The following is a 57671-nucleotide window of genomic DNA, read 5'->3' as shown; positions in this document are numbered from 1 at the left end:
AAGTGGTTTTGGCTGCACAAGCAAGACACGCGGCAAAGAAAGCACGTGAAATGGTGCAGCGTAAGAATATACTTGGTGGCGGTGGCTTGCCAGGTAAATTAGCCGATTGTGCAAATAGTGATCCTACTGTCTGTGAACTGTACCTAGTGGAAGGGGACTCGGCAGGTGGATCTGCTAAGCAAGGAAGAGATCGTGATTTTCAAGCGATTTTGCCATTGAAGGGTAAAATTCTAAATGTAGAAAAAGCTCACGAGCACAAAATCTACGACAACGAGGAAATAAAAAACATTCTTACCGCACTAGGAGTTAAGATCGGTACACTGAATGACGACAAGGAATTAGATCTTACTAACCTTCGGTATCATAAAATCATCATCATGACGGATGCTGACATTGACGGATCTCACATTCGTACCTTGATTCTTACTTTGTTCTTTAGGTATATGAGAACATTGATTGAACATGGCTACTTGTATATTGCTTTGCCGCCATTATATTTATTGAAAAGAGGAAAGGACGAGAGATATTGCTGGACAGAAGAAGAGCGTAAGGTTCTTACAGCTGAAATGGCAAAAGATGGTAAAGAAGATAGTGTGGGTATTCAGCGATACAAAGGTCTCGGTGAAATGAACCCTGAGCAACTTTGGACTACCACTATGGATCCAAATTTCCGAACGATAAAACAGGTGAATATTGAATCAGCCGCCGAAGCAGATCATCTCTTCAGCGTGCTCATGGGAGATGAAGTTCCACCTAGAAGAGCGTTTATCGAGAAAAATGCTAAATACGCAAAAATCGATACCTGATCATTCAAAAGGGGCTTTTCAGCCCCTTTTTTTAATTAATAACAAATTGATAAACCCAAAGTAGGCAAGCATAACTTAACTTGCTTTCTGAATATTAACTTTGAATGCGATGAAATTGGAAGTTGTAGAAAAATACGATTCGATTATACAACAGAGTGATCTGGTAAGCAGGGATTTAAGTTGGTTAAAGTTTAACGAACGAGTGTTGGATCAGTCCAAAAAGGCACATCGTAGTGTTTTTGAAAAACTTAAGTTTCTTGCGATAACGGCATCCAATCTGGACGAATTTTTTATGATTCGCGTAGGATCACTTTATAATTATCTAGATTACGATAAGGAGCGAGTTGATTACTCCGGATTGAGAGAAGAGCCTTTCAAGGAAAAGTTGATGAATGAGAGTCACATGTTTCATGCGGATCAACATACTCATTTCTCTCAGGTAATTATGCCTGAATTACAAGGCCAAGGAGTAGTGCTGTGCAATGTTTCCAAGCTCACAGATAGAGAGCAGGAGAAAGTTCATGATTACTTCTTGAAAGCCATTTACCCTATGCTTACCCCGATGGTGTATGATGGGTATCGTACTTTTCCGATTCTGATGAACAAGCTGTTGGTTTTTGGAGTGGTGACTACCAGTCCAGGAGACAGACAGGATATGCGCAAGATGAGTTTTGTACAGATTCCGGCTAATATTCCCCGCTTTTTCGAAATAGAGAGAGAAGATTCTCTTTTACTGATCCCTATTGAAGAGGTGATCCGGGAAAACATCGTTTCACTCTTTAGAAATGTGGAAATCGAAGGAATGAGTCTTTTCAGAATTACCAGAAATGGTGACTTCACACTTGAAGAAAGTGAAGATATGGACGCTAACTTCCTAGAAGAAGTGAAACGGAAATTGATGGAAAGAAAAAGTGGTAGAGTAGTAAGAATAGAAATAGAGGAAGGATATAGTAAGTGGATGATGAATTCACTTTTGGAGAGATGGAATCTGAAAATGGATTCTGTATTTCTGGTAAAAAGAGAAAGTTTGATAGATTTCACAGGACTTTGGCAGATCGTGGGTAATAAAAAATTCCGTGAGCGATTACCTCAAATTCCTGATCCGGTAAAGCCCCTTTCTTATCAGGATGAAGGCTTGTCAGATATTTTTGAAGTGTTGAAGGAGAAAGACATTCTTCTTCATCATCCTTATAACAACATCGATTCGATCTTGGATTTGGTGGAAAAAGCATCCGAAGATCCTGATGTGATGGCTATCAAAATGACCATTTATAGACTGGCCAAGGATAGTAGAATCACAAAAGCCTTATTGAAAGCTGCTGAGAATGGTAAACACGTTTCGGTGCTGTTCGAGGTCAAGGCTAGGTTTGACGAAGAGAACAATATTCGTGAAGCGAAGAAACTTCAGAAAGCTGGTTGCTTTGTGATTTATGGTATTTCGCACTTGAAAACACACACCAAGCTTCTCTTAATAGTCAAGCGAGATGGTGGGGAAATTACCCGATTTGTTCACCTAGGATCAGGTAATTATAATGAAGACACGGCTAGACTTTATACTGATATTGGCTTGATGACTACCAATGAGATTTTGGCAAATGATGTGTCAGAATTTTTCAATGTAATCACAGGCCACTCCATGCCGTCTCAGTATAAAAACCTGATTACAGCTCCTCGTGACATGCGAAATCAGTTGATAGAGTACATTGAGAAAGAGTCTGAAAATGCGAGAAATGGTCTGCCAAGTGGTATTTTCATCAAGGTCAATTCCCTGGAAGATTCTGAGATGATATATGCTCTGTATCGCGCTTCCCAATCTGGTGTGACAATCAAATTAATCGTTCGCGGGATTTGCTGTATCAGACCAGGAAGAGTTGGTCTGAGTGAAAACATAGAAGTGTTATCCATTGTAGGTGATTTCTTGGAGCATTCCAGAATCTATTATTTCCATAACAATGGTGATACTAGAACTTATGCTGGTAGTGCTGACATGATGGTAAGGAGCTTTGACAAAAGATTAGAAGCCTTGTTCAAAGTCGAATCTAACTTGCTGGAAAAGCAATTGATGAACATCCTTGCTTATAACTTAAAGGATAATGTAAACTCTTATGTGATGCAGGAAGATGGTACTTACTTGGCTAAGCAGCCGGTAGGAGATGAGCCGGAATTCAATGTTCATCGAGAGTTTTTTAATCTAGATGCAGAAAAGGTAATGCAAGTTAAGCTTGTAGATTAATAGAAAAAGCCCCGATCAAAGGGGCTTTTTCGTTTTATTACGCTCGTAGAGCACTTGGATAATTCCATCTTTCAAACCCAGGTCAGGGACAAGCATTTTTTTTGATTTTGCAGCTTGCATCACGCGTTGATATATTTTTCCTGCAGGAATAATTACATCAGCTCGATCATGATTCAAGTTCAGCTTGTTCACCCGTTCTTCGAAAGTGTGGGTCTGTAAGTGACCCAATACTTCCTCGATTTTTCCATAGTCCAAATAACGCTTGTTTTTATGAGGTAGTGAGAGTTCAAAGATCTTATTGATATTCCCGCCAGTTCCTATTGAAATGACTGAAGGGGAATTTTCCAGATATTTATGTACGAAGGACTCTACAGAGTTCCAAACCGGGGTAGCTACTTTGTCCTCCAATGCGCGTACAGAACCAATTTGAAATGATTTCGAAGCTATTTTTTCACGACTCTTATAAATGTTCAGCTCTGTGCTACCACCTCCTACATCTATATGTATGTAAGTCTTTTCATCGAAAAACTTATTAAGAGATTGATTGATCAGCTCGGCTTCCCTGTTACCATCTATAATGTTGATTTTCAGCCCAATTTCTTCCCTTACTTCAAGCGCTATTTCCTTGCCATTTACACTTTCTCGCATTGCAGAAGTAGCACATGCCATATAATCATCAACTTCATAAAGGTCAATGAGAATCTTAAATGCTTTCATCAATTTGACGAATTTCCTTCTGTTTATTTCAGAGATCTTTTGATTGTGAAATACATCCAGGCCCAAACGAAGTGGAAATCGAAGGTATTCGACTTTCTTGAATTTGATGATTCCTTCGTATTGCGTTACGCTCGTGATTTGCATTCTTATGGCATTGGAGCCAATGTCTACTGCTGCTAATTTCAAAGGCAGATTGGATTAGTTGATTAAAGGATTTTTCTTCGGAGCGTTTACTTTTTCTTCTGTGCGACCACTAGCATGATTACACCGGCCGCCACTACAATTCCTCCTGCATAGGTTGGCCAGGTAACGTCTCTTTGCTTATCTGCACTAATTTGAATTGGACCTGCGTCTACTACCTTTTCTTTGGTAGTGAAGGAAAAACTATTGCTGAAGAGCATTAAAATGCCAGCGACGATTAATACAATACTGAAGATTTTCATAGTTGTTTTGGGTTAAATTGTTTGGGTCGTGATAGTGTTGCTGGCTTGATATGTGTAAAATACGTAGTTGTGACATATTTTCTGAGAATTAAAAAGGGAAAAAGTATGGAATGCCTAATGTGGCCACTATCCAAAGAAGAAGATTTAAAGGAGTCCCTACTTTTATAAAGTCGGTAAACCTATAATTTCCAGGTGTATAGATCATCGTGTTAGTCTGGTATCCCATTGGAGTCATAAAACTTAAGCTAGCAGCAAAGGTGACTGCCATTAGCATTGGCCTTGCATCCACATCTAGTGCTGCAGCAATACTTATCGCAATAGGGGCCAGTAAAGCTGCAGTTGCGTTATTTGACATCACGTTTGTCATGATAAAAGTTAAGGCGAATAAAGAACTCATTACAGCTCTTGGTCCAAATTGTCCTACACTTTCTACGATATAATCACCAATCAATTGTGAGCCGCCGGTCTTCTCCAGAGCCAAACCCATAGACAATACACCTGCAAGCATGAGGATAACTTTCCAGTCAATAGCTTTATAAGCTTGTTCTGTACTGAGTGATCCCAACATAATAAGTGCAATTCCTCCAGCTACTGCCGTTACTACAATGGGAAATACTTCAAAAGATGCCAGTCCTATAATTAATGCAAGCACAGCAAGAGTTAAGATGCTTTTGGTTTTGTTTAATACTTTGCTTTTAGTCTCTGAGAGTAAGAGCAGATCGTCACTGTTCTCTACGCTTTGAATGGATTCTTCTGATGCTCTCAATAGTAAAATGTCTCCAGCTCTTAAGTCTGTTTTGGAAAGAAGTGCATTGAGCATATCTGACCTATGTCTAATTCCAATGACTAATACCTGATTGTATAACTTTTTGAAATTCAAGTCCTTTATATTTTTGTTGATAAGGAATGAATTAGGTGTAACTAAGGCTTCATATAATCTTTCATCCTCGCTGGTGATGTTTTCCTCATTCCATTTTAAGTCTGCTTTTAGTTCTATTCCTGCGGTAGATTTGATTTTCTCCAAGGTTTCTTTGTCGCAGTTAATTCGTATGATATCACCTTCCTGAATGGATGTATTTGGGTAAACACGTATTTTCCTTCCATCTGATCGAATGATCTGTAATGGCTTCATTGGTAGTTTGTCAAAAAGCTTATGCTTAAACAGGGGTTCATTTAGCTGTTCATAGTCTTTTAAGATGACCAATTCTGAGAGATAATTTCCGAGTTGAATACTATCTCCCACTTCTGATTTAGGTTTTCTGTTAGGGGTGAGCCACCTTCCGATGGTTAGCATGTAGATTAATCCTGTTGCAAAAAAGACTAAGCCCATTAAGCTCATTTCAAAAATACCAAATGACGGAAGACCAGCTTTTTCAGCAATACCACTGACCAAAATATTAGTGCTTGTTCCCAGCAATGTGCAAATACCTCCCATCAATGCACCAAAAGAAAGTGGCATGAGAAGCTTGGATGGAGGAATATTATCAGTTTTGTTCAATCTTATTACAGCTGGCATCAGCAGTGCCACTACTGCCGTATCACTTATAAAAGCTGACAGAAATCCCGCAGATATCATTAAGGTGAATAGGAGGTGAGTTTGGCCTTTTCCTGCTTGGGCACTTAGTTTATGGGTGAAACTATCGAGTAGGCCAGTATTGAAGATCGCAGCCGAAACAACAAACATAGCAGCAACAGTGATAGTGGCAGGATTGGAAAACCCTGATAAACCTTCCTCTACATTCAGGATTCCTGTGAGCAGAAATGCCACCATTACTCCGATGGAAACGGTATCGATAGTGAATTTTTCTGTAAAAAAAAGAATGATGGCAAGCCCAATAATTGAAAAAACAAGACCGATTTCAAAAGTCATTTATTACATGTTTAGGTAATTCCCTTTTTTAAGCTTCTTACGAATGCGGAAATAATTAGCAATTCCGATTAGTAAAAACACAAAACTCAATCCAAATGCCAAGTACCCCAAGTCCCTCACGTGGTCAAGTTCTTTTACTTCAAAAAGTGCTGTACCTGATACTAAAAAATAAAGAGATGTACGAATAAAAGATAATAAAGTCCTGTCGTTTGCGAGTGTTGTACGCTGTCTTGCCAAATAATCACGAATTATTAATTCTCTTTCCAAGTCATTTTCCATATTTGTATTTTATTTATTTATATTGAAATAGTTCAACCTCCTTTAATTATGAAAAGAATTTCTACACTTTTCCTCTTTATTTTGTTTTCTGGGCAATTATTTTCCCAAGAAGTAGTATTGACCGCGCAAGATACTAGCTATTGGTTGAAAGAATTAAACGGAGGATTAAATCTTAACCAAGCCTCTTTCAGTGGTAACTGGCAAGGTGGTGGTGTCAATTCAATTGCCTTAGGAGTTTATCTAAATGGAAGGGCAAATTATGCTAAAGACAAATGGTCTTGGGATAACACGATGGACTTTATCTATGGTGTAGTGAAAAATAAGAATGAAGATGGTCGCAAATCCAATGACCGTATTTTCTTGGATTCCAAAGTGGGATATGAGATTAATGACAAATGGAATTACTTCTTTGCCGTCAATTTTCTCTCTCAATTTGCTCCTGGCTATGAATTTCCTGAGGATGCAGAAAAAATTCTTATCTCAAAGTTTGCCAATCCAGCCTATCTTACTACTTCTATCGGTGTAGAATATAAGCCAAATGATGAATTTAGCCTTCGTATTTCACCTTTCTCACCTAGATGGACATTTGTGACTGATACAAACCTGTATTTGAATGTGCCAAACAATTATGGAGTAGAAATAGGAGAAACAGTAAGAACAGAATGGTTAGCCTTCAGTTTGATGGCTGATTACAATAAAAAACTTTCTGAAAATCTATCCTTAAAGCTTAGATATCAAATGTTTGCGAACTACGAAACATTTGCTTTTAATGCTATAGACCATCGTCTGGACTTCGGTTTAACGGCAAAAGTATCTAACCTTGTGAATGTTAGTTTAACAAGTTTAATGATCTACGATTTGGATCAGGACAATAAAATTCAATTTAGTCAAGGATTAGCATTGGGAATTGCATTTAAACGTGGTAACTTCCCTGAGAAGAAATAATCAAAACAAATTTATATTTGGAATTTTGATTTGATTATAAAAGTATTATTTTTGAATTCATTGTGGTAGTTAAATAATAGTTGGTTTAGTTTTCAAATAAAGGGCAGGAGATTTTCTCCTGCTTTTTTATTGTATATATACAAGGTCTATCAATTTTTACTTGAAATAATCCTATTTTTTTAAATTGACAAGAAAGTTACCTTTGAAACCAATAACCTATCTAACCTAAAATGAATAATAAGATATTTCTAATTTGTTGTTGTCTATTTATCAAGACAATAGCATCTGTCGCACAGGAGAGCCCAATTCCATTTGAAGTGCTACCTCTTCAAAACCTAAGTGAATTTCAATCAACAAGCGGGAATTGGACCATCGTAAAAGACGTATTCTACGATCTCAATGGTGGAGCCTCCAAAATCACAAATGGCACTGGTATTTTACTGAACACCTTAGACAAAGGTGAAAATCAACCCATCAAGTCTTCTTTTGAGCATGGTGACATAGAGTTGGAGCTTGACTTCATGATGCCCAAAGGCAGCAATTCAGGAGTTTACCTTCAGGGTAGATATGAGGTGCAACTTTTTGACTCTTGGGCAGTGAAGAACCCTAAGTATTCTGACGCAGGTGCTATTTATCAGCGTTGGGATAGTAGTAGAGGAGTTGGCAGAGAAGGATATGAAGGACATCCGCCTCTTGTGAATGTAAGCAGAGCGCCTGGACTTTGGCAGTCTCTCCGAATTGTGTTTAGAGCTCCTCGCTTTGATTCACAAGGCAAAAAAGTCTCAAATGCCAAATTTATATCTGTCCACCAAAATGGTGTGCTGGTTCAGAAAAACATTGAAGTAACTGGCCCTACGCAAGCTGCATTCTTTGATGATGAGCAAGCAATGGGACCGTTGGTTATTCAGGGAGATCATGGTGGAGTGGCTATTCGGAATATTAAATACAAAACTTACGGCGCAGCAATGGTGACTTTGAAAGACATGAAGCTCACCTATTATGAAAGTATTAAAACCATTAATGATTTTGCAAAAGCTAGCCCTAAGGGCGAAATGAATATTGATGTCTTGGCACATTTAGCTCCAGCTACTAGAAATGAGTTTTCAGGAACGATCGAAGGAATCTTAAGCATACCAAGTGACGGTGAATATTTCTTTAACTTAAATCTAGCCTGGGTGCCGGATGATACCCCTCCAGGGCGTATCAATGGTGCAGGAAAACTATTTGTCGACGAGCAAGAAGTGGTTTATGTAGATGGTGTTACGGGTAAAGCCAATGGTTCTACTCATTTGACTTCCGGTGATCACAAAATCAAGTTGAATTACTTCAAAACTTTTGGTCACTGGTATGCACCTAGTAATGATATCACACTTACCGTAGAAGGAAAAGGCGTAGCTAGAACTGCCCTTAATGTTCCTCTGAGAGCTAATGATCCAGTTGGTCAGATAGCTGTCAAAGTAAATGATCAAACTGTGATGCAAAGAGGTTTTATCATGCACCATGGAGAGAAGCGTACGCATACAGTAGCAGTGGGCCAACCTGGTGGGGCAAATTATGCAATCGATTTGAACAGAGGTGAGCTACTGAATGTATGGAGAGGAGATTTTGTAGAAACTACTCCGATGTGGTATGGTCGTGGTGAAACTCAGCTGATGTTGCCATTAGGGAATGTCATTGAATTTGCAGGTAAACCAACTGTGGCTGTACTTCCGAATAAAGACGCCGCGTGGCCTCAGGAAATTGAAGGTTTTGCATACACTGAGTATGAAGTATTGAAAAATGGCGATCCAGTGATCTTATATGAAATGCCCGGAGTAACTATCCGTGAGACATTTGAAACCGGGGACTCAGGAAAGAAATTGGTTCATTCACTTAGCGTCACCGCTGAGGATGAAAGTAAGCAACTCTATTGCTTAGTAGCTCATGGATCAAAAATCGAAAAACTGCCAAATGGGCTTTATGCGATAGATGACAAATCTTATTACGTTGAGTTTGAAAGAAAGACCTCGCCAATTTTAAGAACAACCAGCGATGGTTCTCAAGAGTTGATTTTACCGGTGCAGTTGAAAGACAACATGGGAAAGGTTACGTATTCAATTGTTTGGTAATTAATAGGAAGCAGCATGAAAAATCTAATGAAACTCAATACTACAAAAGGATTTGCTTTTGCCTTGGCTTGCCTATTTATCGGTCAAGTTGAATTAAAAGCCCAGGATAAAGCGCCTATGATGGTGCCTGAGACTGAGGATGATTTCTATAAGATGATCTCCTTACCAGTTCCAGAAGATGTGATTTTGGAAGTAGGCGGTATGGCAACTTTGCCTGACGGCAGTTTGGCAATATGTACTAGAAGAGGAGAGGTTTGGATAGTATCCAGCCCAAATATTTCCGGTAGCGAGAAGCCTGTTTACAAGAAGTTCGCTACTGGTTTACACGAGCCTTTGGGATTAGCATACCATGATGGAGACATCTACGTGACTCAGAGAAGTGAGTTAACGCGCTTACGTGATACCGATGGAGATGGTCAAGCCGATATATATAAGAAAATTTACTCTTGGCCTCTTTCAGGAAATTACCACGAGTATTCCTACGGGCCTACTTTCCTGCCAAACGGTAATATGCTCGTCACGCTTAACGTAGGCTGGAGCAATAGTCTAGGTCACGGCGTGAGTTTGGTGCCTTGGAGAGGTTGGGCCTTGGAGATTACTCCTGAAGGAGAAATGATACCTTACGCTGCGGGAATGCGTTCTCCAGCTGGATATGGTATGAATGCTGAAGGTGATTTCTTTTATACTGAGAACCAAGGTGACTGGGTTGGATCAGGAAGAATCTCACACGTGGAGAAAGGTGATTTCCTAGGTAATGCGGAGAGCTTAGCTTGGTCTGGCTTACCAGGATCTCCTGTGACGTTAAAGAAGGAAGATATTCCAAATACTGGAGAACCATTTTATGATGTAGCTAAGCGAGTTCCAGGTCTGAAAGCACCTGCAGTTTGGTTGCCACATGGTATTTTGGGAATTTCTACCTCAGGATTTTTGAATGATAATACAGCAGGTGGATTTGGCCCTTTTGCCAATCAGGTATTTGTAGGTGATCAGGGACAAAGTACTATTGCTCGCGTTGATTTTGAGAAAGTCAATGGTGTTTACCAGGGAGTTGTTTTTCCATTTAGAGAGGGCTTTTCTTCTGGTATCCTGAGAATGGTCTGGGGGAATGATGCTTCCATGTTTGTAGGAATGACTAGCCGGGGTTGGTCTTCTACGGGCAAGGAATTATTCAGTTTGCAGCGATTGGTGTGGACAGGAAGAATGCCTTTTGAGATGAAGACTATCAAGTCTAAGCCTGATGGATTTGAGATTGAATTCACAGAGCCTGTGAATAAGGAATTGGCAGAGGATCCGGCTAATTACCAAGTAACAGGCTTCACTTATAAGTACCAAGCGGCTTATGGTAGTCCTGTGATTAATAATGAGCCTTGCAAAATCATTGGCGTAGTAGTCTCAGAAGATGGGATGAAAGCTCGATTAGTACTGGATAATTTGCGTCTTGGATATATTCACGAGATCAAAGCAGAAGGAGTGAAATCAACCGAAGGAAAACCACTTCTACATACTGTGGGCTATTATACCTTGAACAATTTTGGTGCAGGGGAAAAAGTAGATGTCGCTCAATTCAAAGCCAGACATGATCACGAAATGATGATGAAGTCGCAGGCAGATAGCGCAGCGAAAGCTCAGGCTGATGCTGAAGCAAAAGCTCAGGCTGCTGCAGCAAAGAAACAAGCAACAGCAAATAAGCCTGCAACTGCTAAAATGGCAAAACATGTGACGACTATGCCAGCTAACTGGGATGGCAAAGCGGATGTTACCATTAATATGGGTACAAAGCCAGGCCTAAAGTTTGATCCTGCTCAATTGCAGGTGAAGGCTGGTAGCAAAGTGAAGTTAGTCTTCCAAAATGTGGATGATATGCTACATAATTTCGTGATCGTGATGCCAGGAACTGCCATAGAAGTAGGAGAGGCGGCGATGGCGTTAGGCTTAGAAGGGCAGCAAAAGGATTACATTCCAAATACTAGCAAAGTGCTTGTGCACACTAAATTGCTACAGCCAAGCGAATCAACCACTATTTATTTCATTGCTCCAACAGAGCCAGGAGACTACACCTATGTATGTACTGTTCCAGGGCATTTCTATACCATGCAGGGAATATTGAAAGTGGTGAAATAAATGTGCTTAGGAACTGCAAATGAAGTCAGCAATCTTATTTGCTCTGTTTTGATGGCGGGAAGACCGATGACGGGTGACCGAAGTAGCCTCACTTTTAAAGGATGCCTTATTAGTTTTGGCTAACCTTTTACGGTTTCAAATACAGGACATTAAAAAAGCGCAGATCTTAACGGTCTGCGCTTTTTTAATGTCCTATAAATTTGATTAATCCAGATTGAAAATGGACTTTAATTCTACGGCATCTTCCGGCTTCATTCTTTTTGCCAGAACCAATCTCAATTGCCTTCTTCTTAAAGCTCCTTCGTAATTCTCTATTTCCTCAGGAGTTTCAGGGACTAGTTCAGGGATTCTTGATGGTTTATTATTCTCATTTACAGCTACGAAAGTGAAAAATGCCCGATGAGTCATGACTTTCTTATTGGCAGGGATATCCTCAGCAGTCACTTCTATAAATACTTCCATGGAAGAATTAAACGCGCGGGTTACCTGAGCTTTCAGTGTCACTACATTACCAAGAGCAATAGGTTGCTGAAAGGAAATGTTATCCGCAGAGGCAGTCACCACGATGCTGTTAGAATGCTTCTGAGCAGCTATAGCAGCTACTATGTCCATCCAATGCATCAGTTTGCCACCCATTAAGTTGTTTAGCGTGTTGGTATCGTTAGGAAGAACCATCTCAGTCATGATCACTGCAGACTCTTTTGCGAATTTCTTTTTGCTCATAAAATCTAAATTTTAACAAAAATAGAAATAAAATTTGGCTGAAAAACTTTGATGATTAATAATCGAAATTTTATTTTGAAATAACATGAATTTCGGAAAAGCAGAAATCTCAAATCCGATATCGAAAATCTCAAATCTCAAATTTTAGATTTCAAATTTTAGATTTCAAATTTGCTCAACCCCAACCATCTTTCCCCAAAAGAGGCACAAAAGCAAATCCCTCGTATTCTTCCTGAGCAGTCTTCGAAGTTGACATTTTAGTGATTTTTAGCATAGCTTGTTTACGCTTATCACCCACGGGAATCACCAGTATCCCACCTATTTTCAATTGCTGAATCAAAGCCTCTGGCACTACAGGAGCTCCGGCAGTGACAATGATCTTGTCATAAGGAGCATAAGCTGGAAGTCCGCCTGTTCCATCACCATAAAAAAGATGCATTTCTATTCCCAGTCTTGACAAAAACCGCTTGGTTCCTTCAAATAATTTCTTTTGGTATTCGATAGTAAATACTTCAGCACCAAGTAAATGAAGGATGCTTCCTTGGTATCCAGAACCTGTGCCGATTTCTAGCACTCGTTCACCTTCCTTGATCTCCAAAAGCTCCGTTTGGAAGGCAACTGTGTAAGGTTGGGAAATGGTCTGACCTTCTCCAATCGGGAAGGCTTTGTCTTCGTAAGCATGGGAAATCAATGCGGAATCAAAGAAGAAATGACGGGGTAAGGTGTTGATTGCCTGAAGTACACGCTCATTCTTAATTCCCTTTTCCCGAAGCAAGGCCACAAGAGCTCTACGTTTTCCTTTATGTAAATATGTGTCTTCGAGTTTGAGTAGGGGCATAAGTATTTTGTGATTCTATGGTCGAAGATAAAAGAATATTTGGCTTAATTTGAACTAGAATTGGGCATTTGTTGCTTAATCATTGAACCTTTGAAAGTTAAATTCACCTCCATGTTTACAGGAATTATAGAAGCTTTTGGCACCATTCGGAATATTACTCATGATGGAACCAATGTTCATTTTGATATAGACTCTGCACTTTCTTCAGAATTGAAGATTGATCAGTCATTAGCACATGACGGCGTTTGCCTCACTGTAGTGCAAACTACGCCTGATTCATACCGTGTGACAGCGATAGATGAGACTATCCAGAAGACGAACCTGTCTCAATGGAAAGTGGATAAGAAAGTCAACTTGGAGCGCTGCATGCCTGCGAATGGGCGCTTTGACGGGCATATAGTGCAAGGTCATGTAGATCAAGTAGGAAAGGTAAAAGGAATTACTGATCAAAACGGATCATGGGTTTTTGATCTGGAGTTTGAGCATGGACTGGGAAATGTAACCGTGGAGAAAGGATCTATCACGATCAACGGAACGAGTCTTACTTGTTTCAATTCTGGTCCCGGTAGATTCTCAGTGGCTATTATCCCTTACACTTTTGAGCATACCAACTTTCATCAGCTGGTTCCTGGTGATCTGGTCAATCTGGAGTTTGATATTTTGGGCAAATACATTCAGAGAATCACCAAGGGCTACGATTTGCCATAACATAAAAAAGGCCATTTCTAATCAGAAATGGCCTTTTTTATGTTCAATTGAGTTTTTACTTCAAGCTGATTGTTTTGTCCTCAGCATCTTTCACCAGTCTGAAACCCACATTGGAAGTTCCGCTATCAAATGCTTGTCCCTGACGAGCTGATGGTCTATAATTTACACAGTAGTTGTCAGCGCAAAGGAAAGATCCACCTTTGATCACATGCTCCATCGCATAAGGATTGTCAGGATTGTAACATTGGTTCATACCTGCATCCAACTTAGGAGCCTGACCGGCTAGTCTTGCGTATTTGAGCGCATCATACCAATCATCCGTCAATTCCCAGACATTTCCTATCATATCATATAATCCGAATGTATTTGGAGCAAAGGATTTAACCGGTGAGGCTCCCTCGTAACCATCGAGATTTTGATTGTCATTAGGGAAATTTCCCTGAAATGTATTGGCCAAGTATTGACCATTTGGTGTCAATTCATCACCCCAAGCGAAGCGTTTGCCTTCAGCTCCACCGCGTGCAGCGAATTCCCACTCATTTTCTGTAGGTAATCTTTTTCCAGCCCACTTCGCAAATGCTTTCGCATCTTCATAAGCAACATGTACTACCGGGTGATTTTCTCTTCCTTTTAGATTAGATTCTGGCCCATCAGGATTTTTCCAGCTGGCACCTTCTACCCACACCCACCAAAGGGAAATATCTTGAGTAGGAACAGCGTAGGCTGGAGGGCTGAAAACCATCGATCCAGCTACTAAAAGAGCTTCATCTGGCTTTGGTGTGCCTGGAGGCAATTGCTTTTTGAGATCTTCCCATTCTGGCTTTTTCTCTGCTACAGTCACATAGCCAGTTTCTTCCACGAATTTGGTGTATTCAGCATTTGTTACTTCATGGGTATCCATCCAAAATCCCTTTACCTGAAGATTAACTGCAGGTTTTTCGGCATCGTAGGCATCTGCTTCATTTGTTCCCATGACGAATTCACCTCCTGGAATCCACACCATACCTTCCACTTTTTCAGAAGGCTCGGGCATGGAGGATATGACCATTTTTTCTTCATCGATCGCTTTGTCAGTAGCTTTCTCCTGACAGGCAAAAAATGAAGTACTAAACAGTATAAGGCTAGCAATACTGTATTTTATTGAATTGTTCATATTTGCTTACTTCAGCTTTAAAAGTAGTAGAATCTTTTGTGGATGTGAAGGATTTCTACATGTGAGGCTATTTTACTCCTCTTCTATAGGAAGAGCATTTATCTTTTCCACTACTTTTTTACGCAATTTGTTAAAGAATTGCTTTCGATCTTTTTCACCTACAATACTGATTTGAGTAGATTTCTTGATGAGATTGTCCAGATTCCGAAACATGGCATTATTGAATGACGGGTCTGAAGTGCCATGGAAATAAATAACGCTGTGATTTAGATAAGTGACTTTTTTCTCATCCATTGTTGCAAAAAATGTATTGTCACCAATGATAAATTCATTCAAAAAGAAATTGTAATCAGCACCTTCAATCTCCGGATGGGAAGGGAGAATTTTTTTTCCTTTTTCTGCCATCTTCTCCAAGTTATCAATTACTTCGAGCATGCAATTATATAAGAATACTGTGTCTTCGGTGGAAGTCATGATTCCCATTTCATGATACAATTCTATTTGCCTAAGGGTGCTATTTATGCCTTCAATATTCCAGATTTCTGTCGTTGGAATCTTATGATATGCCTTGAGGATTTTCTGAGTTATTTCAGCAAATTGACCGTATAAATTATCCTTAATGGAGTATTTAGATTCCTTTAAACTTTCCGTAAATAGTATCGATTTCCTCCAGAAAAAGAACTTAAACGCAGCCAATTCCTCATGATAATAGTGATGAAAAGGGGGCATGTCTTTCACAAGCCAATAGATGTGCTTTTTGGAAAAACTATTGACTAGATTAAGTTGTGCATACACATCTTCCATCCAATTCATGAAGCTATTTTCCTGATAATCATTCTGATTACCCTGGAATAGAATGCTGTTGGAATGAAGATTAAAAAAGGTGTCAACGGAGACATTGAAGCGATTGCAAAGAATTTCCAATTCAGCGAAGTCCAATAATTTTTCTCCGCGAATTCTTCTATACGCACTATCAATGCTGATCTCTAATATCTCTGCAATCTCATCTACCAATGAATTATAACTTGGTAAGGACAACTTTAGAGTTTGGAAAAATGCCGCTTGGTTCTTGTTGAAGCTCATAGAAACAAGGATCTTAGGAGATTGAAATAGTAAAATCCTTATTAAGATATATGAAAGATGAGTAAGAAAAAATGAATAGGACAATAAATAAGTGAAACTAATGACCCATCAAAAAATGTGTTTAGTGAAGCTGGATGAATTATTGGGTGTCTTTTACTTCATATAGAAAGTAATCTATGATCTTATCTGTGGTTTTTAGCACTTTTTTACTCTTGGTTTTTTGACTGCTGACTTCAGTGACTCCTGTCAAGGTCATTAGAAGTTTGTCCTCCTTTGGATCTATGAAATCCACAATTACCTGCACTAATTCATAGGTACTAGTTTTGGCGTTATTCTGGTTATTGAAGTAAGGGTTGTATCTCCATGGATCCCAAACTCTATAGCCCCAGTATGGGTAAGGGTTATTATTTTGAAAGGTTTCTCTTTTTCTGGGATCTTCATTTGAAGTATAACGGATGACCAGTTCCGGCTCCGTTTTATCATATATTAATCCTTGCTCTTCGAGAGCTTCCTGCAGGTGAATTTGCACTTGCTGATCGATTAGTTCAGAAGAGAAACTGCGCATTCCAACTTCCTGATTGATAATCACAAATGATTTATAGGGCCTTTTGATTGGGATTTCATTATTCTCCTCAAAAATATCTATAGCGGTGCAGGAGCTGAGAGCTAGCGCAAAAACGAGAAAGATGAAGAGGTGATTTATGTGTATGCGATTCATAGTTTCAAGGTTTATCTTCCAAAACGAGGAATGTAACAGAAAGTTAGAATTTACTATTTAACGAAAAACTTACACCTATTATTCAAGATTTCTGCTCCCCTTCGGTAGCAAATGCTAATTTTGCCGAAACTTTAAGATATGAATAGACCTGATTTTGATGATATTTTTATGGAATTGGCGGTTAATTTGGCCAAGCGCTCTCATTGTATCAAGAAGCATGTGGGAGCTGTTCTCACCAAAGACACCCGAATTATTTCCATTGGTTATAATGGACCACCTGCTGGCACGCACAATTGCGATGTGGAGTTTAAAGAGAATGGATGTGCTCGTGATAGCAAGGGGAGTTGCTCACTAGCTCTTCACGCGGAGCAGAATGCGATTCTTTATGCTGTGAAAAATAATACAGCGGTGGAAGGATCTACACTTTTCGTCACGCTTTCTCCTTGTCTGGCATGTGCAAGAATCATCTTCTCCATGGGGATTTCTAGAGTGATTTTCTTGTTTTCCTATGCAGAATACAAGGGAATCGGATCTGACGAAGGAGTGGATTTCTTGAGAAAATTCGGTGTTCGCGTAGATAAATATGAGAAAACACTAGAGGTGGGCGATCAGTTGATCTAAAGGAAATTGACTTCTGGATGTATGCTTATTCCAAACTTATCGATCACTGATTGTTGGATTTTTATCGCTAGGTTTTTGATTTCATTGCCATCACCGTCACCATAATTTACAAGAACTAGAGGTTGCTTGGCATGTACACCAATTTCTCCAAATCGCTGCCCTTTCCATCCGCATTGCTCGATTAGCCAAGCTGCAGGGACTTTTGTTCCTTCAGAATTTGGATAGCCTGGAATGGAAATGTATTGCTCTTTTAATGATTCGTATTGCTCAGTGGGTATCGTTGGGTTTTTGAAAAATGAACCTGAATTTCCAATTTCCTTTGGATCAGGTAACTTTGATTGACGGATTTGAATGACAGCGTCTGAAATTGCTTTTAAGCTCAATTCCTTAATTCCAGATGCTTCGAGTGTCTCTTGGATTGCTCCGTATTCTGTGTGAAATACAGGATCTTTTCTCAACCTGAAAATCACAGAACAAATCACATATTTTCCTTTCAGCTCATGCTTGAAAATACTTTCTCTGTAGCCAAACTGGCACTGCTCAGCATTGAATTCCTCGATCTCTAAAGTTTCCTTGTTCAGAGCTTTTAGACTCCAAAATACATCTTTGATTTCTACCCCATAAGCACCGATGTTCTGCATCGGTGAGGCGCCTACAGTACCTGGGATAAGGGATAGGTTCTCTATTCCCGCCCAATTGTTATCAATGGCAGTTAGAACGAATTGATGCCAATTGACTCCTGCTCCGACTTCAACGAAAGAAAACTCATCGTTTTCCTGAACTATTTTGATACCCTCCAGTTCAATTTTGATTACTAGCGTTTCTTGATTTTGAGTCAGTAGGATGTTACTTCCTCCTCCTAGGATCAATGGATTGACTTCCTGTGATTTAGCCCATACCAAAGCTTCTTTGAGCTCCTCTATAGATTTTACTGAGACAAAAAATCGGGCAGTTTTATCAATGCCGAAGGTATTAAATGTCTTGAGGGAGATGTTTTCTAGTATATTCATATGCGGAGAGTGCCTTGCGAAATAAGTAAGTTTTTGCTCGAATAAGAAATTAAAAAACTCAATTGAAGGTTAAAAATTGAAATTGAGCATGGCTCAAGCGACATACATAGGATTGATATTAATCTTGAGGGACTTGCTAGCCTTTAAAAGACAAATTGTTAACATATGAAATCGAGCATTTCGAAAACGTCGCACGAAGTGATAAATATCAACCATGCGAGATTTCTCCCAATAGCTATCTGGATGACCTTTGTAAAACAAATTATAAATAGATGAAAGAATTGGTCATAAATGGTGTACGGATCAGACCCGGCCAGTCGATGAATATAGAAATTGCTATCGCCAAGCTTCCAACCCACACCTTAATTGATCTGCCTATTTTTATCCGGTCCTCCAAGGAGGATGGACCAGTAGTATTGATCAGTGGCGGTGTTCATGGAGATGAGATAAATGGTGTAGTGACAGCAAAGCGACTTTTGGAGGAAGTTGATGAAGGGCTTCAACTCCTCAAAGGCACCTTGATATTTATCCCACTGGTGAACATTTATGGTTTTCTTTCAAACAGTCGAACCTTTCCTGATGGGAGAGATCTGAACCGTAGTTTTCCTGGTAGCAAAAAAGGATCACTGGCAGCAAGTATTGCATTTATCCTTAGCAATGAAATCATCCCCCAGATAGATTATGGAATTGACTTCCATACTGGCGGACGTATGCTTAGTAACTTCCCGCAAGTTAGGGTGGATTATAAAGATAAGGTAGCTGTAGAGCTGGCAAAAGCCTTCGGAACACACTATGTGGTCAATTCAAAATACATAGAGAAGTCTTTTCGAAAGGAAGCTTACAAAGCAAGAAAGCACATTATGGTGTTTGAGGGCGGCGAATCTATGCGCCTTGATGAATATGGGATAGAAGAAGGAGTGAATGGTACCAAGCGTATGCTAGCCAGCCTTGGTATGCTGGCAGATGCACCGCCGGCACAAGAGTGTATTTTTCTAAAGGAAAGTAACTGGGTGCGAGCAAGGGCTTCAGGGATTTTCAACTCCAGTGTGAAAGTAGGCGAGTCTGTTAAAAAAGGACAGATCTTGGCACGAATTTCGGATCCTTATGGACAAATCAAAATACCTGTGAAATCTCCAACAAATGGCCATATCATCGGAATGAATAATAATCCGGTGATTAATGCTGGTGACGCGTTGGTACATATTGGCAAGGAGTAAAATAAAAAACCTTTCATCTTTTAAGTTAATTATCAGACGAATATGAATTTATCAGAAGCTTTTCAAAGCGTAAGAAATCACTCTTTAAACCTGTGTAGCCATTTAATTACGGAAGATTTTAGCCTACAAGCCTCAGAAGAAGTTAGCCCTCCTAAATGGCATTTGGCGCATACCACTTGGTTTTTTGAGCAGTTTATTTTGGTGCCAAACGACCCCAGATATGTGGTAAAACATCCCCAGTTTAACTTTCTGTTTAATTCCTATTATAATTCACTCGGCGCGAGAACTGCAAGAAATCAGCGTGGTTTGATGACTCGTCCTTCAGTGGATGAAGTGAAAACCTATCGTGCTTACGTGGACGAAGCGATGCTGAAGTTTATTCAGAAGAATAATCCTGAATTGAACGAGTTGGTAACGCTGGGTCTGAATCATGAGCAACAGCATCAGGAATTATTGATTACAGATTTGAAATTCAGTCTCTGGTTTAACCCACTGAATCCAAGTGTCATGGATATACAGGAATATGACTCTGAACCTAAGTCAAAATGGGTTTCAATTGACTCTGGAGTCTATGAAATTGGGTATACGGGCAATGATTTCTGCTACGATAATGAGCTAAATCAGCACAAGGTTTATATCAATGACTTTGCGATTTCAACAGCTTTGGTTACTAATCAAGAGTATTTGGAATTCATGAAAGCTGGTGGGTATGAGAATCCAACCTATTGGCATGATGAAGGCTGGGCTTGGAGCAAGGAATTGGAAGTTAAAGCGCCACTGTATTGGGAGAAGCAAGACGGAGCTTGGTTTTATTACACTTTGGATGGATTAAAACCAATTGATCTTGATGCAGCTGTGGCACATGTGAATTTCTATGAAGCATCTGCTTTTGCAAGTTGGAAAGGCGTGAGACTTCCGACAGAATTTGAGTGGGAAGTGGCCCAAAACCAATTTAACTGGGGAAAAAGATGGGAGTGGACAAATTCAGCTTATTTGGCTTACCCAGGCTTTAAAGTAGCTCCAGGAGCAATAGGAGAGTACAATGGGAAATTTATGATTAATCAAATGGTGTTGCGCGGTGCTTCAGTCGCAACTTCTGATGGTCACTCAAGACCTACTTACAGGAACTTTTTTCATCCAAAATACAGATGGCAATTCATGGGCATTCGCCTTGCCAAATCACTTTAATTTATGAACGCAAAAAATACGGATTTCGGGACTTTTGCCCAAGATGTCATGCTTGGACTTAATTCAACTCCGAAAACTTTACCATCTAAATACTTCTATGATGCCAAAGGCGATAAGCTGTTTCAGCAGATCATGGCTTTGCCAGAGTATTATCTCACGAGGAAAGAATATGAGGTTTTAGAAGGCCAACACAAGCAAATTCTAACAGAAATTATTGCCTTGGATAAGCCTTTTAATTTGGTGGAACTAGGAGCTGGTGATGGGATGAAAACCAAAATCTTACTGAGATATCTTACTGAAATGAACGTGGAATTCACTTACTATCCAGTGGATTTTTCCGGTTCAGTTTTGGAAGAATTGGAAGAAAGTTTAGCAACTGAATTTCCAGCGTTGAACGTAAATCCTATTCAGGATACCTATAGAGATTCACTGAAGAAGCAAGTTTGGGAAAATGGTAAGCCTAATCTGATTTTATTTTTAGGTGCCAATCTTGGGAATTTCGGTATGGATGAAGCCAAGAATATAATTGATCATCTGAGGGTGGGTACTAAAAAAGGAGACTTGGTTTTGCTGGGCTTCGATTTAAAAAAGAATCCACAGATTATCTTAAATGCCTACCATGACAAGCAGGGGGTGACGCGCGAGTTCAATATGAATTTGCTGGATAGAATCAATAGTGAGTTAGATGCTGATTTTGATCGCGATTCATTTACGCATTGGCCTACTTATGATCCTGTAAGTGGGGAATGTAGAAGCTATTTGGTTTCTCAAAAATCACAGGTGGTAACTATCGGCGCATTAAATCAAAGCTTCGAATTTGAGGCATTTGAGTCGATTTTCACTGAAATTTCCAAGAAATATAGCTTGTCCGAAATCAGCCATTTAGCATCATTAGGAGGTTTTGAAGTAAAGGAAAACTTTATGGATTCCGAAGGATATTTTGCTGATGTGCTTTGGGTAAAAAAATGATTGGGCTTCAATGAATTATCTATTCCCCAATTAATTTTACGAGCCTGCTCTACTCTTTTTTTAAAGCATACATTACTATTTTAGGATTTTTCTCTTCAGCACCTTTCAAATTTCTAATGATAGAATAATAGGTATCCTTATTTAGATGTTTTGGAAATACTTCAAGCGAGTAACTTTCACTAGGTAGTTGCATACTGGATTTTGGAATTCTGTTCTCTAAATCAATAATCAGGTTATAGGACTCTTTTTTATAATTTAAGAATATGCTTGCATTACCATCATTTATTTCTGCAAAATCAATTCGTAAGGTATCTGAGTTTCCAAAATCAGTGAAGTCAAGTAGATATTCTGGAACCAAGTGATCTTCTTCCATTCGGTAGATTGTATCCTTCTGATCAGTCATGCCCTCGAAACGAACACGGGGAAAGTAAAAGAGAGAGGTATCATTTAGTTCCCCAAAAGGTCTTAGGAAAGCGTGGATTCGGTAGAATTTTGAAGTAAAGCTATACAATGGGCTTTCCTGTGATTTGAATTCCAGGGTAGTTGGCTCTATTGAGCTTACCAATACCGTTTGAGCACCCTTTCCATAAGATTCAATACCTTCTTGAATTACTAATATCTTATCATTTTCCTTATAGAAAGAAATTGGGCGTCCTGGTAATTTTTTACTTGAAGCAATAAAGCTACCTTCTACATCATAGGAATTCACTACCATTTTTTCCCAATCTGATATCAGAGCTATGTTCTCTTTATCATTCAGATAAATTGCTGTGGGGATACTATATTCATCTGGACCTTCTCCTTTATTGCCAATAGCCTGAATATAGTTTCCTTCGTAATCAAATTTTAATAAGCCATGTTTTCTATCCAATAGAAAAATAAATTCCTTACCTAAAGCAACATCTTGGATTGCGGTAAGTGGGGGATTTCCTGGACCTTCTAAATCTATCGTATCTATTGCTTTAAACTTTAATTCATTTACTTCACTAAGCAAAAAATCCTTATTAATTGATATTGTCTGCATACCATCCGTTTCTTCGACCTCATTCTTTTGGTTACAATTCTGAAATAGTGAAACACATAAAAAAAGAAAAATCAATTTGGAATATTTCATGGCAGACTGAATGTTTCGATTTTACTATAATACAAGATATAGTTAATAATTAGTTTGTTACAGATTTCGTATAAACATCCCAACATATCATGGTTTTTGGATATCCCCAGATTCTCTGAAATAAAAAAAAAGCACTGATTGCTCAGTGCTTTCATTATCTGATAATTTGACTTTTAGCTGAAATATTGCTTCAAACCTTCTAGTCTTTCTACAAGTTCCCCTTCCACTTTTCTATAGTCCGCAGTATTAGCTAGCGGCGCGTTTACTGAGAAATAATACTTGATTTTTGGCTCAGTGCCTGAAGGTCTAGCAGAGATCTTACTTCCGTCAGCAAGATAGAACTGCATCACGTTGGATTTGTCCATATCCAGCTTCTCTGATTTTCCTGACTTCACGTCTGTAACTGTGCTTTCTTTTACATCCACGATTTTGGCTACTTTAATTCCATTCATCTCAGCAGGTGGATGGTGACGGAAATCAGTCATTAAAGCCTGGATTTGCTCAGCACCGTCTTTTCCTTTTTTGGTGACAGAAATAAGCGACTCCTTATAGAATCCGAACTGATTATATATCTCAGCAAGCACATCAAAAACTGTTTTGCCTTGAGTTTTGTAATAAGCGATCAGCTCAGCTACCATGGCACAGGCACTCACACCGTCTTTGTCACGGACAAAATCTCCAATGAGGTAGCCATAAGATTCTTCACCACCACCGATGAAGGTTTCTTTGCCTTCAAGATCCTTGATGATGGCAGCGATATTTTTGAATCCAGTCAATACTGAGAAGCATTTTACGCCAAATCCTTCACAGATTCTATCGATTAACTCGGTGGTTACAATGGTGTTGACCATGAATTGATTGCCATCAAGTTTGCCAGCTTTTTTCCATTGACTCAATAGGTAGTAGGTGAGCAAAGTACCTGTTTGATTACCATTCAATAATTCAAATTCACCTGAAGCATTAGGAACAGCGGCGGCATAACGGTCACCATCCGGATCACAAGCTAAAACCAATTCAGCACCAACTTCTTTTCCAAGTTTCAAAGAAAGCGTCAAAGCCTCAGCTTCTTCAGGATTAGGATAAATGACAGTTGGGAAATTACCATCTGGCTCAGCCTGCTCTTTTACCACATGCACATTATCAAAGCCAAATGCTTTTATGGCAGCAGGAACCATTTTGCCGGAGGCTCCATGAATCGGAGAAAATACAATCGGCATATCCTTTTGAGCCCTGATAGCATCTGGAGCCAAGCTCAGACCTTTGACAAGTTTCAGGTAAATCTCGTCGAAGTCCTCTTCTATATATTGGAAAAGGGAATCATTCTTATCCCAGTTCACATCATCAAACGAAGTGATTTTCTTCACCTCATCGATGATATTCTTATCGTGCGGAGCGACTACCTGCGCTCCATCATCCCAATAAGCCTTGTAGCCATTGTATTCCTTAGGATTATGCGAAGCGGTGATCATTACACCGCTTTTGCAGTTAAAGTGTCTTACAGCAAAGGAAAGCATAGGAGTAGGGCGCATTTCCTTAAAGTACAACACGTGAATCCCGTTTGCAGTCAACACGTTTGCGGTGGTCGTAGCGAAAAGGGTATTGTTAATCCTACTATCGTGTGTAATCGCCACACGGATAGTTTCTTCAGGAAAGCACTTCAGTAGGTAGTTTGCCAATCCCTGGGTTGCCATACCGATGGTATAGACATTCATTCGATTGGTGCCTACACCCATCAGACCTCTTAGGCCGCCCGTACCGAATTCTAAATCTTGGTAGAAAGAATCCGTGAGCTCAGAGGGGTTTTGATCAATAAGGCTGCGGATTTGGGCTTTCGAATCTTCATCGATATTGCCACTAAGCCAAGAATCTGCTTTGGCTAAGATGCTAGGGTCTATGGTTGTCATATTTTAAAAATTGTTTGTTGTCTAAGATATAGAAAAACATAAAATATGCCATTCCCAAGTATAAAATCATCTTGAGTATGCGCGATATTTTTTCAAAGGAAATAATTGACCCTGGTATAAATCATTTATAGCTATTTTTAAATCGAAGGGATTAGCCTAATTTCAATTTTCAAGAAAACATCCTACATGCCCTCAAACCTTTGTCGCTTAATTTCCATTTTTGGCCTTTGTCTCATACTTTTTTCCAATGCCAAAGGACAATCTCAAAATGAATACAAAAGAGTCTACTTAAGCGGGGTAGATGCTGCTTCTCAAGTTTACTGGGACTTCAAAGTTTCTGATGGAAGAAAGCAAGAGCAGTGGACAAAAATATTGGTTCCTTCGAACTGGGAAATGCAAGGTTTTGGCAACTTCAATTATGGGCATGATCATAAGAATCCTGAACGAAAAGTAGCTGATGAAATAGGGTATTACAAACACGAGTTTGAAGCGCCTTCAGCTTGGAAAAAGCAAGTGATCAACTTGGTTTTTGATGGAGCTATGACTGATACTGAGGTGAAAATAAATGGGGAAATTGTGGGGCCAATACATCAAGGTGGCTTCTATAGATTCTCTTATGATATTTCGGATTTTTTGGATTTTGGGTCTAAAAATCTACTTGAAGTGAAAGTTTACAAACGATCTTCAAATGAGTCAGTTAACAAAGCAGAAAGAGAGGCCGATTTCTGGATTTTTGGAGGGATATTCAGACCTGTGTTTCTTGAGATCTTACCGGAAAATCATTTCACAAGAATTGCTGTGAATGCAAAGTCAGATGGGGAGCTCGAAGCTCTCATTACATTGAATGATATTCCTAGGTCATCTGAAATTCATGTTCAATTAATAGAGCAGAAATCAGGAGAAATCCTTGGTGAATTCTCTCAAACTGTGGACTCTGATTCTGTCTGGCTAAGCCATGTTTTTCAAGGAGTAAAATCCTGGAATCCCGAAACTCCCAACTTATATAATGCCCATTTTTCGATCCTTCAAAACAAGAAAATTCTCTACCAGAAAACGGAGAAAATTGGCTTTAGAACCGTCGAGGTACGTCCGAAAGATGGGATTTATATCAACGACGTAAAGGTAGTTTTGAAGGGAGTGAATAGGCATTCATTTTACCCAACCACGGGAAGGGCACTAAGTGAGGCAAATCTTCTGGAGGACATAGTGCTGATGAAGGAAATGAATATGAATGCAGTCCGCATGTCACATTATAATCCAGATGAACGATTTTTAGAATTGGCAGATTCACTTGGGCTTTTTGTTTTAGATGAGGTAACTGGCTGGCAAGATGCCTACGACACGGTTATTGGTCCAAAATTGATACAGGAAACAGTCTTGAAAGATGCCAATCATCCTGCCGTGATCGCTTGGGATCATGGAAACGAAGGTGGTTGGGATTTTAAGAATGAGTTTGCTTTCCACCAATTTGATATTCAAAAACGGCCAATTATTTATCCATGGTTAAACAGAAACAATATTGACACCAAGCATTATCCTACCTATGATTCGCCGGAAGGAAGATTGGATAAAAGTGGCGACATCTTTATGCCTACTGAGTTGCTGCATGGAATGTATGATGGTGGACTAGGTGCAGGCTTAGACGATTTCTGGACAAAGTACAGCAAAAACTCACTTTTCGCAGGTGGATTTCTTTGGGTGTTTTCTGATGAAGCAGTAATAAGAGATGACAAAGGCGGTATTCTAGATTCTGATGGAAATCATGCGCCTGATGGGATTTTGGGTCCATATCGTGAGAAGGAAGGAAGTTTTTATACGATCAAGGAAGTTTGGTCACCCATTCAACTCGGAGCTTTTATTCCCACAGATGGGTTTGATGGCAAAATGCAGGTAACCAATAATTACCTCTATTCTGATCTAAGCACAAGTATACTCGAATGGTCAGTTGAAAAAATTGACAGCTGGAATGATGCTGAGAAGCTGTATTCTGGAAGTTTTTCACTGCCAAATGTCAAGCCTGGCCAGTCCACCGAAGTTGATCTAGGTCTTCCTATTGCTTGGCGTAACGGAGATGTTTTGAAAATTTCGGCAATCGGAATTAATGGAGAGGAACTTTATACTTGGTCTGAAGCAATTAGAAAACCTAAGGAGGGAAATCCATCTTACTTTTCAGCTAGACCTGCACTGGAGAGCCAGAATATCACGGTCCGGGAATCCTCCGTTGATATTCATATTTCTGTAGGGGAAACTCTTTTTGTTTTTGGAAAGGAAAGAGGCAATCTCCAACTCGTAAAGGTTGGGAAAAGTATAATTAATCTGAGTCAAGCTTTAAATCCTGAAGGAGTAAATGCATCTGTTCAAAAGGTGACTTGGAAACAGATGAAGGATGGCACCATTCAGATCATGTCAACCTATGACACCTATCCTAAAAAGCTTACTTGGACTGTATTCACCACTGGGGAATTAATGATGGAGGCTTCTGTCCCTGAAAGTAGTATTGATTTGCTAGGTATAGGATTTTCATTTCCGGAGGAAAAAGTGCTAAGTGCCAAATGGATAGGAAATGGTCCTTACCGCGTGTGGGCAAACAGAATGAAAGGAGTAGAGTTTGGGCTTTGGGAGAAAGACTATAACAACACCATGACTGGCTATAGCTATGAAAAGCTGATTTATCCTGAATTCAAGGGCTTTCACTCCAATTTTCATGCGTTGTTATTGGAAACAGAAGATGGGAGAATAGAAGTGAGAACAGAAACTCCAAACTTGTATTTAGGCTTGTTTAAACCAGTGTTGCCTGAGAATTCTACTCCAGGGACTAAGCCAGTCTTGCCACAATCAGACCTGAGTTTTCTTTACAAAATACCAGCTATCGGCACCAAGTTTCACTTAGGATCAGAGATGATGGCACCTGAGACTGTAAAAGCATTAGGGGAACAACCAACCTCATCCATGATTCTATGGTTTAGATTTGATTGATACTTTCTAGGCAATAAACAATTGGGATTTATATCTATTTGTCTTCCTTTGAATCATCCTTTTCACGTTCTTTTTCCTCCTTCAAATCATCTACTTCACCTTTAGGAATTGGGTCTTCAGGAGCTGGTACAAAATCGCCCTTAAGTACTACTTCTTTTTTTTTAACCCTAGAATAGTGATTCCTAGGAATGATACCATAGCCATATCTGATAGAGAATACTTTGGTGAATTCTGCACCATAAAAGAAGATCAGACAGGAATAAGAAACCCAAAGCAGCACAAGGATAACAGATCCTGCAGCTCCATAGGTTGACCCAGGCTCGGCTGCGCCAAAATAAATACCGAGTAAAAATTTAGAGATGGTAAAGAGGAATGAGGTAAGGAAAGCACCAACCCAAACCGATTTCCATCTGATTTTAGCATCAGGCAAGTATTTGAATATTAATGCGAAAAGGAAAGCGATTACGCCATAGGAAATAGCGAAATCCACTACAAAAGCAAAAACAACCACGAAGTCAGGCAAAATGCTTTTAATAAAATCACTGAAAAACGATAATAAGGCAGTTAGTACGAAACTAATGAATAGCAGGAAGCCCAGTACAAGCACAAATCCAAAACTGAGTGCACGATCAAAGAGGGTGTAATACCATTTGACATCATCGGTCTGCTTAATACCCCAGATGGCATTGATGGAGATTTTGAGGTGGAAGAATACTCCTGAAGCACCGAAAATCAACACCCCAATTCCTATGATAGAAGCTATCATGGACTTATCACTGTTCTGAGTTTGCTCAACCATGTCGATCATGAATTGCGCAGTCTCTGGCCCCATAGCGGAGGATAATTCATTATTTAGCTTACCTGTAACAATTTCCACCCCCCAGATTGCACCTACGGTGTTGATCACAATGATCATTAGAGCGGGGAGAGAAAGTACTGCGTAATAAGCGACAACAGCACTGAGTCGCCATGGATCGGCAGCATTCCACTGCTTGAAACTTTCCACCATCAAACTGGGGATATGCGTGATTTTAAAACGCGTAGGAGTGATATTTCCCATGTTTTCTTTTGTTTCCATTAACTCTCAGTGTTTCGACTCGTATCATTTTGCGGCGAAATAGAAAGTCCCGATAGTTCTTTATTTAACTGAGTACCACCTTTTATTCCAAAGTCCAAAGTCCGAATTGGGAATGGAATCATTATATCATTTTTATCGAATGCTTTCTTGAGAGAAATAATTGCTTCGTTTCTTACAGGTATGTAATCAAGATCAGCTCCTTTAAATTTGCACCAAATATTCAAGGTGAAATTTATGGAGCTATCCCCAAATCCTGTCCAGAACAGGGTAGGCTCTTCAGATTGCAGTCTGCTGGATACATTCCTGGCGGACTCTAGAGCCACTTTTTCCACTTGATCCAGATCTTCGCCATAACTTACACCACATTCTATCTGTACTCTTCTCTGTGCAAATTCGGTGAAATTCGTAAAGCATTCTTGGAACAAATAGCGGTTTGGCACATATACAATAGGACCGTTGTATGTTTTGATCTTGGTGACGCGAAGATTGATTTCAATAACAGAACCTTCGTGTCCATCTTGAGTCTGGATGATATCTCCCAGTTTGTATGGCTGATTAAATGTGATGTAAATACCTGAGATGAAATTAGCGGCAGTGTCCTGAAAGGCAAAACCCAAAGCCAATCCAATAATCCCCAAACCTGCCAAAATGGATGAAACGGTCTTGGTCAGATCCAATGCAGACAAAGCTAGCATAATTCCAAGTATCAAAATTCCGAGGAAAATAAGTTGACTTAGAAACTTAGAAATTGTCAAATTGGTCCCAAGCTTATGAATGTACTTGGCCGATAATCGCTTGATTGATTTTGCTATAAAAATAGTACAGATAATAAGAATTAGGGCTAGGACAAAATTTGGTAGATTCTCCACCAAAATGTCTATCCATGCGCTTAATTTACCTGTGATCTTTTCAAATATCTTTTGGGAATCATACCCTAAAATTTCAGCTATACTCATATATAAATAGTCCTTTAAGCTCCTACAAGTAAAAAAAACATGCCAAGATGACCTTAATTAGAGTATTAGCTAAGTTTTGTACAGAGGATTTGCATAAGTAGAACTTCTTCTGGTTTGTATCCTTCGCTTGAGAAGTCCTTGGGCAGGCAATCTTTAAGCTTTTGAGGATTTAGGCATTGGGATAAAATTTCCGGATGCAGGTAGGAACTTTTGCAGACTGCCACGGTGTGACCCATTTTTTCCGCCACGAGTCTGATTAAGGTAGTCTCTGGTTTTTTTCTAGTATTCTCACAAAGCTTCCCCACTTCCTCTGTGTTCTTAATACATACACAATTTGCTCCCCAAGTTCTAAAGTATTTAGCCGTATAATAGTCGTCTTCAGGAGGCTCATGACTGATATAATCGTTTAATGCTGAGGAGCCCACTGTATGCCAGGAGTCGTCTTCCTGATATCTGAAGAGTTCGTAACCTTGAAGTTGGGAGTAATCTTTTAGTAAGCTGATCAGCCTTTTATTGGTAAGAGCTACAGAGCGATCTTTCCCACTTTTCGCTGTGTAATTGATCAGTAGTTTTTTACCATCTTCTTTCAAGTGCTTTCTCCGGAGTGTCGTCAGCCCGTGGGTTTTGTTGCTTTCGGTGTAGTATTTATTTCCAACTCGTAAGTATAATTCATCCAAAAGTGCCGTTGCCAGAGCCAAAACTTTATTCTTGGTCCAGGTCTTTTGTCTCAAATCTTTTTGATAGCGTTCTCGCAGTTTGGGTAAATAAAACCCAAATTTGAGAAGGTCATCATATTTGATTTTTGGGAATATTCTGACCATGTTGGATGATAGAGGTATTACTTTCTTCCTTTTTCGTCTATCCCGGTAGCTTGTAAATAGCTATTCTTTTTTGGACTGATCAAAACATTTTTCCAAGCAGGCGGGATCACCAGATAATGAATTCTTTCTAGTTGTGATTCATTTAAAAGCTTTTGTCGTCTTTGTCTAAAAAAACAAAACCGTATCCTTTCTTCTTTCAGAGTATTCCAGGTTGTGAGTCTCGTATATATACAAGACCTTCTGGGAGTTCGGCGGCTGTGACCATGTGCTTGTGATGTTAGTGTGTTTTCTAAAATCATTACAAGACTCATGCAAACCCCAATCATCTATATCAAAAAAATAGCCGACCTTAATTTCAAGTCGGCTATTAGCTATTTTATTACAAGTTTCCTCTCAGTCCTTGTTCTCTCTCGATGGCTTCGAACAGCGCCTTGAAATTTCCTTTTCCGAAGGACTTAGCACCTTTTCTCTGGATGATCTCAAAGAACAGTGTAGGTCTATCCTGCACAGGTTTAGTGAAAATCTGAAGCAAATAACCTTCGTCATCTCTATCTACTAGGATATTCAGATCTTTCAGTGGTTGTAAATCCTCATCTATTTTCCCCACACGATCCAGTAAATCATCATAGTAGGAGGAAGGCACCACTAGAAACTCAACACCTCTTTTTCTCAATTCAGTCACGGTGTGAATGATATCGTCCGTCGCAATTGCCATATGCTGCACTCCAGGGCCGCGATAGAAGTCTAGGTATTCTTCAATCTGTGATTTCTTCTTTCCTTCCGCAGGCTCATTGATAGGGAATTTGACGTAGCCGTTTCCATTAGAAACTACTTTAGACATCAAGGCTGAATACTCCGTAGAAATATCCTCGTCGTCAAAGGTGATAAGCAATTTGAATCCCATGACAGTTTCATAGAACTCCACCCAACGGTTCATCTCGCCAAGGGCTACATTTCCCACGCAGTGATCTATGTATTTCAGGCCAATTGGCTGAGGAGTATAAGTACTTGATCTGGGCTGATAGCCTGGAAGGAAAATGCCGGTATAGTTCTTTCGCTCTACAAACGTATGGATGGTTTCTCCATAGGTCTTGATAGAAGACACCACTACATGGCCATTTTCATCACTTATCTTTTTTGGCTCGGAAGAAGACACGGCCCCTCTGTTGGTAGTTTCTTTCCAGGATTGCTCTGCGTCATCCACCCACAGGGCAAGTACTTTCACTCCATCACCGTGTTTTTGAATATGATCGGCTATTTCTCCATCTGGATGTAGCGGGGATGTAAGTACAAGCCTAATTTTATCTTGTTTCAGCACATAGGAAGCTCTATCCTTCACACCAGTTTCCGGGCCTGCATAGGCGATGAGCTCGTAGCCAAAAGCATATTGGTAGTATAGTGCAGATTGCTTGGCATTGCCAACATACAATTCTACATAATCAGTCCCTTTTAAGGGTAAGAAGTCTTGACTCATGGTTAGTAATTTTTGGGTTTATCTCTTCTTTCAAAGGTATAAAATATCCCAAAGAATATTTGGTCAAGCCTACGATTATTCCTGGGGGTTTTTATTGATGATCAAGGTGATTATTGCCATTACCAAAAATGCCAATGCCCAAGAACCTAATGGGCTGCTTATAGCAAGCCACAGCAGTAATATGTAATAGGACGGACCCAATACATAGCCGATCAAAAACTTCCATGTGGATGAAAAAACAGGATCTTTCACGCTTGGCTTTTTCCACAACCAGATCCAATAGAGTGGAAAATGAAAGATCTTCATCAGTTTATTCGTGAATCCTGCTATTTCTTTTACGGGGTTAGGAACTTCTCCGGTTTCCAGAAACTGACTTACATCAGCACTTGAACTCAAATCCACTTGATGTTCGATCAGTCGTTCCAGATGTTGTTCATATCCCTCACTTGGTATCTCTACAACCAGGTTTTTCAGGGCTACTTGTACCGATTTGGTGAGCAAACCAGATTTAGCAGCAGGCATATCGACAGGAATGGCTTTGCCGATAGTAACTCGTGCAATTCCTCCAGATCGCTTATGTGTACTGTAATCCACTGCTACTGGTAAGATCACAGGGTTAGTTTCTGGATACTTCTCTTTTAGGCCAAAAGCTATTCTGGTAAAACCCTTGCTTAGTGGGCGTAAGTTCCGGATCAGACTATGTGAGCCTTCGGCAAAAATGATCACTGATCCATTATTACGAAGTACTTCATAGGTTTGGTCAAAAGTGCCTTGATTTTGCTGAATAGTAGAAAATCCATCCCGTACTCGATATACAGGAAGCATGTGGATGTAATTCAGGAATTTGGCGACAAATGATTGCTTGAAAACAGAGGCCCTCGTTAAAAAAGAGGGTCTTATCCCAGTGTGAGTAGCCAAAAGCAAGGGGTCGATAAGCGCATTTTGGTGATTCGAGACCAAAAGTATGGGAGTGTTTTTAGGGATATTTTCTTTTCCTTCAATAATTATTTTATTGAAATATCCCTTCAACGAGATCATAACGAGCGTGCGAAGGAATTCATTTATTAAGTATTGCATTGATATGTTAGCGTTTCACAGCCTGCTTATATTTTCAAACTTTTAATTTCCAAAGACTTGCGATGGTCATACCTGAGATCAAGTGCCAAATGCCCCACCAAGCCGTAATAATAGCCATTCCACCAAGGCCATCAAAATAAGTAAAGATCAAAACCAGCCCTAAACCTGAATTTTGAATTCCGGTCTCTATCGTCATCGTTTTCACATCAGCCAGGGGTAATTTGAATATTTTGCCAGTGAAAAAACCTGAGCTTAAGGCCACAACATTATGTGCTAAAACCCATAAGAAAATCAAAGAAATATACTTGGTGAACAGATCGAAATTTCCAGCAAAAGCAATCACAATAAAAGCAGTAAAAATCAGGATGCTCAGTGGCTTGAGGATTTTGGAGGCTTTTTCTGCGAACACAGGAGCATACTTATGTGTGAGGATCCCGAGAATCAATGGAAGGCCGAGAATCAGCGCAACTGTAGTAAATGCTTCTGTATAATTCAGACTAATATCTCTTAATAAGTTTGAAGTAGGTGCGTAGAGTCCTGCCCAGAGCGCAAAATTCAATGGAGTGCTGATGATACATATTATGCTGGAGAATCCTGTGAGACTTACCGAAAGTGCCGTGTTGCCTTTGGCTAGACTTGTGAGAAAATTAGAAACATTTCCTCCAGGGCAGGCTGCCACTAGGAACATTCCCAAGGCTACTGATGGTGGAGGTTTCATAATAAGCACCAAACACCAAGTGAGAAATGGCAGGAGTAAAAACTGTGAAAAAACTCCTAGAATAAAGCCTTTTGGGTTTTTCGCAAGGTATTTGAAATCCTCAAATCTAAGATCCAGGGCTACGCCATACATAATCAGTGCAAGAGCCAGATTGAGAAGTAATAAATCGCTGGAAGAAAAATTGAGTTGGATGGAATCCAGTTCGGAGTTTGGGGTCATTTAATTGGATATTGAGAGGAAGATAAGTCCCGATAGCATGGCTGTACCAAAGCTAAGTAAGGTTCCTATCAGGATATATTCAGTAAGTTTTCGCTCTTTTGATTTTCTTAAATCACCAAATCTAAATACTGATTTGGCCGCTAGTAAGAATCCTACAGCTTCCCAATGCCCTGTGGCGATAAAGGAGAATACAAATAGTCGTTCTAGAATTCCTATGTATTTGCCTGCATCCTGGAGAGATTGATCAGGTTGAGAAGGGATGGAGTCAGACCACTTTTTCAGCAAATTGGATAAGATAATCGAGGTAGGCTGCGTGAGGAAAAGTACAATAGTGATTAGTCCAAGTAGGAAAGGATCCTGAAATACCAACTGCCAGTCCACATAGACTTCTGTGAATACTGCCCAAACAATCAGGATACTTAAAAGATGCATGGCTTGATCTGCGATGAACCAAGTTGTTTTGGTTTTAGGCTTCTGAGCGTAAAGTTTGATGAGATCAATCAGTACATGTGCGATTGTGATCGCCAGTACTATTGGCCACAGGCTAAGATCCCATAGCAGTAGCAGGACAAGTGCCCCATGAATTAAAACATGCAAATATAGCTTTGGCGATGTGGCTTTAAGTTTCTCCTTTTCCTTCACCCAAGCGGTAGGCTGGAGCAGGAAATCACCAATTAGATGGGCGAGAATAAGTTTGATTAGTATAAGCATCAGAGAAGTTGTGTGAGTTTTTTTCTGAATAATTTTTCCAATGCCAATATATCCTCACCATTTGCTGACTTGTATCTTTTACTTACTGAGTTTTGGTTGATGTGAAGTACTGCTCCGATTTCCGCTTGGGTGCGATCTGGATTGGAGAGCATCTCAGACATCAGTTCGCCGGATGAGATTGACCAACTGTCCATTTGAATTCCCGCCAGTTTCAGGTAAAGATTCATTTCATCATTCCATTCTGACCATGGGGAGTTGATGGCCAGTGTGATCATCTCGCTTTTGAGTTGCTCAAACTTTTCGCCTGATCGTACGAATGCCTCACCGTTGCTTTCTGATATTCTTTCTGCATCATATGATTTAGAACCTATTCCAATTGCCATTCGCACATCCACAGGAGAGCTTCTTTTATTCTCATCAGGATAGGGAAGGCTTTTGATAAGCGCTTTGATCTGTAAGGCAGCAAGCAGACTTTCTTTTGGGTCTGAGATTTCCAGTTGAAAGCTATCTCCTCGGAAGATCTCCCATTGCTTGGGTGTTTGTCCCCAGTTGCCCAGCAATTTCTTAAATGGATTAATCCAAAGATTCTGGTCTTTCAGTTCTCTGGAATTAATAATATCTCCTGTAAGTAATGCAATCATAACTCTAATATCACCGTAAATGGTGATAAATCAAAACATCACCGTAAATGGTGATAAAATAGAATATCACCGTAAATGGTGATAAATATTGACCGTAATTCTATCCTAATAATTGGATGGACATAAAAAAAGCAATCGTTTGCACAAGTTATCCCGGAGTCCAAAGAATTAGTATTGATTGGTATGAAGAGATTGTTTAGATTAAAAATTCATAGCTGAAAGATTGTCTATTAGTATAAAAAGCGAATAATCAGTAATGAGAAAAAGCAAAAACAACAAACCCAATAACCTTATATCAAAATGGAAAAAAGAAGAGAATTCATAAAGAAAAGTCTCTTAGGCACGGCCGGAATAGCAATGGCCGGCATGAGTATGAGTGCCAAATCATATGCTTCCATCATAGGAGCTAATGAGAGAATCAACATTGCCGTGGTAGGAATTCGCGGACAAGGCAGCAATCACATCAATCAGTGGTGTGCTTTGAAAGACAATCGCAATGTGAGATTGAAAACACTTTGTGATGCTGATGAGCAATATTTCTCAGAGAAATCAAAAGTAGTCATAGACAAGACTGGCGTTACCCCAACAACAGAGTGGGATGTACGCAAGGTATTGGAAGATAAAGAATTAGATGCCGTTTCTATGGCAATTCCCAATCACTGGCATGCACTTGCCACCATCTGGGCATGTCAGGCTGGAAAGCATGTATACATAGAAAAGCCTGCCAGTCACAACGTCTGGGAAGGTAGAAAAATGGTAGAAGCTGCCCGCAAATACGATCGTAGAGTGCAGGTAGGTTTCCAAAACCGCTCCATAGCTAACGTCATGGAAGCTATGGAATTTCTTCATGGTGGAGGAATTGGAGACGTCTATATGGCACGTGGTACATGCTACAAACCAAGAGACTCTTTTGGAAAAGTAGCTGATAGCAACCCACCAGCTTCATTGCATTACGATTATTGGAGAGGTCCTGCAGAGATGATTCCTTACAATGAAAAGAAAGTGCATTACAACTGGCATTGGCACTGGGCAACAGGAAATGGTGATACTGGAAATCAAGGTCCACATCAATTTGACGTAGCTCGCTGGGGAATGAACAAGAATGAGCACCCAGTTTCAGTTTATTCTGCTGGTGGCATTTACGGCATTGATCCAAATGAGTGCTCTCAGGAAACTCCAAATACGCAAAGCTCAGTATTCAAATATGCCGACGGAACCATGCTGGAATTTGAAACCCGTGGAAGATATACCAATGGTGAGTCTAGCTTAGGCATAGAAATAGGAAATGTGTTTTATGGTACGAATGGGTATCTAGAACTCGATGGTGGTACATGGAAAGCTTTCCGTCAGAAGGAAAAAGAGCCTTTTGCCCAATCCAAAAAACAAGCTGCTCCGGTAGCAAGTACTCAGGTTTTGGCCGCGCCAGGTGGTGCTGAGCATTATGCCAACTTCCTGGATGCCATCAGAGCAGGAAATAACGAGACACTTCACTGTGATATAGAAGAAGGCTTTAAGTCTTCAGTTTTGCCTTTGATCGCCAACGTATCTTATCTGACTGGCCGCGAATTACGATTTGACGGAACTACAGAAAAGTTTGTCAAGGATAAAGAAGCAGACAAAATGCTGACAAGAGATTACCGTGATCCTTATACTGTACCAAATAAAGTTTGATAAATGAGCAATTCTAGAAGAGATTTTATGCAAAAAAGCGTAGCCGCTGGATTAAGTCTAGCTGCTATGCAAATTCCCTTCAATGCCTTTTCAATGGCGAAATCAGGGATGAAATTCGGTTTGGTGACTTACCAATGGGGCAAGGACTGGGATCTGCCTACGCTTATTGCTAATTGTGAAAAAGCGGGAGTACTGGGAGTGGAACTTCGCACAGAGCATGCGCACGGAGTGGAGACAAGCCTGAATGCAGCAGAACGTGCAGCAGTGAAAAAGCGCTTTAAGGATAGCAAAGTGACTTGCTTGGGCTACGGTAGTAATTTTGAATATCATAGTCCTGATCCCGCGGTGCTTCGCAAAAATATTGATGGAACAAAAGAGTATATCAAGCTCTGCAAGGATATAGGCGCGACTGGAATTAAGGTTAAACCAAACAATCTACCAGAGGGTGTTCCTAAGGAAAAAACTATAGCTCAGATTGCAGCTTCCTTCAATGAAGTTGGCAAGTTCGCAGCAGAACATGGACAGGTGGTGAGGGTAGAGGTACACGGGCATTTGACCCAGGAGCTTCCAAATATGAAGGCGATTTTTGATCAGGTAACTGAACCTGCGGTGAAGATATGCTGGAACTGTAATGCAGAAGATCTCTTAGCCCCGGGCTTGGAAGCTAATTTCAACTCGGTAAAAAAATGGTTTGGAGATACTGTCCATGTACGTGAATTCAACGAAGGGGATTATCCTTATGCTGAGCTTTTCAAATTGTTTAACGACATCAAATATGATGGTTGGATTCTAATGGAAGCACGTACCGAGCCTACAGATCTAGTGGGAGCACTGAAGGAGCAACTGGCTTTATTCAATCAATTGAAGAAAGGAAAATGATTTGATAGTAAGTTCTCATCAACTCATTTTCATTAAACTATTTTCACAAAATCTAGAAGATCAAACGATGATTATTCATAAACAAAAACTCTTTAACTATACTGCGCTAATTACCTTGTCAGCAATGACTTTTGCTTGTGGAGGTACAGAAGGCAAATCCGAAACTGAACAAGAATCTGAACAGATGAAAGACAGAATAGAACTGGTCCAAGACGATGCTGCTAAGAAAGTAGATGTGATCATTGATGGAAAGTTCTTCACTTCTTATATCTATCCTGACTCTTTAGAAAAGCCAGTTTTGTACCCAATCAATACTGCAAATGGCAATGCTGTCACTAGAGGTTGGCCTGTAACTCCCCGTCCGGGAGAGCGAGTAGATCATCCGCATCATTTGGGACTATGGTTCAATTATGGAGATGTAAATGGCCTTGATTTTTGGAACAATTCCTCCGCGATCAAAGACAAAACGAAGTATGGCCATATCGTCCATAAATCAATCAAGTCAGTGAAAAGCGGAAATGAAGAAGGCGTGTTGGAAGTGAGTTTGGATTGGATGAACAATGCAGGCGAAGTCCTTTTGACAGAGAATACAACCTTCATTTTCAGAGGTAAGGATAATCAACGGACCATTGATAGAATAGCTACGCTGACCGCACCAAATGGTGAGGTAAAACTGACGGATAACAAGGAAGGAATGCTAGGTCTTCGTACTGCGAGACAACTGGAGCATCCGTCCAATAAACCTGAGATTTTTACAGATGCTTCAGGGGTAGCAACAGATGTACCGACGATGAACAATGAAGGAATCACTGGAATGTACCTGAGTAGTGAAGGTGTAGAAGGTGATGATGTGTGGGGTACCAGAGGAGACTGGGTAAGTCTTTCAGGCAAAATAAAAGATGAGAATATCTCTGTGGCTATACTTGATTTTCCTTCTAATCCAGGGTATCCAACCTATTGGCATGCAAGAGGATATGGTTTGTTCGCTGCAAATCCTTTGGGTCAAAAAGCGCTAAGTGATGGTAAGGATGAGCTTAATTTCAAATTGGAAAAAGGCGAGTCAGCTACTTTCAAGTATAGAATTATTATTTATTCCAATGAAAGTATTCTAGATGGCCAAGTCAATCGAGATTACATTCAATGGGCGAAATAAGCAATCTGTATAACCGCATCCGATAGCTATCGGATGATGCCAGTAAACTTAGCCTCCTTGTTTAGAAAGGCAGGAAGACAGAAGACCGGAGGGACGAGTGGTAGTGAAGGGTGAAGAGGTTCGCGATTAGCCTTAAGTGGGAGTAAGGAGCTAACTAGTAAGTTGCGCTCTCTGTGTCCGCCTCTGTGTTCTTAGTGGTTAAAATGGACTTTCAAAAAAAATCGTAGCAGTCTTTCAAGAGACTGCTACGATTATATGTATCGAATAGGATATTCCTACTCTTCAGCGACTTTTTCCAACGAAACAGCATTCATGCAGTACCGCAAGCCACTCGGAGCAGGCCCGTCTGGAAATACGTGGCCAAGATGTGCATCGCAGACATTGCAGAGGGCTTCAACTCTTACCATTCCAAAGCTGATATCTTTATGATAAGCTACATTTTCGACTTCAACTGGTTGGGTAAAGGATGGCCAGCCTGTACCGCTTTCAAATTTCTCATTCGAATCAAAAAGTGGTGTTTTACAGCATTTGCATGCATAAAGACCCGGTTCGAATAGGCTACAAAGTTCAGAACTATGGGCTCGCTCGGTGCCTTTCTGCCGAGCTACATAATATTCCTCATTACTTAATAGCTCCTTCCATTCTGCATCTGTTTTTTCCACTCGCTTTGGAGGGGTAGGGTTTCCATTTGTTGCAAATTTGATGATGTCGTTCCAGTTAAGCATATATTTTCCTTCAGTTTAATTACTAATTGAGTTCTTTGGAGAAACGCTTTCTAAGCATGTCAAGTTTAGGAGAAATGTAAGTTTGGCAGAAAGGGGCATCAGGGCGACTTTGATAGTAGTTTAAGAATTCCTCCTCGTTCTTCTTAAACTCCACCATGGGAAGAATCATAGTGATTGGCTTTTCTTTCAATGCTACTTTAGCTTCCGAAAATGCATGCTCAACCGCTGATTTTTGCTCCAAGTCTTTATAGTAAACCGCTGATCTGTATTTACCTCGAAGGCTGTGCGCTGATGTACTCGCATGAGTGAGTAGGTGGATTTCAATTAGCGTTTTGAGAGAAATCGACTCGGAGTCAAAAGTCACCATCACTGCTTCTGAATAGCTGCCGAACTGTCCTTCGGAAGCAATCCAGCCTTGTTCTACTTCGGTTACTCCAATTAAAGCTTGAAATACTGCCTCAGTGCACCAGTGACAACCTCCACCAAAACCTATCTTCAACTCTGACATGTACCTAGCTTTTTTTTCTTCAATGTTTAGTCAATAACCATAATTGAGTAGCTTTTGGTTTCACTCTGTTGAGGTTCCAGTTTTTGCAAACCCTCTTTATTTACAAATTCATTGTTTGAATTGAAACTGTCACCTATTCCCAGCCATGGCTCAATGCATACAAATGGCGCCCCAGATTTTGCCCAAATACCCAAGTAATCGAAATCATCAAATTTCACTGCTAAAATGGCTCCTTTGTTTCTATGGGTAAGGGTAACTTCGCGGGATTTTAGGTGTTTGAAAATTAATGCATCCTTATCAAAAAGATGTTTCTGCAAGACAATAGAGCTGCTATTCTCGAGAAAAGGCTGTGTTTGATCAGTGATCAATCCATTGTCTGTGATCAGCCATGTAGCGTCAGTTTCTAATTCGGGAAATTCTAAAGAATACTCCTCATAGGTTTCCCCAGAGTGGAGCGGGCAATTGAAGGCTGGATGTGCCCCAATAAAGTAAGGCATAGTTTTATTGCCAAGATTAGATATCTGATGCTCGATCTCCAGAGTTTTTCCTACAAGAGTAAAAACCATATCCAATTGAAATTCAAAAGGATACTGCATCAAGGACTCTTCGTCCCAGGTTAAGCGTAACCTAACTGAGTTATCCGTTTCCTCGACTAGTTTTGGTTTGGTCGAATTACGGACAAAACCATGCTTGGGCATTTCATACCTTTTACCGTCTATGATTGTAAATCCATCCTTTAATGCCCCTACGATTGGAAATAGGACTGGTGCCTGACCATTCCAGATACTTGGATCAGCCTGCCAGATGTATTCAAGGCCTGTGTTTTTTGATTTGATGGAACTGATCTCCATACCTATGGGATTGATTTCTACCGTGAGATCCGCGGATTGCAGCGTGTAATTCATTTTGAATTTAAAATGTTAGTAAAAACAGATTTGTATTGGGTGACAGAAATTAACGTAGATGTTAATTAATGGTGATTAAGGCAATTTGTCAAATGCTATAGTAGGAGGGATACCTTCGGGTTTACGCTTATGCATGCTGTTTAATTCAATAAATCCATCAAAAAAACCTCCATTTCTCAAGTAGAATTTCCCTGATTTTTCCCCGCCTTCGTAATCCATTCTATACCCGCGTTTTGCGATATCGTCACCAGTGAATTTGGCTTCGTTGAGTTCTTGCCAGTTGCCTTCATGATCTGCAGCCCATTGATTGTCATAATTAGCCCTGCGTTCCAAATAACCTGATTCTGGAACGAAGTTCTCCAAAAAGGAATGTGGTCTCTTGTACCAAGTATCTGTTTTTGGTCTTAGAAAACTCGCTATTAAGATCCACTCCTTCACTTCTGGATCCAAGAAATAGGCAGTGTAAATGGTGTTTCCCTTCCCATCTGGCTCCACTGAATTAAGGAAGCTATAGGTTTCTCCAGCTTTCCAGGCGTATTTAAGAAAGCTTTGGCCACCTGAACCTTCATTTCCAAATTCGCCTGTATAGACATCCTCACCTTTTTTCAAAAGAATAATTTTTTCCTCATCAGGAATTTCTCCCGGGTTATCCGTTTTGAAAGGACTCCACACGGAGAATAAGATTCTACGTTCTGAATCTGAATTTACCTGTATTCCGAAGTATCCTTCTCCAAAACCATTGGCCATAAAGTAAGAACCAATTGGGTCAGAACCGACCGGAACAGTAACCTCATTGTAAAACCATTTGAAATCTTTGTCCGCCGGAAGAGTATAACTCAGATGAACTGAAGGTCCTCTACGGCCCCAGTAATATCGATTGTCAACATTGTCTTTTACAAAGTCCAAAGCCAATGATTTCTCAGAATTTATTTGAATAGCTGTGATTTTGGCGAAGTCTGACCCTGATTTTTCTATCCCACGCAAGTTGATCACATTATAGCCTTTTACCAGCTCAAGCTCACCTATGGAGATGTTTCCAGTAGTTCCTGCGGAAAGGTTAACAAGTTGATTTTGACCATTTAGGTTGACGCTGATTTGGCTATTTCCCACTTGAGAAATAATATCAAGAGCTAAGTTAACAGTGGCAGCCTTATCCGATTTTACATAAATTGAAAATTCAGTATCAGAATTTTCCCACTGTGATATTCCTTCAGCAGTGACTTTTTCTGTATTCGTTCCCTTAGTTTGAAATGTATTACCACCTAGCGGAACTTCAATAGCGGACCTAGTGAATTCAGAACAAAGGGCAACCGTGAAGGTAAGATGAGTGAGGAGGAGATAGAAAAAGATGGCAAATCGAAAGTTCATTCTTTAATTTTTTTCATAAAGGTAAGTTTCTAAAAGATAAATTTTCATCCTTTCAGATAGTTGTACTGCATTTTTATAAAAAATATGGGTACATGCACGCAACTGTTTTTGGATAGCTTTAGTTTTAACTGCACTTATCACTTTCAATTATTTAATTCTTTTTATTATGAAGTATAATTATGTAGGAAACACTGGATTGATGGTTTCTGAATTATGTTTTGGAACCATGACTTTTGGAGGCCAAAATGAAGATATGTGGTCCAACATCGGAAAGCTGCAGCAGAAAGAAGTCAATGATATGCTCGGAGCCGTGGTCGAATCAGGAATCAATTTTATAGATACAGCCAATGTGTATTCTTTCGGTCAATCAGAAGAGCTTTTGGGTCAAGGATTACTAGATCTGGATGTACCAAGGGACGAAGTGGTGATAGCCACTAAGCTTTTGGCTAAAATGAAGGACAAGCCAAACGCTGCGGGGCTTTCCAGATACAATGTTTTCAATTCGGTAGATGCAAGTTTGAAAAGACTGCAAATGGATTACGTCGATATTCTTTACGTACATGGCGTAGATCCTGTGACCTCACTAGAAGAAATCGTTCGCTCATTGAACGACATCGTTGAATCTGGCAAAGTCAGATATATAGCCATTTGTAACTGGCCAGCTTGGATGGTTGCTAAGGCTCAAGCGATTGCACATTATAGAAGCTGGCACAAGTTCATGGGTTTGCAATATTATTACTCTGCCGTCAGCCGTGATATTGAGTATGAGTTGGTGCCAATGGCTGAAGCTCATGATTTGGCGATTTTCCCTTGGAGTCCGTTAGCTGGTGGTTTCTTGACTGGCAAGTTTACAAGAGATGGAGCTGATGCTGATTCTAGAAGGGCCAAATTTGATTTCCCTCCTATAGACAAGGAAAAAGCTTATGATCTAGTGGACGTGATGGGGGATTTGGCTAAAATCCATGATGCAAGTATTGCTCAGGTTGCCTTAGCTTGGGTTCGCCAGCAGAAAGGTATTACCAGCACTATCATTGGGGCTAAAACCTTGGAACAGTTGAAACTCAATATTGACTCTACACAGCTTTTGCTAACTGAAGGTGACTTGGGGAAAATAGATGAAGTAAGCCCACTTCCAATGCAATACCCGGGCTGGATGGTAGAGCGACAAGCGGCTTATAGGAAGTAAGTCTTGTGTCTAGATAAAATCATGTAAGTTAGATCATGAGTGGGAAGGCGTAAAACTGACTTCAACCATAGTTGGGCTTAATTGGTAAGAAGGCCGAATTACATCAATCTGATCTGGACTTAGCTCGGCCTCCAAACTTTTGCTTAATTAGGGAAGAGAGTGAATGCGGCTCCAATGCATTCACTCTCTTCCCTATACTTTTATATAGAATACTATCACCCAGCAAAGCCGAGAGGCATTATGTGGAATTTTATTTTGTATTGTTTAAGATTTAAAATACTCATATTTTTTTTCCTATCTTATTGATGGTAAATGCTATGTAAGTTTTTAGTGGCATATACAAGTTGATCCTGTCAACCATTTTTAAACCATTTCAATATGAAAAATCATCTCTTGGAGAGAAGTGTAGTTTTGACTTTTATAACTTTTCCACTGTTTATTTCTAGTTGTATCAATCTTAAAACTGTCGGAGATTATTCTGCTATTTCTATTGAGAGTATCAGGAATTTTGAAGAGATAGACTATTCTTTTTTACAACACTGTCTGGACAGATGTACAGATGAGGCCATACAAACTTTTGAAATCAAGCGCGCTCAAGATTGCTCCTGTGAACTTTACCAAGAGGCTGACAGTGTGACGCAGGTTTTTTATAATTCTATTGAAGGGTATTTTCAAGGTCTGGGAAATCTTTCTCAGAATGAGCTGACCCAATACAGCAGCAACGCTCTAATAGGCACACTGACTGCAGACGAGCTTGGCCCAGTGAAAATAGAAGAGCGTACGGCATCTGCCTTTTCCAGTCTTTCCAACACCCTTTTGCGCGCCTCTACAGATTTCTATAGGCGAAAGAAAATAGTTGAGTACATAGAACAGGCCAATGAACCCATTCAGATTTTATTGGAAAAGTTTGAGTTGATCATCAGCAACAACCTAAAAAAGGAACTAAGATTCAAACGGGAGAGACTTTACGCCTATTACACGGATATGAAAATGAATAGAACACTCACTTCAGATTACGAAAAGGGCAAAGCTACTGCAGACTATTATCAAGCTTTGGAAGCTATACAGCGAAAGGAAATGGAACTGGATGTATTTGGGAAAAGCTTGGCGGAAATCGCTAAGGGGCATCAAGTCTTATATGAAAATAGAAATAAGCTTTCTGTCAAAAATCTTCAGGAACTCCTGCAGGGATACTCCAGTAATGTAAAGGGGCTGATCTCCGAATTCAACAAACTTAATGACTAATACTATGGCCAATCTTACTTCCGATCAAGCACAACAATTGTCTGACAACTTTTTCGATCTTTCTGTAGCAATAACGGACTTTAGGATTGCAAACTGGGAAAAACTGAGTCTAGAAGAGAATAAGGAACTTGGTGAAACTCGTTATAAACTGCTGAAATCTGGTGAAGATATTTTGGCTTTAGCGACTACATTAATTATGGATGAGGTTGCTGATTCCTTGGGGAAAATAAATACGATTACAGCAGATATTAAAGGGACAATCAAGACACTTCGTACTATTCAAAAGGGGCTAGATGTAGCTGCTACTTTAGTCGCTTTGGGAATAGCTATTATTGCTAAGGATCCTCAGCGAATCGGCAAATCCATTAAAAGCGTATTTGATGCTTGGACAGCTCCTTCGGTTTAAGGTAGATTACTTGTTTACTTTTTTAGATTACTCATTTGCTCAGGATTTTCGATCACTACCTCATTATATATTAGAGTCCAGCCCATGGATTTGGTAAGAATATAGATATTAAGTAGCTCACTCATCAAGCGTTCTTCAGCATCTTTCTTCAGTCCTGATTCATCTATTTTCTTGCGAAACTGCGCTGTAATGCTGGTTTTGATGTTGTTGTAATCTTTGCCTTCAAATTGATTCAGGTAATCCTGAGTTACATCGTAATATTCGAATTCTGGATAGACATTGATCACAGGATCCGGGATTTTTATTATTGTGACCGTCTTATTATCGGCATCTACTTTTGTTTCCATCTGTCTAAGGTCATATTCCACAGTGGCCTTAGCCTTTGCGATAATCAACGCTTTTTTATTTGCGCTAACTAGGTTGAGAAAAAGCTTTTGTGAGTTTTTATAAGTAAAAACCTGCGAATAATAGGCCTCCGTCACGATCAACTTCCCCACTTGCTGGATTTGCTGCTGTATCATATCTGAATTAGCCTGGAGTTCGGCTTCTTTCGCTCTGCTATCAGTAAAGAGCCAGATGCCTCCAATAACCAGTAGTGCTGCCAAAAATCCAAGTACAAATCTTTTCATGTGTATTTACCTAGTGGGTTTGGGTTAAAAGTACGTGAAATGAGCTGAAAGGATATAGGTGTTTAGATTTTAAATAGTAGTCAAAAGAGTTAAAATGATTTTCTATCGCGCCATTCGAGATAGCAATCCGGTCAGGGCAAATGATTTAAATACAAAAAAAGCGATGGGAAAACCCCATCGCTTTACTTTATAGCCTTTCAGGCCTATTGTTACTATTACAATACATTAAATATCAACCTTCAAATTTGCCCTGTAGGGGCAATATACCTTAGCAACGGTCGCTAGGCCGTTGTGTGAAAATGCAGTTTAGAAATACTAGCCCTGACAGGGCGCAATATCCTTGAAATCTGAAATATCCACCAATAAATCCTCAGACTTAATTCATAAAAAAAGCGATGGGGGTTTCCCATCGCTTTGCTTTTTAGCCTTTCAAATCTTTGTACTTCTTAAGCTTAATTTACCTAGCAAAAAGCATCAACTGCTTCATTGCCCATGGTTCTTCGCCTTTTTCCGTAGCTTCTATTTTCAAGAATCTCGCAGGATTTTCGGCGTTCCAATGGATAGTGTTCATGCCTTTTACTCCTTCGCCAGTAGCAACTTCAGTCCACGCTTTGCCATCGGAAGAAATAGAAACTTTATACTTTCTTGGATACTCTTTATCCCCAGAGTTAAACTGCAATTCAGCGAGGTTTCTTTCTTTCGGAAGTTCTACTTGGAACCACATGCCTGCTTCTTGTGCCACATCTGTTTTCCAACCTTTAAAGCTAAAAGCATAAGATGGATCCTTCGTAGAGCCAACTCCCTGAAGGGCTGTGCTGCTAGCCGTGATTTTCCAGTTATCCTGAATGGTAAGTGCTTTTGGGATTTCTCCGATCAGTTCGTCAAACTCATAAGTGCCTTCTCTATCGGCTGTTTCTTTCCGCAGCTGTGCCACAAACTCTGGGCTGACGAAACTCCCTGAATTCCCGAAATCATTTCGAATATAGGAGACTACAGCAGCGATGTACTCATCATCATTGCTGTCCATGGCAATCATTACGCCTTCATATTCCTTGCCGTCTAGTGCTCCCGTCAAACCATGCAAAAGGGTTTTCACCGCATATTCTGGATGGCCCATGAGTCTTGGCGAACCAGAAAAAGCTGGGGCAATTAGTTCTCCGCCGCCAGTAGGAGTGCCCAATCCTTTCACACCATGACAAGTAGAGCAATAGCCATCAAAGATGGTTTTTCCCTTATTGAAAAGTGCAAGTTGTTGAGGAGCAAACTGCGTCGCAGCCAACTTCTTTTGTTCCGCCATTTTCTCCAAGAGTTGAGTTCCTACTACTTGGAAACTCTGAGCAGGATTCTCTTTGATAGACGTTGTAATAAATTCTTCTACTTTATCAATATTTAAAACGTACGCACTGAGCAAAGCCTGAAAAGCCACATCTATATCAGCATCTTTGACCATAGTTCGATAATCTGCTGCCAGACTTTTCTCGCCGTATTTGTATAGGCTTTCGCTTGCTCTGAGTGCTTGAATACGAATCTTTGGATTGCTGTCTTTCATCAGTTTTCTGATCAAATCCACCTTTAAGGAATTTAATCCCTCAAGCGTCCACAATGCATGTATTCTTGCCAGTTCATTATCAGAACTGTTTACTAGCTTTTCTAAGTCCTTCACCACCGATTTGTCCTGATTCAGAATGATCAACTGCTGCGCCTGATCTCTCCACCAGCCATTTGGATTGCTCAGATGGCGAACTAGCTCGGCAGAAGTCTCTTCATACATCCTTGGCTTTTCGGTATTCCGCTCCATTCCCTCATAAGTCAATCTCCAGATTCGGCCATTTCCTGCTATATCATCCATTTGATACTGCTGGATTTTGGTACGTAGGTAACTCCCTTCCTGAGTCCAGTTACCCTGCTGAATAATGCCTCTATACATATCTACTATATACATGGTGCCATCAGGAGCTGTGGCCATATCTACAGGCCGGAAAAGCGGATCGGTTGATTGGATGAATTCTGACTGAGCTTCTCTGTAAGGGTTTTGTATGTAGGAAAGTCCCTCTGATTTCTCAGTGTTTACCTGACGGACAATCCTTCCTACAGGCTCACCGTAGAAGTATTTGTTTTGAATTTCCTTTGGAAGCCTATCTCCTCGGAATACATCATTTCCAGCTGATCCAGTTACATTATTCAAGGAGTTATCGGGCTTTGTTTCCCGCATGCCTGGCTCGAAATCAGCCAATTTAACCAAGCTAAAAGGTTCTCTGAAGCCATCTTTGTACTGACCCTTGATCCCAAAATTGCCATATACAATCGGTAAATTGAAGTTTTGAGGTACTCCGCCAGCACCGTCTTGGAACCACACCTGACCGTAATTATCCTGGGTTACTCCCCATTGTCCATAAGGATTTCCGGTAGGTTCTTGGATTACTCCATCAGGAGTCCAGCGAATTCTGCGGGAATTGTAAGTGCTGTACATCCAGTTGTCCATAGTCCAGGTCAGGAAACTGGTCTGATGCTCTACATTGCCAGATCTTCCGAGCCCAGAAGCAAAAAGCTCTTTTTTGTCTGCCTTGCCATCACCGTCCGTGTCTGTGTACTTATAGACATTATCTTCATTCGACTCCATGGACAGAATGGTGTTTTTCCCAAAAGGAACTACATAGCGAGGAAAAACTAAACTATCCAAGAAGATGACGCTGGTTTCATATACTCCATCATTGTCCTTGTCCTCCCAGCGGGAGATGCGCGAGGTAGGCATCAATTCCCCGTTGGCATCGATATCCTGCATGTAGGTTCTGAGTTCCAGCACATACATTCTACCATTTCCATCAAACTGAATGGCGGCAGGCTCACGGATCTGAGGCTCAGAAAGTATAGGAGTTAGTTTGTATCCAGGTTGCAGGACAAAGGATTTTAGTTCCTCATTGGCAGAAACTGGTACTACAGGAGGCTGAGGAGTTAGATCTATTCCTTTCCATCGCGGAGATTCCATATCAGTGCCTTCAGGAATACTAATGGCAGGGTAGGGCGCTTCCATCCTTTTGGGATCCAGAGAATCGGCAGGAGAAACGTCAAAGGGTGATTTTTCTGGTGTACAACTGGCAAAAATAGCCAGTGAAATGCCAGTGGAAAGTATGAGTTTTTTAGAAATAAACATCTGTTGAATAAGAGGAATATGAATAGGTTTATTATCAATACCCTTCTTTCAAAGAAGGGTATGCAAAATATAAGATTCTTTGGGGAATGGGTGTACCGAAGAAATAAAACTGAAGGATTTGTCTAGTTTGGTGGTATGTGATAAGGTTCATTGTGATGCTTTGGCTCCGGGCTGTTTTCACAAAGTGGGTTAAAAGGCTTTGCTTAGGCATGATAATTAGTCTATATCTTGTTCTTAGCGCATTGCTATTAACTTAAAAAAATCGAACCATGGATAAGTTAGAGAAAGTAGAAATGATGGATAAAATCCTGAGAGAATTTGATGATTTGAAGAACAGCCAGACTTCTGTTTTGAAAAAAATATCCAAGATAGAGGCAGATAACATCAATTTAGGCGTGGGTCTGCTGGAAAAGAAGCTTCCTGATATGTGGCAAAATGTAGATGCCAATCTCAACCTAGTCACCTCATTGGAAGAGGAATTTCAAGCATATCGGGATAAATATTATACAGACAATAACATCAAAGCATTACAAGATGCCGAAGAATAAAGAGGTAAAATAAGAATACGTTTTAATTCAAATTGAGTAAGTCCCTGCCTAAAGCGGGGACTTTTTTATAAGCCTCCATTTAAAGATGGAGGGAATTGATAGAGATCCGAATTCCATGGTATTTCGAATTTCTTCAATAGGAATGTGGCTTTAGCCAAATTCCAAATGCATTTAAACGCTTAATTATCCAATCTCTGCCCGTTGTAAAACCAAAACCTTCACGGTAACCAGCAATTGTCCGAAATGTCGCTGGGTATGTTCGGCAGCATGAAATAATAAGCCGCCTATCGTAGAAGGTAGCTGAGCTCTGCCCACTCCACGAAAATCACTAAGCTTATTTGGATCGATTTCCGAGAGGATTTGAAGGAATTTCTTGATCTGAACGTCCAATTTCTCCACTAGAGTTTCGGCTGTAATGGTCCTATCTGAAACACCTTCATTTTTCAGGTAATCTAGTTGTTCCTTACTGAGCATTTCAGTTTTAGCATAAGTAGCCAAGCGATCCAGCACTCCTGCCATATGCTGCAAATGAAAGCCCGGACTGGCCATTCCTGCAGGCTTTTCCCAAAGTAATTCCGAAGGAAAATCCTGCATCAGTTCATGAATTTCTTCTTGTGCTTGTAGGATTGCATGCGCCACAGGTTGCAGAGCTGAGGGATAGGAATCGATTGGACCTCTAAGCCATACTTCAGGTTGAGATTTCATGGGAGTGAAATTACGGGAAAAATTGAATAGGGCTGGAATGTTAACCTCAAATCGCAATTTATTGATGGTTTAAAACTTCTACTTTATTACCATCGCCAATTTTTAATTCTGCCATTCCTTAAAAAGTAGTCAGTAGATTGGTAAAGATATTCTCTTTAGTGACCGATGAAAGTCTTAATTTGCTCCCGGGCTATCAGAGTTTTGCCGAATACCACAAAGACATTGATACGGTTGTTATTCAATTTAATAATACAACCAACTTTGCTGGATATGATTGGAATTTGGCGGAGATCATCTATAGCCGAATTGTGAAACTAGTAAGAAGGGAAAAAAACTCGTAGCATTGGATAAAGGGTTTTAAACGGCCTTATATTCACCTTACGGAATATTAAAACAAAACTAAAGTGAGGTGGTACGGTATAAGTGGACTTGGAGCAGATAAACGGGTTTTTAGCAGGCTAACTCTTGATTTTGAGCTTATTTCTATTGAGTGGATTCAACCTTTAAAAAATGAATCTATTGAAGATTATTCTATTAGACTATCACACTCTATAGACCAAAGTATTGAGTTTGGTCTTTTAGCAGTAAGTTTTGGAGGTCTTATTGCCGTTGAAATCAGCAAGAAATTGAATCCTATTATGACCGTTTTGATTTCCTCTGCTGAAACTAAACAAGAATTAAGACCGATTTTCCGAGGAATTGGTAAAACCCGACTTGTCACTTTATTGCCAAACCTATTTTTCGATCCACCAAGGAAGCTTGCGCATTTCATTTTTGGTACAAACCAAAAAGAACTACTCAATAGTATCTTGGACGATACAGACTTGAATTTTGCAAAATGGGCAGTGAATGAGCTTTTGAATTGGAAGAATACTCAACAGTTAGAACAAGTTTTAAAAATTAGTGGAACTAATGATAAGCTGATACCACCATCTAAAGATGAAAAGATCCAATTAATAAACGGAGGAGAGCATTTCATGATATTTGACAGAGCAGAGGAAATCAGTAAAATAATAAATGAAGGCTTTAAACTAAATAGATCACTAAAATAGAGGTTATAGCAAGAGGAATCATTTTGTTGAAAAGGAAAGGATATTACATAATCGTTTGAATGAGAATCAGAGCCTCTGAAGCAGATAAAATAGGATAATTGATTATCTGCATGCTTTTAAAACAAATTATCTAAAGTTCTTGATTACAAACCATTATCTCTGAAAACCAAACACAAGTAAGTAATCATGTATTTTCTGAGATGAAGAAGTTGACAATAATAGGCGGAGGGCCCGCTGCACTTATGCTAGCAGCTGAGCTGGATACGAGTAAGTATAAGGTGACTCTGTATGAGAGGAAAAAGACTATGGGGCGGAAATTTTTGGTAGCCGGTGAAGGTGGACTGAATCTGACTTACAATTCCTCCATTGAAGAGCTTATCAAGCGTTATTTCCCAACTGACTTTATGGCACCTATCATCCGTCAGTTTACAAATTCGGATTTGATAAGCTGGCTGAATACCCATGATATCCCCACCTTCATTGGGTCAAGTAATCGGGTTTTTCCTGAATTGGAGCTAAAGCCAATTGAGGTACTCAATAAAATTCTGGGATTTATATCAGCTAGAGAAATAGAATTTAAGCTAAATACCAAATGGGTAGGTTGGGATAAGGAAGGGGATTTGTCCTTTGAAGAAATTGAGGCTATAGATTCTGATATCGTAGTATTTGCGATGGGTGGATCCAGCTGGAAAGTGACAGGGTCTGACGGTGGCTGGAAAAAACTATTTGAAGATCGGGGAGTGCATGTGCAGCCATTTAGAGCAGCCAATTGTGCTTTTGAGATAGATTGGGATAAAGACTTTATAGAGCAGCATGAAGGGAAACCCTTGAAGAACATTGCATTGACTTACGCTAACCATTTTTCTACAGGTGAGTTGGTTATTTCCAAATTTGGTCTGGAGGGAAATGCCATCTATGCTTTAAGCCAAAAGATTCAGGATAAGCTCCTTACCGAAGAAAGTGTTGTAATTCATTTGGACCTAAAGCCCACTATGACAGTGGATCAATTACGATCCAAATACAAGAATGCTGGAAGATCTAAGGTGACGGACATTCTAAAGAAGGATTTAAATCTTGATCGAACCTCTATTGGGCTATTAAAGCAATTCACCGCAAAAGATACTTTTTCAAATCCTGATCTTCTTATAGAAACTATCAAATCCGTCCCGGTCACCATCAAATCCGCCGGGGGATTGGATGAGGCGATTTCAACTCTTGGTGGTATTGCTTTGGAAGAAATAGATGAGAATTTCCAGTGTAAAAAAATCCCTAATACCTACGCTATCGGAGAAATGCTAGACTGGTATGCACCCACTGGCGGGTATTTATTGCAGGGCTGTTTTAGCATGGGCTATGTATTAGCGAAATATTTGAATGGTTTGGATGAAAAAGAGTAGGACCTGGAACCTGCTCCTATGATCAAATCAATGGGCTTATTTGAGTATCAGGAAAACATAGTCTATAATTTTTCTTTAATTTGTATGCCTTACTTGTAAGGAGCGACCTCAGGTTCAGCTGAAAATTAGAAGCATTATTAACGAATAAAAAGACAAGACTAAAATGAGATTACTTTTTACAGGAGGATCGGGAAAAGCAGGAAAGTACGCAGTAGCCTATCTGCTCGAACAAGGACATAGAGTGGTGAATGTAGATCGGGTGCCCTTGGATTATCCAGGGGTAGATAATCTGATTGCGGATATTACAGATTCAGGTCAGATGTTCAATGCCATGAGTTCCTATGCTGGATTAGATGAACTGGAAGCTGGAACTGGGGTACCCAAGTTTGATGCGGTGGTGCATTTTGCCGCAGTACCTAGGATCTTGATCAATCCTGATAATGAAACTTTTCGGGTCAACACCATAGGAACTTACAATGTAATAGAAGCAGCTGTAAAGCTTGGGATTAAGAAGGTTGTTATAGCCTCCTCAGAAACTACCTACGGCATATGTTTTTCAGATGGGAAAACAGACCCGCATGTGCTGCCTTTGGAAGAGGATTACGACGTGGATCCCATGGACAGCTACGGATTGTCAAAGGTGGTCAATGAGAAAACGGCCCGCAGCTTTCAGCGAAGGTCAGGGATTGATATTTATGCGTTACGTATTGGAAATGTAATTGAGCCACACGAGTACGCAGAGCTTTTTCCGGATTACTTCAAAAACCCGGAGGTGCGCCGCAGGAATGCCTTCTGCTATATAGATGCGCGTGATTTGGGACAGATCGTGGATTTGTGTTTGAAAAAAGACGGCCTTGGTTATCAGGTTTTCAATGCAGGAAATGATCACAACGGTGCTATCATCCCGAGCAAGGAATTGGCAGAGCAGTTTTTCCCTGGAGTACCCATTACTCGGGAATTGGGAGAGCATGAAGCCTTGTTTTCAAACCGTAAAATCCGTGAAGTTTTGGGCTTTAAAGAGCAGCACAACTGGCGGAAATACGTGAAAGGGGAATGATAATAGTTTGGAAAGTCTTTCGGTATAATGCACTTGGCTAATATTAAAGACTTTCCATTTTTTGGACCTTATTAAATTATACAAATCGGTTTGACAGTGCCCCTTTTATAAGTAATCAGTCAAAAAATTGGCTTCTCAAAAATTTTTAAATAGCATACTAAAATCTCTTGCAAATGGATTTTTTATTCCTGTAACTTGCACACAATTTCTCAATTGACAAAAATGTATAAGAAGCAAATTGCATTCTTTCTCGGCTTGATTTGGCTTACGAGCCTTTCTGCTTTTTTGTCATTTCCTCACCATTCAGAGCCTAATAGAAAATTTCAGGATAGCTTTGGGACAGTTCAGGAATCTACTTCTCCAATTATACATATTCTTGGTTCCAATTACATTCCAAAAACTCCACCTTTTTCTATAGATTGGAGTGTCTGGACCAAGTTCAATTCCCTTTGGAGTTCATTTGGATTAGAGGTAGGGGAAACCTGCCTTCACTCTTCATTTTTTAAAAAGTCACTACCCTTATTTGATGTGATAGTGACTTTTATCCATTTCTTCCATACCTGGTAGGGTAACGGTAAAATAGGCGGCCTCATAATAGGCCTGCCACTCATTTTATTGTTTACCTAACTATAATCACAATGTTTGAAATAGACCCAGTGACATTACTAATGTCATGTATACTGATGTGCGCATTTAGCGTACCGTTCATTTATAATGGACAAAAAAACAAAAAAATAGCCAGGACCTTGATGGCAAAACTCAACGAATTGGCCCAGCTCAAAGGTGTAAATCCCACGGAGATCGACACCTGGAGGTTTCGCTATGCATTGGGTTTGGATGTCAGTCAGAATGTGCTGGTCTACCTGTGCCAAGATACAACTAGTGTGAGCTACAGTTTGAATCTAGCAGATTTTAAAACTGTCAGACTCATCAAAAGATATCAGGAAATAAATGGTAAATCCCAGACACAGAAACTGCCGGAATACCTTGCCTTGGAACTCGTTCCAGTTGACTCAGTGGCACAAGTGGTTAGTTTGGAGCTCTATGATGGTGAGCTCTTTTCAGATTTAATGGGAGAAACTGTATTGGCTGATAAGTGGGTTGGGATTTTGAATAAGCAACTAAATTAAATAGGGCTAGGGCCAAGGGTGTCCTTCAGGACACCCTTGTTACTTATTTAAAAATATATGGTGAAGCAAAACGATTCTTGGGGTTCCCGGACAGGGCTGATTCTAGCTATGGCGGGAAATGCAGTCGGACTTGGTAATTTTTTGAGGTTTCCAGTACAGGCGGTCCAAAATGGAGGTGGCACATTCATCATTCCATACCTAGTATGTTTTGTGGTTATGGGCATACCCTTGCTCTTTACCGAATGGTCTATAGGGAGATTTGGTGGAAAAAGGGGCAACCACAGTACACCTTACATTCTGGATTCCATGAGTAAAAGTGTCTGGTGGAAATATATTGGCGTCTTTGGTATTTTTACCAACATAGCTGTGGTAGCATACTACACCTATATTGAATCCTGGACTTTTCTATACGTAATCCATACGGTGATTGGGACGTTTACCCAAATGTCTCAGGCAGAAGTAAGCAGTTTCTTTGTTCAATATGTAAATCTGAATGGATCTAATTTTGGGATTCCCTACCTACCAGTTTTAGTCTATATTCTGGTATTGGGCATCAACATATACATTCTGTCAACAGGATTGGGAGGGATTGAGAAAGTAGCCAAAATCGGTATGCCTCTTTTGATTTTGTTTGGGGCAGTGCTTGCTTATAAAGGCTGGACCATGGGTGCAGAAAATGCATCCGCTGCTTTTCCCGAGGCAAATGCTTGGGATGGAATCAACTTTCTCTGGACTCCCCAATTTAATTCACTTCTAGATCCAAAAGTTTGGCTCGCTGCGGCAGGGCAGATTTTTTTTACACTATCGGTGGGAATGGGATCTATTCAATGCTACGCTTCTTATTTAAAAGAGAATGAAGACATTGCCCTGAATTCTCTCACCTCAGGTTTCACTAATGAATTTGTGGAAATTGTACTTGGAAGTGCGATAGTGATTCCTATAGCGGCAGGATTTCTTGGTCTGGACTGGGTGATAGAGAATGCTGGTTTCGGAATGGCTTTTCAGACCATGCCTTATTTGTTTATGCAGTGGGGGGAGGTTTTCGGTGCTATCGCCGGGATTTGTTGGTTTGGTCTTCTTTTCTTTGCAGGCATTACCTCTTCATTGGCGATGGGTACACCTTGGATGGGATTCATGCAGGATGAATTTGGCTGGGGGAAAGCAAAGGGAGCAGTCAGCTTTGGTATTCTTGCCTTCGTAATGGGATTACCCACCATTCTTTTCTATCAATATGGATATTTTGACGAGTATGATTATTGGGCAGGAACTGTGAGTCTGGTGGTTTTTGCTCTGCTCGAAATGATATTGTTCACATGGGTCTTTGGGATGGATAAGGGTTGGTCGGAATTGAATCGTGGAGCAGATATCCGCATTCCTGAGGTTTTCAAGTGGATCATGAAATACATCACACCTTTGCTTTTGTTGCTGGTGTTGACGAGTGCATTGATCACACCACAGGGCAATGATTGGGTGGGGGCAGTCTCAGGATTATTTGATGGAGTGGGGTGGAAGCTTGACTCAGGGTCTCTGATTTCAAAACTTACACATGATGACCTGAAGCTGCTGCAGCTAAATGATCCGCAGAACGGGGAGATATATGAAAAGAAAATTTTCTTCTCAACCCTTGCCCGAGTTCAATTACTCGCCTTGTTTCTGTTCATTGTGTCCTTAGTCTGGTATTCAGGCATCAAACGTAAATCAATTTCCCATGAATAGTTCAGCATTACTTCTCTGTATTGGCGTTCAGCTGCTGGTGGTTTTTTTTACTGCCTATTGCTTCTATCAGGTATTGAAGAAGCCTAATTCAAATTAAACTTTATGTGTATCCGCTTTTCTGCCAGTAGTGTTTCAAATGCATCATCGGATTTGGTAAACTCAAGCATTGAGGCCACATCGGTCACCCGTCTTCGGTCTTCCATCTAGGAAACCAAAGGAAGTATCTCTACTGGCATCATTGCGGACAATCACATTAAACTTAAACCTTAGACTTCAAGCAAAGACCAAAAATGGACAAAATGACACCTTGGGTTATTTTAATTAGTTATATACTCCTGCTTCTCGCAATTGACTTTTTTGTGCTACACAAAAAAAATGAGATACCATCTGCAAGAAAAGCAGTTTTAGAAACACTGTTTTTCATCGTAAATGCATTAATATTCTCGGGAATTATATACTGGTTATACAGTAATTCACTGATTAGCAATATCAATCAGCTTACGGCAAACCAGTCAGTTATAAAATATTTGACGGGTTATATTATAGAGCTGTCCCTGAGTGTAGATAATTTATTTGTCATCGCAATTATTTTTGCTTCATTCAAAACCCCCATTCAATACCAGCATAAATTGCTTTTTCTGGGAATACTTGGAGCTATTGTTTTTCGTGCACTTTTAATAAGTGTGGGTCTAGTTCTATTAGATAAAATCCATGGGATGAACATTGTTTTTGGGTTATTCCTCCTGTTTTCCGCCATTAAAATGTTGAAAAAAGAGGCAGAGCATAAAGACATAGAGCAGC

The 57671-nt window shown here is 40.1% G+C and carries 53 protein-coding genes (2 of these 53 running past the window's edge); 25 read left to right on the top strand and 28 right to left on the bottom strand.

The window, feature by feature from the left end:
• Both gyrB and ppk1 read left to right on the top strand, forming a co-directional pair.
• Positions 1-806: the final stretch of a DNA topoisomerase (ATP-hydrolyzing) subunit B gene (gene gyrB / locus ESV85_RS11170; RefSeq protein ID WP_146917589.1), read on the top strand. The gene continues 1153 nt to the left of window position 1, outside the view; 806 of the gene's 1959 nt are visible here — the last part of the coding sequence; the start codon falls outside the window, past its left edge; it ends in the stop codon at positions 804-806.
• Between the two features lie 109 nt (positions 807-915).
• Positions 916-3039: a polyphosphate kinase 1 gene (ppk1, locus tag ESV85_RS11165; protein WP_146917587.1), complete on the top strand. Its 2124-nt coding sequence runs from the start codon at positions 916-918 to the stop codon at positions 3037-3039.
• Between the two features lie 15 nt (positions 3040-3054).
• Here ppk1 and ESV85_RS11160 read toward each other — a convergent pair whose 3' ends face one another.
• From ESV85_RS11160 to ESV85_RS11145, 4 genes are all read right to left on the bottom strand, one after another.
• Entirely contained in the window at positions 3055-3942 is an 888-nt protein-coding gene (locus tag ESV85_RS11160) for a Ppx/GppA phosphatase family protein (RefSeq protein ID WP_146917586.1), read from the bottom strand.
• Between the two features lie 44 nt (positions 3943-3986).
• Positions 3987-4199: a hypothetical protein gene (locus ESV85_RS11155; protein WP_146917584.1), complete on the bottom strand. Its 213-nt coding sequence runs from the start codon at positions 4197-4199 to the stop codon at positions 3987-3989.
• A gap of 88 nt (positions 4200-4287) precedes the next feature.
• The gene (locus ESV85_RS11150) at positions 4288-6069 is read right to left on the bottom strand and encodes an SLC13 family permease (RefSeq protein ID WP_146917582.1); all 1782 of its coding nucleotides are present in this window, start codon (positions 6067-6069) and stop codon (positions 4288-4290) included.
• Positions 6070-6072: 3 nt separating this feature from the next.
• Positions 6073-6348 (bottom strand): YidH family protein, encoded by a 276-nt coding sequence (locus tag ESV85_RS11145; protein ID WP_146917580.1) that lies wholly within the window; start codon positions 6346-6348, stop codon positions 6073-6075.
• Positions 6349-6396: 48 nt separating this feature from the next.
• On the opposite strand from ESV85_RS11145, the gene ESV85_RS11140 reads away from it, so the two are divergent.
• From ESV85_RS11140 to ESV85_RS11130, 3 genes are all read left to right on the top strand, one after another.
• A complete protein-coding gene (locus tag ESV85_RS11140; protein WP_146917578.1) occupies positions 6397-7293 on the top strand; it encodes a DUF3078 domain-containing protein in 897 nt (298 codons plus the stop codon).
• 230 nt (positions 7294-7523) lie between these two features.
• Entirely contained in the window at positions 7524-9401 is a 1878-nt protein-coding gene (locus ESV85_RS11135; RefSeq protein WP_146917576.1) for a DUF1080 domain-containing protein, read from the top strand.
• Between the two features lie 120 nt (positions 9402-9521).
• Entirely contained in the window at positions 9522-11522 is a 2001-nt protein-coding gene (locus ESV85_RS11130) for a plastocyanin/azurin family copper-binding protein (protein ID WP_410488857.1), read from the top strand.
• Between the two features lie 204 nt (positions 11523-11726).
• Here the strand turns inward: ESV85_RS11130 and ESV85_RS11125 are convergent, their stop codons facing one another.
• Positions 11727-12245 carry an acyl-CoA thioesterase gene (locus tag ESV85_RS11125; protein ID WP_146917572.1) on the bottom strand — a complete coding sequence of 173 codons (519 nt, stop codon included), beginning with the start codon at positions 12243-12245 and terminating at the stop codon, positions 11727-11729.
• 175 nt (positions 12246-12420) lie between these two features.
• Positions 12421-13083 (bottom strand): protein-L-isoaspartate(D-aspartate) O-methyltransferase, encoded by a 663-nt coding sequence (locus ESV85_RS11120; protein ID WP_146917570.1) that lies wholly within the window; start codon positions 13081-13083, stop codon positions 12421-12423.
• Between the two features lie 111 nt (positions 13084-13194).
• Between ESV85_RS11120 and ESV85_RS11115 the strand changes: the two genes are divergently transcribed.
• The gene (locus ESV85_RS11115) at positions 13195-13791 is read left to right on the top strand and encodes a riboflavin synthase (RefSeq protein ID WP_146917660.1); all 597 of its coding nucleotides are present in this window, start codon (positions 13195-13197) and stop codon (positions 13789-13791) included.
• A gap of 55 nt (positions 13792-13846) precedes the next feature.
• Here the strand turns inward: ESV85_RS11115 and ESV85_RS11110 are convergent, their stop codons facing one another.
• From ESV85_RS11110 to ESV85_RS11100, 3 genes are all read right to left on the bottom strand, one after another.
• Positions 13847-14944, bottom strand: a complete 1098-nt coding sequence (locus ESV85_RS11110; protein ID WP_146917569.1) for a formylglycine-generating enzyme family protein — start codon at positions 14942-14944, stop codon at positions 13847-13849.
• 72 nt (positions 14945-15016) lie between these two features.
• Positions 15017-16027, bottom strand: a complete 1011-nt coding sequence (locus ESV85_RS11105) for a hypothetical protein (protein WP_146917567.1) — start codon at positions 16025-16027, stop codon at positions 15017-15019.
• 139 nt (positions 16028-16166) lie between these two features.
• Entirely contained in the window at positions 16167-16745 is a 579-nt protein-coding gene (locus tag ESV85_RS11100; protein ID WP_146917566.1) for a DUF4136 domain-containing protein, read from the bottom strand.
• Positions 16746-16883: 138 nt separating this feature from the next.
• Between ESV85_RS11100 and ESV85_RS11095 the strand changes: the two genes are divergently transcribed.
• Positions 16884-17366 (top strand): deoxycytidylate deaminase, encoded by a 483-nt coding sequence (locus tag ESV85_RS11095; protein WP_146917564.1) that lies wholly within the window; start codon positions 16884-16886, stop codon positions 17364-17366.
• Here ESV85_RS11095 and murB read toward each other — a convergent pair.
• Positions 17363-18376 (bottom strand): UDP-N-acetylmuramate dehydrogenase, encoded by a 1014-nt coding sequence (murB, locus tag ESV85_RS11090; RefSeq protein WP_146917562.1) that lies wholly within the window; start codon positions 18374-18376, stop codon positions 17363-17365. The genes ESV85_RS11095 and murB overlap by 4 nt on opposite strands.
• A gap of 272 nt (positions 18377-18648) precedes the next feature.
• Between murB and ESV85_RS11085 the strand changes: the two genes are divergently transcribed.
• From ESV85_RS11085 to ESV85_RS11075, 3 genes are read left to right on the top strand one after another with little or no spacing between them, the layout of a single operon-like run.
• Positions 18649-19593 (top strand): succinylglutamate desuccinylase/aspartoacylase family protein, encoded by a 945-nt coding sequence (locus tag ESV85_RS11085; protein WP_146917560.1) that lies wholly within the window; start codon positions 18649-18651, stop codon positions 19591-19593.
• A gap of 42 nt (positions 19594-19635) precedes the next feature.
• Positions 19636-20781 (top strand): ergothioneine biosynthesis protein EgtB, encoded by a 1146-nt coding sequence (gene egtB / locus ESV85_RS11080; protein WP_146917558.1) that lies wholly within the window; start codon positions 19636-19638, stop codon positions 20779-20781.
• A 3-nt stretch (positions 20782-20784) separates the two neighbouring features.
• Positions 20785-21750 carry an L-histidine N(alpha)-methyltransferase gene (locus ESV85_RS11075; protein WP_146917557.1) on the top strand — a complete coding sequence of 322 codons (966 nt, stop codon included), beginning with the start codon at positions 20785-20787 and terminating at the stop codon, positions 21748-21750.
• A 49-nt stretch (positions 21751-21799) separates the two neighbouring features.
• Here the strand turns inward: ESV85_RS11075 and ESV85_RS11070 are convergent, their stop codons facing one another.
• Both ESV85_RS11070 and ESV85_RS11065 read right to left on the bottom strand, forming a co-directional pair.
• Entirely contained in the window at positions 21800-22774 is a 975-nt protein-coding gene (locus ESV85_RS11070) for a 6-bladed beta-propeller (RefSeq protein ID WP_223275975.1), read from the bottom strand.
• Between the two features lie 263 nt (positions 22775-23037).
• The gene (locus tag ESV85_RS11065; protein WP_146917553.1) at positions 23038-24768 is read right to left on the bottom strand and encodes a phospho-sugar mutase; all 1731 of its coding nucleotides are present in this window, start codon (positions 24766-24768) and stop codon (positions 23038-23040) included.
• 186 nt (positions 24769-24954) lie between these two features.
• Here ESV85_RS11065 and ESV85_RS11060 point away from each other — a divergent pair, with 186 nt between their 5' ends.
• Complete coding sequence (locus ESV85_RS11060) at positions 24955-27744, top strand: glycoside hydrolase family 2 protein (protein ID WP_146917551.1); 2790 nt, start codon at positions 24955-24957, stop codon at positions 27742-27744.
• A 34-nt stretch (positions 27745-27778) separates the two neighbouring features.
• Here the strand turns inward: ESV85_RS11060 and ESV85_RS11055 are convergent, their stop codons facing one another.
• The 9 genes from ESV85_RS11055 to ESV85_RS11020 form a co-directional block, all read right to left on the bottom strand.
• The gene (locus tag ESV85_RS11055; protein ID WP_146917549.1) at positions 27779-28822 is read right to left on the bottom strand and encodes a YihY/virulence factor BrkB family protein; all 1044 of its coding nucleotides are present in this window, start codon (positions 28820-28822) and stop codon (positions 27779-27781) included.
• The gene (locus ESV85_RS11050; protein WP_146917547.1) at positions 28822-29778 is read right to left on the bottom strand and encodes a mechanosensitive ion channel family protein; all 957 of its coding nucleotides are present in this window, start codon (positions 29776-29778) and stop codon (positions 28822-28824) included. Before ESV85_RS11050 ends, ESV85_RS11055 begins: the two co-directional genes overlap by 1 nt.
• Positions 29779-29843: 65 nt before the next feature.
• On the bottom strand, positions 29844-30599 hold the full coding sequence (locus ESV85_RS11045; protein ID WP_146917545.1) for a hypothetical protein: 756 nt from the start codon (positions 30597-30599) through the stop codon (positions 29844-29846).
• 17 nt (positions 30600-30616) lie between these two features.
• Positions 30617-30898, bottom strand: a complete 282-nt coding sequence (locus tag ESV85_RS22765; protein WP_410488856.1) for a hypothetical protein — start codon at positions 30896-30898, stop codon at positions 30617-30619.
• An 80-nt stretch (positions 30899-30978) separates the two neighbouring features.
• Positions 30979-32073 (bottom strand): 4-hydroxyphenylpyruvate dioxygenase, encoded by a 1095-nt coding sequence (gene hppD / locus ESV85_RS11040; RefSeq protein WP_146917543.1) that lies wholly within the window; start codon positions 32071-32073, stop codon positions 30979-30981.
• A gap of 75 nt (positions 32074-32148) precedes the next feature.
• The gene (locus tag ESV85_RS11035) at positions 32149-33150 is read right to left on the bottom strand and encodes a 1-acyl-sn-glycerol-3-phosphate acyltransferase (RefSeq protein WP_146917542.1); all 1002 of its coding nucleotides are present in this window, start codon (positions 33148-33150) and stop codon (positions 32149-32151) included.
• A gap of 34 nt (positions 33151-33184) precedes the next feature.
• Positions 33185-34087, bottom strand: coding sequence for a bile acid:sodium symporter family protein (locus ESV85_RS11030; protein ID WP_146917540.1), 903 nt, complete (start codon positions 34085-34087; stop codon positions 33185-33187).
• Positions 34088-34798: a DUF3307 domain-containing protein gene (locus tag ESV85_RS11025; RefSeq protein ID WP_146917538.1), complete on the bottom strand. Its 711-nt coding sequence runs from the start codon at positions 34796-34798 to the stop codon at positions 34088-34090. It lies immediately after the preceding gene.
• Positions 34798-35439: a hypothetical protein gene (locus ESV85_RS11020; RefSeq protein ID WP_146917536.1), complete on the bottom strand. Its 642-nt coding sequence runs from the start codon at positions 35437-35439 to the stop codon at positions 34798-34800. The genes ESV85_RS11025 and ESV85_RS11020 overlap by 1 nt, the downstream gene beginning before the upstream one ends.
• A 300-nt stretch (positions 35440-35739) precedes the next feature.
• Here ESV85_RS11020 and ESV85_RS11015 point away from each other — a divergent pair, with 300 nt between their 5' ends.
• From ESV85_RS11015 to ESV85_RS11005, 3 genes are all read left to right on the top strand, one after another.
• Positions 35740-37110 (top strand): Gfo/Idh/MocA family protein, encoded by a 1371-nt coding sequence (locus ESV85_RS11015; RefSeq protein WP_146917534.1) that lies wholly within the window; start codon positions 35740-35742, stop codon positions 37108-37110.
• A gap of 3 nt (positions 37111-37113) precedes the next feature.
• Complete coding sequence (locus ESV85_RS11010; protein ID WP_146917532.1) at positions 37114-37989, top strand: sugar phosphate isomerase/epimerase family protein; 876 nt, start codon at positions 37114-37116, stop codon at positions 37987-37989.
• Between the two features lie 67 nt (positions 37990-38056).
• Positions 38057-39142 (top strand): PmoA family protein, encoded by a 1086-nt coding sequence (locus ESV85_RS11005; protein WP_317130783.1) that lies wholly within the window; start codon positions 38057-38059, stop codon positions 39140-39142.
• A gap of 275 nt (positions 39143-39417) precedes the next feature.
• On the opposite strand, the gene msrB is transcribed toward ESV85_RS11005, so the two are convergent.
• The 4 genes from msrB to ESV85_RS10985 all read right to left on the bottom strand — a co-directional run bounded on the left by msrB (position 39418) and on the right by ESV85_RS10985 (position 42648).
• Positions 39418-39867: a peptide-methionine (R)-S-oxide reductase MsrB gene (gene msrB, locus ESV85_RS11000; protein ID WP_146917530.1), complete on the bottom strand. Its 450-nt coding sequence runs from the start codon at positions 39865-39867 to the stop codon at positions 39418-39420.
• A gap of 22 nt (positions 39868-39889) precedes the next feature.
• Positions 39890-40375 (bottom strand): peptide-methionine (S)-S-oxide reductase, encoded by a 486-nt coding sequence (locus ESV85_RS10995; protein ID WP_146917528.1) that lies wholly within the window; start codon positions 40373-40375, stop codon positions 39890-39892.
• 26 nt (positions 40376-40401) lie between these two features.
• Positions 40402-41280, bottom strand: coding sequence for an aldose 1-epimerase family protein (locus tag ESV85_RS10990; RefSeq protein ID WP_146917526.1), 879 nt, complete (start codon positions 41278-41280; stop codon positions 40402-40404).
• A 75-nt stretch (positions 41281-41355) separates the two neighbouring features.
• Positions 41356-42648, bottom strand: a complete 1293-nt coding sequence (locus ESV85_RS10985) for a DUF3472 domain-containing protein (RefSeq protein ID WP_146917524.1) — start codon at positions 42646-42648, stop codon at positions 41356-41358.
• 166 nt (positions 42649-42814) lie between these two features.
• Here ESV85_RS10985 and ESV85_RS10980 point away from each other — a divergent pair, with 166 nt between their 5' ends.
• The 3 genes from ESV85_RS10980 (at position 42815) to ESV85_RS10970 (ending at position 45485) form a co-directional block, all read left to right on the top strand.
• The gene (locus ESV85_RS10980) at positions 42815-43834 is read left to right on the top strand and encodes an aldo/keto reductase (protein ID WP_146917523.1); all 1020 of its coding nucleotides are present in this window, start codon (positions 42815-42817) and stop codon (positions 43832-43834) included.
• 378 nt (positions 43835-44212) lie between these two features.
• Complete coding sequence (locus ESV85_RS10975; protein ID WP_146917521.1) at positions 44213-45079, top strand: hypothetical protein; 867 nt, start codon at positions 44213-44215, stop codon at positions 45077-45079.
• The gene (locus tag ESV85_RS10970; protein ID WP_146917519.1) at positions 45072-45485 is read left to right on the top strand and encodes a hypothetical protein; all 414 of its coding nucleotides are present in this window, start codon (positions 45072-45074) and stop codon (positions 45483-45485) included. The genes ESV85_RS10975 and ESV85_RS10970 overlap by 8 nt, the downstream gene beginning before the upstream one ends.
• Before the next feature lie 14 nt (positions 45486-45499).
• On the opposite strand, the gene ESV85_RS10965 is transcribed toward ESV85_RS10970, so the two are convergent.
• Together ESV85_RS10965 and ESV85_RS10960 are read right to left on the bottom strand one after the other, a co-directional pair.
• Complete coding sequence (locus ESV85_RS10965; protein ID WP_146917517.1) at positions 45500-46114, bottom strand: DUF4230 domain-containing protein; 615 nt, start codon at positions 46112-46114, stop codon at positions 45500-45502.
• 457 nt (positions 46115-46571) lie between these two features.
• Positions 46572-49265 (bottom strand): discoidin domain-containing protein, encoded by a 2694-nt coding sequence (locus tag ESV85_RS10960; RefSeq protein ID WP_146917516.1) that lies wholly within the window; start codon positions 49263-49265, stop codon positions 46572-46574.
• Between the two features lie 269 nt (positions 49266-49534).
• Between ESV85_RS10960 and ESV85_RS10955 the strand changes: the two genes are divergently transcribed.
• Complete coding sequence (locus ESV85_RS10955) at positions 49535-49813, top strand: hypothetical protein (protein WP_146917514.1); 279 nt, start codon at positions 49535-49537, stop codon at positions 49811-49813.
• A gap of 183 nt (positions 49814-49996) precedes the next feature.
• Here the strand turns inward: ESV85_RS10955 and ESV85_RS10950 are convergent, their stop codons facing one another.
• Positions 49997-50518 carry a DinB family protein gene (locus ESV85_RS10950; protein ID WP_146917512.1) on the bottom strand — a complete coding sequence of 174 codons (522 nt, stop codon included), beginning with the start codon at positions 50516-50518 and terminating at the stop codon, positions 49997-49999.
• Between the two features lie 404 nt (positions 50519-50922).
• Here ESV85_RS10950 and ESV85_RS10940 point away from each other — a divergent pair, with 404 nt between their 5' ends.
• The 7 genes from ESV85_RS10940 to ESV85_RS10910 form a co-directional block, all read left to right on the top strand.
• Complete coding sequence (locus tag ESV85_RS10940; protein ID WP_146917511.1) at positions 50923-51570, top strand: alpha/beta hydrolase; 648 nt, start codon at positions 50923-50925, stop codon at positions 51568-51570.
• A gap of 200 nt (positions 51571-51770) precedes the next feature.
• A complete protein-coding gene (locus tag ESV85_RS10935; protein WP_146917509.1) occupies positions 51771-52967 on the top strand; it encodes an NAD(P)/FAD-dependent oxidoreductase in 1197 nt (398 codons plus the stop codon).
• A 163-nt stretch (positions 52968-53130) separates the two neighbouring features.
• Positions 53131-54024, top strand: coding sequence for an NAD-dependent epimerase/dehydratase family protein (locus ESV85_RS10930; protein ID WP_146917507.1), 894 nt, complete (start codon positions 53131-53133; stop codon positions 54022-54024).
• Between the two features lie 222 nt (positions 54025-54246).
• Positions 54247-54591 carry a hypothetical protein gene (locus tag ESV85_RS10925; RefSeq protein WP_146917505.1) on the top strand — a complete coding sequence of 115 codons (345 nt, stop codon included), beginning with the start codon at positions 54247-54249 and terminating at the stop codon, positions 54589-54591.
• Positions 54592-54773: 182 nt separating this feature from the next.
• Positions 54774-55154 carry a hypothetical protein gene (locus tag ESV85_RS10920; RefSeq protein ID WP_146917504.1) on the top strand — a complete coding sequence of 127 codons (381 nt, stop codon included), beginning with the start codon at positions 54774-54776 and terminating at the stop codon, positions 55152-55154.
• 57 nt (positions 55155-55211) lie between these two features.
• Complete coding sequence (locus tag ESV85_RS10915; protein ID WP_146917502.1) at positions 55212-56870, top strand: sodium:calcium symporter; 1659 nt, start codon at positions 55212-55214, stop codon at positions 56868-56870.
• A gap of 290 nt (positions 56871-57160) precedes the next feature.
• Positions 57161-57671 carry the 5' portion of a TerC/Alx family metal homeostasis membrane protein gene (locus ESV85_RS10910; protein WP_146917500.1) on the top strand. 440 nt of this gene lie beyond the right edge of the window, so the window shows 511 of its 951 coding nt (coding positions 1-511); the start codon lies at positions 57161-57163; its stop codon lies off the right edge, out of view.

This window comes from Algoriphagus aquimarinus (genome assembly GCF_007997215.1).
GTDB lineage: Bacteria > Bacteroidota > Bacteroidia > Cytophagales > Cyclobacteriaceae > Algoriphagus > Algoriphagus aquimarinus_A.
This window is presented reverse-complemented; position numbering and strand designations above follow the sequence as displayed.

Excerpts from the sequence above, each read along its gene's own strand:
- ESV85_RS10985 (WP_146917524.1), bottom strand. The coding sequence starts at position 42,648 with ATGAACTTTCGATTTGCCATCTTTTTCTATCTCCTCCTCACTCATCTT.
- ESV85_RS11015 (WP_146917534.1), top strand. The coding sequence starts at position 35,740 with ATGGAAAAAAGAAGAGAATTCATAAAGAAAAGTCTCTTAGGCACGGCC.
- ESV85_RS11010 (WP_146917532.1), top strand. The coding sequence starts at position 37,114 with ATGAGCAATTCTAGAAGAGATTTTATGCAAAAAAGCGTAGCCGCTGGA.
- ESV85_RS11095 (WP_146917564.1), top strand. The coding sequence starts at position 16,884 with ATGAATAGACCTGATTTTGATGATATTTTTATGGAATTGGCGGTTAAT.
- ESV85_RS11065 (WP_146917553.1), bottom strand. The coding sequence starts at position 24,768 with ATGACAACCATAGACCCTAGCATCTTAGCCAAAGCAGATTCTTGGCTT.
- ESV85_RS10915 (WP_146917502.1), top strand. The coding sequence starts at position 55,212 with ATGGTGAAGCAAAACGATTCTTGGGGTTCCCGGACAGGGCTGATTCTA.
- ESV85_RS11150 (WP_146917582.1), bottom strand. The coding sequence starts at position 6,069 with ATGACTTTTGAAATCGGTCTTGTTTTTTCAATTATTGGGCTTGCCATC.
- ESV85_RS11035 (WP_146917542.1), bottom strand. The coding sequence starts at position 33,150 with ATGCAATACTTAATAAATGAATTCCTTCGCACGCTCGTTATGATCTCG.
- ESV85_RS10950 (WP_146917512.1), bottom strand. The coding sequence starts at position 50,518 with ATGAAATCTCAACCTGAAGTATGGCTTAGAGGTCCAATCGATTCCTAT.
- ESV85_RS10980 (WP_146917523.1), top strand. The coding sequence starts at position 42,815 with ATGAAGTATAATTATGTAGGAAACACTGGATTGATGGTTTCTGAATTA.
- ESV85_RS10925 (WP_146917505.1), top strand. The coding sequence starts at position 54,247 with ATGTATAAGAAGCAAATTGCATTCTTTCTCGGCTTGATTTGGCTTACG.
- ESV85_RS11110 (WP_146917569.1), bottom strand. The coding sequence starts at position 14,944 with ATGAACAATTCAATAAAATACAGTATTGCTAGCCTTATACTGTTTAGT.
- ESV85_RS11135 (WP_146917576.1), top strand. The coding sequence starts at position 7,524 with ATGAATAATAAGATATTTCTAATTTGTTGTTGTCTATTTATCAAGACA.
- ESV85_RS11145 (WP_146917580.1), bottom strand. The coding sequence starts at position 6,348 with ATGGAAAATGACTTGGAAAGAGAATTAATAATTCGTGATTATTTGGCA.
- ESV85_RS11060 (WP_146917551.1), top strand. The coding sequence starts at position 24,955 with ATGCCCTCAAACCTTTGTCGCTTAATTTCCATTTTTGGCCTTTGTCTC.
- ESV85_RS11125 (WP_146917572.1), bottom strand. The coding sequence starts at position 12,245 with ATGAGCAAAAAGAAATTCGCAAAAGAGTCTGCAGTGATCATGACTGAG.
- murB (WP_146917562.1), bottom strand. The coding sequence starts at position 18,376 with ATGAATATACTAGAAAACATCTCCCTCAAGACATTTAATACCTTCGGC.
- ESV85_RS11130 (WP_410488857.1), top strand. The coding sequence starts at position 9,522 with ATGGTGCCTGAGACTGAGGATGATTTCTATAAGATGATCTCCTTACCA.
- egtB (WP_146917558.1), top strand. The coding sequence starts at position 19,636 with ATGAATTTATCAGAAGCTTTTCAAAGCGTAAGAAATCACTCTTTAAAC.
- ESV85_RS11140 (WP_146917578.1), top strand. The coding sequence starts at position 6,397 with ATGAAAAGAATTTCTACACTTTTCCTCTTTATTTTGTTTTCTGGGCAA.
- ESV85_RS11020 (WP_146917536.1), bottom strand. The coding sequence starts at position 35,439 with ATGATTGCATTACTTACAGGAGATATTATTAATTCCAGAGAACTGAAA.
- ESV85_RS11025 (WP_146917538.1), bottom strand. The coding sequence starts at position 34,798 with ATGCTTATACTAATCAAACTTATTCTCGCCCATCTAATTGGTGATTTC.
- ESV85_RS10975 (WP_146917521.1), top strand. The coding sequence starts at position 44,213 with ATGAAAAATCATCTCTTGGAGAGAAGTGTAGTTTTGACTTTTATAACT.
- ESV85_RS11155 (WP_146917584.1), bottom strand. The coding sequence starts at position 4,199 with ATGAAAATCTTCAGTATTGTATTAATCGTCGCTGGCATTTTAATGCTC.
- ESV85_RS10990 (WP_146917526.1), bottom strand. The coding sequence starts at position 41,280 with ATGAATTACACGCTGCAATCCGCGGATCTCACGGTAGAAATCAATCCC.
- ESV85_RS11050 (WP_146917547.1), bottom strand. The coding sequence starts at position 29,778 with ATGAGTATAGCTGAAATTTTAGGGTATGATTCCCAAAAGATATTTGAA.
- ESV85_RS10970 (WP_146917519.1), top strand. The coding sequence starts at position 45,072 with ATGACTAATACTATGGCCAATCTTACTTCCGATCAAGCACAACAATTG.
- ESV85_RS10935 (WP_146917509.1), top strand. The coding sequence starts at position 51,771 with ATGAAGAAGTTGACAATAATAGGCGGAGGGCCCGCTGCACTTATGCTA.
- hppD (WP_146917543.1), bottom strand. The coding sequence starts at position 32,073 with ATGAGTCAAGACTTCTTACCCTTAAAAGGGACTGATTATGTAGAATTG.
- ESV85_RS11115 (WP_146917660.1), top strand. The coding sequence starts at position 13,195 with ATGTTTACAGGAATTATAGAAGCTTTTGGCACCATTCGGAATATTACT.
- ESV85_RS11055 (WP_146917549.1), bottom strand. The coding sequence starts at position 28,822 with ATGGAAACAAAAGAAAACATGGGAAATATCACTCCTACGCGTTTTAAA.
- ESV85_RS11005 (WP_317130783.1), top strand. The coding sequence starts at position 38,057 with ATGATTATTCATAAACAAAAACTCTTTAACTATACTGCGCTAATTACC.
- ESV85_RS11030 (WP_146917540.1), bottom strand. The coding sequence starts at position 34,087 with ATGACCCCAAACTCCGAACTGGATTCCATCCAACTCAATTTTTCTTCC.
- ESV85_RS10965 (WP_146917517.1), bottom strand. The coding sequence starts at position 46,114 with ATGAAAAGATTTGTACTTGGATTTTTGGCAGCACTACTGGTTATTGGA.
- ESV85_RS10955 (WP_146917514.1), top strand. The coding sequence starts at position 49,535 with ATGGATAAGTTAGAGAAAGTAGAAATGATGGATAAAATCCTGAGAGAA.
- ESV85_RS11120 (WP_146917570.1), bottom strand. The coding sequence starts at position 13,083 with ATGCCCCTACTCAAACTCGAAGACACATATTTACATAAAGGAAAACGT.
- ESV85_RS22765 (WP_410488856.1), bottom strand. The coding sequence starts at position 30,898 with ATGATTTTAGAAAACACACTAACATCACAAGCACATGGTCACAGCCGC.
- ESV85_RS10960 (WP_146917516.1), bottom strand. The coding sequence starts at position 49,265 with ATGTTTATTTCTAAAAAACTCATACTTTCCACTGGCATTTCACTGGCT.
- msrB (WP_146917530.1), bottom strand. The coding sequence starts at position 39,867 with ATGCTTAACTGGAACGACATCATCAAATTTGCAACAAATGGAAACCCT.
- ESV85_RS11105 (WP_146917567.1), bottom strand. The coding sequence starts at position 16,027 with ATGAGCTTCAACAAGAACCAAGCGGCATTTTTCCAAACTCTAAAGTTG.
- ESV85_RS11070 (WP_223275975.1), bottom strand. The coding sequence starts at position 22,774 with ATGCAGACAATATCAATTAATAAGGATTTTTTGCTTAGTGAAGTAAAT.
- ESV85_RS10920 (WP_146917504.1), top strand. The coding sequence starts at position 54,774 with ATGGCAAAACTCAACGAATTGGCCCAGCTCAAAGGTGTAAATCCCACG.
- ppk1 (WP_146917587.1), top strand. The coding sequence starts at position 916 with ATGAAATTGGAAGTTGTAGAAAAATACGATTCGATTATACAACAGAGT.
- ESV85_RS11085 (WP_146917560.1), top strand. The coding sequence starts at position 18,649 with ATGAAAGAATTGGTCATAAATGGTGTACGGATCAGACCCGGCCAGTCG.
- ESV85_RS11075 (WP_146917557.1), top strand. The coding sequence starts at position 20,785 with ATGAACGCAAAAAATACGGATTTCGGGACTTTTGCCCAAGATGTCATG.
- ESV85_RS11100 (WP_146917566.1), bottom strand. The coding sequence starts at position 16,745 with ATGAATCGCATACACATAAATCACCTCTTCATCTTTCTCGTTTTTGCG.
- ESV85_RS11045 (WP_146917545.1), bottom strand. The coding sequence starts at position 30,599 with ATGGTCAGAATATTCCCAAAAATCAAATATGATGACCTTCTCAAATTT.
- ESV85_RS10930 (WP_146917507.1), top strand. The coding sequence starts at position 53,131 with ATGAGATTACTTTTTACAGGAGGATCGGGAAAAGCAGGAAAGTACGCA.
- ESV85_RS10995 (WP_146917528.1), bottom strand. The coding sequence starts at position 40,375 with ATGTCAGAGTTGAAGATAGGTTTTGGTGGAGGTTGTCACTGGTGCACT.